Raw genomic sequence first — 57,132 nt, forward strand, 5'->3', positions numbered from 1 at the left:
TGTCCGGTGGGGTGATCCCGATGGCTTCGAGGTTCCGCGCCTCCGGACTGGCCGGGTCGAAGGGCTTTGCTGCCGTGAAGACGATCCGTGCGTTCTCGGGGGTGATCACCTCCACGTCGCGGGTGTTCCAGGGGGTGTCCCGTGGTCCCTCGACCGAGTCCGGGCGCAGCGCACGACATGCCTCGACCAGGGGGTCGATCTGGCCGAGCACGCACGCGAAGCTGACACCCAGCGCCGGTGCCTGCTCCGGAGCGCTGTCCGCCTGGACGAGGAGTACGTCCTGGAACGCCCACCGGCGCAGATGCACCAGCGTGCCGGGGACGCTGAACAGCTCGAAGAACCCGAGCCCCCCAGTCCAGAACTCCGTCGACGCCGCCATGTCGCTCGTGGGGACCGTCACGAACGCGGGCATCCCGTAGATCCCCCGGAACAGCTCCGGCGGAGCCGCGTCCGGGCCGGGAGCGGGCACGGGGCTCATCTCGAACGCGTTGTAGTAGTCGCTCATGCACACCACCCTCCGGCCTCACGCGACGTGAGGGTCAAGCCCGGTCACTCGGGCCCGCACTTGGGCGGGCCGGGGCTCCTGACGTCATGGGCGGCACGTCAGGCGCATCTGGCCCGCACCGTGATGCGCCCCCTCCCGCGCCGCGGAGCCCCAGTCCTGGCCCCGGTCGAGGAGGCGGACCGTGAAGGTGGGGGTGCCGAGGGGGTACGTCCCGACGGGCAGGAGCGCGCCGACGTTCGCGGGCTGGTAGACGGTGAACGTGGCGAACGGAGTGCCGTTCGCCAGGACCTGGTAGACCGAGGGCTCGCCGGCCGCGTCCTGGGGCCGCGGCGGGCTCGGGACATGGACCGCCAGGGCGCACGTCTCGTACCCCGGGCCGACGTGCCAGCTCCAGGTCGCCCGGTGGTCACGGTCCTTCGTCGAGCTGCCCGACATCGGCATGGACGAGAAGCGGCCGTCGCAGCCCCCGCCACGGAAGCCGCCGACCCGCACGGTGTACCAGCCCTCGAAGCCGTCGCTGTACCGGCCCGTCTCCGTGTACACCCCGCCCGTGCAGCCCGGGCCGGCCCACACCTCGTACGGAACTCCCGAAGGGTGGGGGGAGGGAGGGGGTGTGGACGGGTGGGCGAACGTCGTGGGGGACGTGCCGGCGGGCGGCGTGCTCGCGCTCGACGGTGCCGGCTCGCCGCCCGGAAACGCCGTAGGGCCGTTCCGCGTCGGCAGCGTCCGTACCGGCGGATCCGATGCCGCAGCCGGCGGCGGCTGCTCCTCCGCCCCGCTCAGGGACACCACCAGCGCCAGGCCGCCCACCGCCACCACGGCCACGAGCGCCCACGCCCCGCCCCGCCGTGTCCCCGTCCGGTCGACGCCGCCGCAGCGCCGGCACGCCATTCCCGGCAGCGGGCCCCTGCCCGCTCCACCGCACTGATCGCATGCCATAGCCGCACACCCTACGGCCGAATCAGCGGAGTTCCTCCGGGCATGCGGTTCCTCGCGGGAAGAACTTGTACGGGGCCGACAGCCGGTACACGCCCGCCTTCGGCGCCAGCAGCTCCGTCCACTCGTCGCCCTCGCCGTCCGCCTCCGCCTTCAGCAGACAGCCGGACTCGTTGAGGAAGACCTTCTCCAGCTCCATCGGCGACTCCTCGCGGGCCGTCTTCGACGCCTCCGTCTCCTCCGGCGGCTCGATCTTGCCGCCGTTCTCGTCGACCAGCGCAAGCCACGGCGAGTACGGCACCCGGATCAGCACCCGCCCCGGGCTGTCGACCTCGATCACGACCTCGTTCGCACCCGCCCGCCGCACCTCGGCAGGCGGGTTCGCCAGCGGGGTCGGGTTCTCCACCTCGAACAGCCGCCAGTTCTCGTCCGACCAGACCTGCTTCAGGTACGGCAGCCCGTCCGCGACGAGCTCCGCCTCCAGCTCCGCGCCCGAGTCCGGCGCCCCGGTCGGCAGGACGACGTAGTGCACCGCCCAGCGGTCCAGCCAGTCCTGGTAGTTCGTGGCGTTCAGGGTGTCGTCGTAGAAGAGCGGGTTCCGCTCCATGTCCGCCTGCCGGTTCCAGCCCCGCGCCAGGTTGATGTACGGGCTGAGGGCGGAGGACTCGCGGTGGCTGGAGGCCGGCACGACCTCGACCCGCGCCTTCTCCGCTCCCCGCACCTGGAGCTGGTTGATCAGCGGCGCGACCTCGCGCGTCCAGGACGCGTCCGGGGCGGTACGGATGACGTCGTCGACGCCCTTGAAGCCGATCCAGGAGTTCAGCCCGGCGAACGCCAGCAGGACCGCGTACCACTTACGGGAGCGCGGGACCGTGTACGGCAGCGCGGCGAGCAGCACCACACCCGCGAAGAGCATCACGAGCCGCGAGACGTTGGAGCCGATCTGCGAGTCGATCAGCCAGGTCAGCAGCGTGCCCGCGGCGTACACGGCCGCGCCGGTACGCACCGTGCGCCAGTCACGCGGTACGAGGAGGAAGCACAGCACTCCGAAGAGGAACGGCAGAGCGGTCGACGCCCACGACATCGGCTGCGTGCCGGAGAAGGGGAACAGCCAGGAGGAGAGCGCGACGACGAGCACCGGGGCGAGACCGAGGGCGTACGCGCCCGGGCGTCGCCGGTTGAGGAAGAGCGCCGCCGCGGCGACACCGAGGAAGAGCCCGGCGACGGGGCTGCAGGCGGTCGCGAGACCGGCGAGCGGAGCGGCGACCGCCGCCTTCGCCCAGCGCCTGCGGCGCCAGCGGTGCGGCCAGCAGAAGACGGCCGCGACGGCGCCCAGCGCGAACATCATGCCGAGCCCGAACGTCACGCGCCCCGACAGCGCGTTGCACAGGAACGCGAAGACGCCGGCCAGCGAGCACGCCAGCGGATTGCGCACCGCCCGTACCCGCACGAGGATCAGCGCGGTGAGTCCGGCGGAGACCGTGCCCGCGATCATCATCGTGGACCGCACGCCCAGCACCGACATCACGTACGGCGAGACGACGCTGTACGAGACCGGGTGCATCCCGCCGTACCAGGCGAGGTTGTACGCGGAGTCCGGGTGACGGCCCACGAACTCCGCCCACGCGTCCTGCGCCGCGAGGTCGCCGCCGCTGTTCGCGAACAGGAAGAACCACAGCACGTGCGTGAGCGCGGCGAGGGCTGTCGCGATCATGACGGGGTAGCGGCGGCGCCGCCGGCGCGGGCGCGGCGCGGGAGTCGGCTCCGCGGGCTGCCGGGGCGTCGGGAGGTCTATTCGCGCGGACACGGAGGGGCGCGCGGGCGCGCTCTGGTCGGCGCGTGTCGGCTCGGCGGTGGTCACTCGCGGCCCTCTCCCGTGCTACTCCCGAACTGCCTTTCGCCCATGTCCTGGTCTCCGGAACGCTAACAGCAGGGCGCCCCGGAGAGGCCGGGGCGCCCTGACACGTCAGCCCAGACGGGTCAGCTTCTTGTCGAAGCCGGGCTCCACCAGGTCCTTCTGGAGGGAGACGGGTGCGCTGACCTTGCCGGTGCCGGTGCCGATGGACACCTGGCCGACGACGTCGCCCGCCTTGCCGGTGTGCGGGACGGCCTTGCCGCCGTCGGTCAGCTCCAGGTCGACCTTCAGACCCGGCCAGCCGACTGCCTTGAGCTCCTTGTCGGCGACGACGGGGGTACGGCCGCCGAGGCCGTCGTCGATGTAGCCGACGACCTGGCCCTTGCGGACCACGGCGGCGGAGGTGACGTCCTTCTGGGCCTGCTGGATCAGCTTGAGGCTGTAGTCGATCGACAGCTGGAGCTTCTCGTGCAGCAGTTTGGCGTCCTTCGCCCCCATGACGATGCCGAGGATCCGGCGCTGCTTGCCGTCGATCACGGTGTTCGCGGACCAGAGCAGGTTGCCGCCCGCGGGCGTCGAGGAGCCGGTCTTGATCCCGCTGACACCGGGCTCCAGCACGATGTTGTTGTTGTTCTCGATCTGGCCGGGGATGCCGTCGACGGTGAGGTTCGGCATGTTCACGATCTCCCGGAACACGTCGTACTGCATGACCGCCTTCGCCAGCTTCAGCTGGTCCTGCGGGGTGGAGACGGTGGTCGACTCCAGGCCCGACGGGTCGGTGTACGTCGACTGAGTCATCCCGAGGTCCTTGGCGGCGGCGTTCATCTTCTCGACGAACGCGGCCTCCGAACCGGCGTCCCAGCGGGCGAGCAGCCGGGCCACGTTGTTCGCGGACGGGATCATGAGGAGCTGGAGCAGCTCCTTCTCCGTGTACTTCTGCCCTTCCTTGACCGCCGCCGTCGACTCGAACTGCGCGCCGGCCTCGTCGGCCGCCTTCTTGTCGATCTCGATCTCGGGGCCCTTGTCGCTCCCCTTGATCGTGTGGTCGCGGAGGATCACGTACGCCGTCATCGTCTTGGCGACGCTGGCGAGCGGGGCGGGCTTCTGGGCCCCGTACGTGCCGAGCGAGCCGACGCCCTCGACCTCGGCGGCGCCCTGGCCCTCGGTGGGCCACGGCATCTGCAACTCGCCGCCCTCGAAGGTGAAGGTGGGGGCGGCGGAGAGCGTGAGGGTGGCGTTGGGCAGCGGTCTGACGAACTGTACGACTGCAAAGACGATCAGCAGCAGGATGACGAGCGGCGTCCAGATCCGCACGCGCCGCATGGTGTTGCGCAGGGGGGTCGGCGGCGGGGGCGGGGTGTTGGTCAGCTCGGCGAGCAGGTCGAGCGGGGGCAGCGGCGGCATGGGCTGCTGCCTGGTCCGCTCGGCCTCGGTGAGCGACGGCGGGGGTACGGGGGCGGAGGCCTTCGGGGCGACCGGGGCCTCGGAGGGCGCCGGGGTCGGCCTGGGCGCCGCGGGCGCCTGGGGCGCGGGCGCCGGCGTCTCGGCCCGCAGGGGCACGAAGGTGCTCGGACGGGCCGGGGCGGGCTCCGGCGGGACCGGGAGCTTCAGCGCGGTCGTCGGCTGGTCCACGACCGGCGGGCGGACGGCCTTGAACATGGTGGTGGGCTGATCGACGGGATGGGCGTCGGCGGCCTGCTCGTCGGCTTCGGCTTCGGTCTCGGCTTCGGTCTCGGCTTCGGCTTCGGCCTTCTCCGTGCCGGGCTTGCGCGCGAACCAGGACTCACCGGAGGGCGCGGGCTCGGAGCTGCCGTCGCCGCCCGAGGCAGGTGCCGCGTCGGACACCTGGGCCGCGTCGCGGTCGAGGTCGTCCACCTCGTCGGTGTCGTCGTCGGTCTCGTCGTCGCCGGCGGCCGGAGCGGCGTCCGTGACGGACGACTCGGGCTCCGTCGAGCCGCTGCCGGCATCCTGCGGCGCCTCGGCGGCCTCGCCCGCGTCGTCGTCGCCCTCGGCGGCCGTCTCGTGGGCGTCGTCGGCCTCGGGAGCGTCCGTGGCGGGCGTGGCCGCCGCCTCGGCACCCGACTTCTCGGGCTCCCCGCCCTCGTCCTCGTCCCCGGTGGCGACCCAGGCGGCCACCGCGGCCCTCAGACGGTCACCCTCGTCGCCCGCCTCCGCCGAGTCGGCGGAATCCGCCGAACCCTCGACATCGGCAGACTCCTCGACGTCCACAGAGCCCTCGGCGCCCACCGACTCCTCGGCGTCCACCGGCTCCACAGCGGGCTCGGACTCCGCAGACTCCGCAGACTCCGCCGACTCCGCCGACTCCGCCGGAGCGTCGTCCTCCGGCGTTCGCGGGGCCAGGGTCCGGAAGACGGCCGTCGGCTGGTCGACCTGGACCGGTGACGCGGGCTCACGGAGAACCGACAGCCGCGGATCCCGGCCGCCACCGCCGGCAGTCGTCTCCTTCGAGGACTCCTGCTGCTCCGCCTTGTCGGGGGACTCGCCCGCCACCGTGCCTCCTCCATGCGTCATGAGTACGTCCGAACCATGTACCAGTGTCCTGTGTGAACCCCTTGGCCCCCGTGCTAGACGAGAACGACATACCTACCGGTTCCCGTACGAAGCACCCAGGCGCTCTCGACAGATGAATGTGAGAGGGGTCACCCTGTGACTCATCCACGCGGGGAGGCATGGATGGGCAGGAGCCGCAGAACAATTCCGGAGGAGCTTCTGCTGCTCGCTCTGGACCCGGCCACGGGTACCACAGCGCAGCCGCAGTCGCTCGACCTCGGCCTGGCCGGAGCACAGCTAGTGGAGCTGGCTCTGGCAGGACGGATAGCCCCTGACGGGGATCGTATCGCCGTGGTGATGCCACGGCCGACCGGAGATCCGACTCTGGACTCCGCACTGGAACTGCTGCGCCGACGCGGCAGCCCGGTACGGGCCGTCCACTGGATTGGCGGACCCCGACTGGGGCTGCGCCAGATCTACCTCGCTCATCTGGAGCGCTGCGGCATGGTGCATGCCGTGGAGGGCCAGATGTGCGGAGTACTGCCGACGACTCGCTACCAGGCGACGGACACGGCGATCAGCCGGGACACCAGGGCCCGGCTGGACAGTGCGATCCGCACCGGTGTACCGCCGGACCCGCGGACCGCGGCGCTCGCCGCACTGGCCCACGCGGTCGGTCTCGGCAAGCACCTGTACCCGGGGAACGAAGGACGGTCGTCGCGGTCCCGGCTGCGCGATCTGATCCGGCACGACCCCATGGGCGGACTCGTGGCGCACGCCGTGATGGACGTCCAGAACGGTGTGGCCGCCCAGCCGCGCCGGAGTGCGCCGGGTGGCGTCCCACAGCAGCCGCGCCGCGGCAGCATGGCCCGCGCCGCCGTGCACTGAACCACGGGTGCGTCCGGCACGGGCGCACGCGGAACACGGACGCACCCGCACGCGGGTGCGCCGAGCACATACGCACCACAGAACCCGATCCGGGAGCCGCACGGACGACGTGTGCGGGGTGGGCCTCAGGGCCGCCCCGCACACGTTGTCGTCATTTCCCAGCGCACACCGCACCTTTGGTGGCAGTCTGCCAAGCAGTAGATACGTACAGCTACGCAGCCGACAGCCGGAGGTGCAGTTTCCGTGGCGTCCAACGTCAACCCCACCGTCAGGCGACGCCGATTGGGCCAGGAGCTGCGCCGGCTCCGGGAAGCGAAGAACATGACGGCCGAGCAGGTCGCCGAGCGTCTCCTCGTCTCCCAGTCGAAGATCAGCCGCCTCGAGAACGGCCGTCGTTCCATCAGCCAGCGCGATGTCCGCGACCTGTGCGGGGTCTACGAGGTCGAGGACGAGCGTGTCGTCGAGTCGCTGATGCAGATGGCCAAGGACTCGCGCCAGCAGGGCTGGTGGCACGCCTTCGGCGACATCCCGTACAGCGTCTACATCGGCCTGGAGACGGACGCGGCGTCGCTGCGCGTCTACGAGTCGCTCATCGTTCCCGGCCTCCTGCAGACGCGCGAATACGCGCAGGCGGTGATCGAGGGGATGTGGCCGGAGGCGAACCCCGTCGATATCGACAAGCGCATCCAGATCCGGCTGAAGCGCCAGGACCGCCTCGCCGACCCGGTCAACCCGCTGCGGTTCTGGGCCGTCATCGACGAAGCCCTGCTGCGCCGCGTCGTCGGCAATCCGCACATCATGGCCAACCAGCTGACACATCTCGCCGAGTTGAGCGAGAAGCCGCACGTAACGCTCCAGGTACTGCCGTACGGCGTTGGCGCCCACCCGGGGATGTACGGAAAGTTCGCCATCCTGGAGTTCCACGAGGCGACGGATGCCAGCGTCGTCTACCTGGAGGGCGTCACCAGTGACCTCTACCTGGAGAAGGCCATCGACGTCCAGAGCTATGCGGTGATGTACGAGCACCTCAGGGCGAAGGCCCTGAGTGCCGAGCAGTCCCGCGAGTTCATCCTCCGCGTGGCCGAGGAGCTTCAGGCGGTGTAGTCGATTCCGGGGGAAGCGGGCACCCTACACCGCCAGAACCCTCGTGCACAGATTTCGATGGAATATGCCATCCGGATGGGTGAACGCGTCTCATCTCCGGTGATGTTGCAGCGTAGCTTCGAAGGCAGAGCCGCTGCCGAGGCGGCTGGTTTGCACGTCACCCACCTCACTGGCACAACCATCGGAGTCACGATGCTGTTTCGGCACGACGCACTGGCGCAATGGACCAAGTCCTCGTACTCGGCAGTCAATGGCGACTGCGTAGAGGTCAGGGCACGGGGGCACCTCCTGGTCCGCGTCCGGGACTCGAAGGACATCGCCCGCTCCGGTCTCGCCTTCACCCCCGAGACCTGGTCGACCTTCGTCCTCGACGTCAGCGAACGCGACCGCCCCGGCGCCTGACCCCGGCGTCACACCGCACCCTCAGGCAAGCCCTCTCGACTGGATCGCCGTCCTAGCCGAGGGGGCTGGTTGCTGCCCGGGGCCCCTCTAGCCGACGAGGGCACGCGTCTTGACCGTCACCGGGTCGTCCGGGCCCAGCACCCGCTCGCACACGGGCAGGTTCTGCCGCGCGAGAGCCTGCGCCTCGGCCGAGTCGCCCGCAGCCGCCAGGGCCTCGGCCAGACCGGCGCGGGTAGCAAGGAGGTACGGATGCTCCCGTCCGAGCGCCCGCTCCTGCCCCAGGACGACCCGACGGCCGAGCGAAAGGGACTCCTCGACCTGTCCGAGCTTGCCGAGAATCCAGCTCAGCAGTACGGCCGCGGAGAGGGTGAGGGCGTGGTCGGGGCCGTGGACGCGCTCGCGCCCCTTCAGCGCTCTACGGGCCTCTGTCTCCGCCCTCGCCGGTCGGTCAAGGCGATACAGGCCGTACGCGTAGTTGTGGCGGGCCGTTACGGTGGTGAACGACTCGTCGCCCAGATGCTCCTCGCAGGCGGCGACGATCTCCGGACCCACCCGGTCGAACTCGTCGACGGCATCGGCACCGGAGAGGTGCTCGATGAGAAGCGCCCGAGCGTGCAGAGTGTCCCGATGGTGTGCACCGAGAACCCGCGAGCGGATCTCGGCTGTGTCACGCAGCGTGGCCATGCACTCCTCGATCCGCTGCAGCTGCCCCAGCGGTTCACTGATGTCCTGCCGACTCTGAAGCGTCTCCGGGTGCTCGGGTCCGAGCACCCTCTCCCGGATGTCGAGTACTTGTCGGTGCAGCGCTTCCGACTCCTCGAAACGCCCGAGCCGGAACAGCGACATGGCTGCCTGGTACGCCGCGCGGAGTGTCACCGGATCATCCGGCCCCAACCACTGACCGGCCGCTTTCGCCGAGGCCTGCGCCAGAGATACCGCGGCCGGGAAGTCGCCGCTTTCGAAGAGGATGGCGGCGAGGCGCGTCCCGAGCGCCACCGCGTGGCCGGCCACGTCGGCGCCCTCCACTCGACGGAGCAGGTTCGCCGCGTGGGGCACCAGGTGCCCCACGTGATGAGCCTCCTGTGTCGGCGCACCGCTCGCCGGAACGGCCCCCTGGAGGAGCTCCGCGGCGGCCGTGACGAGCAGCGGCCGCTGGCCCTCGGGGACGGCGGCGGCGACGCTGTCCAGAACCACACCGTGCGTCTTCACGCAACGCATCGGCTCACCGCCGACGTCGAGGCTCACGAGCGAGACGAGTGAATGGTCCAGAAGGCCACGGAGGGCCGTCTCGACGCGCGACCCGGTCAACGGCGGCTCGAGAGCATCCAGATGGGCCGCGTTCACGGCCTCGGGCCGGATCAGGGACAGAGGCACCGGATCGGAACTCCAGCACGACAGCAGTCGCAGGAGCGAGGCGGACTCGGGGAGGCCGGCGTCCGCGAGGGCGGCCAGCGAGATTCCCCAGGTCCGACCCACGAGTTGCCGGGCGTTTCTCTCGGCATCCCCGGGGACCGACCCTTGGTCGATCAACTTCGTCGGGTCGTCGTCGAGGTGCCGCCAGTAGTCACTCATGGACCAGCTCTCCAGAAGTTGTCGTGACAGGAAGGACCCGGCCAGCGTCAGTGCCAGCGGAAGACAGTCGAGTCTTCGCGCCACCTTCTCGGCCTCCTCGGCCGATCCCGCATCGGGAGCAAGGTCGCGCAGTACCAGCGCGGCGTCCTCGACCGGCAGCACCCCCAGATGGTGAAGGTGCGCTCCCTGCCACACCGGGGAGCCGGCCTGCCTCGTGGTGACGATGACCGTGCCCTGCGGACTCTGCCGCAACCAGGCTCCTTCCCCCAGCACCTCGGGGTCGTCCGCGCTGTCGAGAACGAGCAGCCACGGCTCCGACGAGGAGTGAAGGTAGTACCAGACGAGGTCGGCCGACGCGCGTTGCCCCGTGTGGGCCGCCGCCAACTCAGCAGTCGCCGCGCCACGATCCGCCGCGACGGCCAGCATTCCCGCCCTAAGCGTCGCGCGTTCGGAAGCGTTGACCCACAGACCTGCGCGTAGGCCACCGCGCGTCACCTCGTTGAAGACGGCCTGAGCCACCGCCGTCTTGCCGCAACCGCCGAGCCCGTGTAGCACGTGCACTTGCCCAGTCTCGTCCGCGGCCGCCGTCAGGAGGCCCCGCATCACCTCCCTGCGGTCCCGCAGCACCAGCGGGGTACGTCCCACGAGCGGCGTGCGCACCGAGTCAGGTGCCGACGGAGCCGGTCCGAAGGCGCTCTGGGGTACGTGGACGACGGTTCGCCCCATGGACGGGCCGAAGAGGGACGGAACGTCGCCCGACGGGTAGTGGTGGTGGTGCTCGGTCACATACTGATCGCCCTGTGCCTGGTAGACCCGGCCCTGGCCGGACGCCCTGCCCTGCACTACCGGATCGCCATGTCGCTCGGACCCGTTCACCGCTCTGCGATGTGCTGGTCACGACCCGCCTGGTAGACGCGGCCGCGGCCGGACGCCTCGGCCCTCATCTGTACCGTCACGGCGCCCGTGGCTCCCGAGTCGGGATCGAATTCGGCGAGGATCAGGCGCAACTGCTCGGCGACCTCGGGCTGTTCTCGAAGGAGGCGCCGGAGGCGCCCCGCCCATTCCTCACGCAGTTCCTGCTCGGTCAGGTCGTCCCCGTCCTCCCTGGCTGCCAGCAGGTCGTCCCGGGTCGCGTCGAGCTCCCCTTCCACGCCGTCGGCCCGGGACGGACTCGCCCGACGCCACAGCGCGACCACCCCGTCTCGCGTCCGCTCCCAGGCGTCCGTGGCCATGAGCGTGACCACGGCAGAACCGGCGGTCCGTGCGAGTTCCATTAACTGTGCTTCCATCAACGCCCCCAAGCCCGCTCGGCACAGCGACAGTCATTCCAGCCGAACGTCCACCATATGTGTGGCACTTGGCGCTGTCAGGCGAAGGTCGAGCTGTCGCCCTCCGGTGCGAGGCCCTCGGGGTCAGCGCAGTTCGTCCACGTACCGGTCCGTGCCCGGGACGGTCGGGATGAACGGTGCCACCAGCTCCACCCGGCCCGCCTCCCCGCCCACCGTCTCCAAGTCGGCGAAGTGCTCCGCCCAGCAGGCGCGCGGGTCGCGCTCCAGGAACCAGAGCAGGGTCAGCCGGGTGTCGACGCCCTCGACCTGCTTCACGTAGGTCATCCGGTCGCCCGGCAGCGGCGTCGGGCGAAAGACCGTGACCATCGCGGCCGGGGAGCCGGCGAGCCGCTGGGGCAGCTCGCGCGCGACGAGTCGTTCGAGCAGCTCGGCGCGCGCCTCCGGTCCGTCCGCGTCGACCACCTGGAGGACCAGGCCCCGGTACGGGTGGTCGAGGGCGTGGAAGTCGCGCGGACCCGCCGCCCCGTCCCGGTACACGGTCGCCTCGTGGTCCTGGAAGGCCGTGAAGACGTGCGTACGGTCACGGTAGACGCGGGCGTCGCGGTTGAGCCGCTTGTTGATGGAGACGGTCCACTTCATGTGCTCGTCGTAGCGGCCGTCGGTGACCCAGTACGTGGAGAGGTAGCAGCCGGCGGTGACGGGCTGGGCGACCGCGGACTTCTCCGGGCGGCGCAGTTCCTGGAGCTCGCGGGTGGCGACCCAGCGGCGGCCCGCGTACATCCAGGGCATGGCCATGGCGCCCGCGTAGTAGTGGTCGTCCTCGTACCAGCGGTTGTACGCCCACTCGTGGCCCGGGTGCGGTTCGACCATCGTGATCAGCGCATGGCCGGGGCGGACCCCGTACGGGCCGACCGCCGCCAGTTCCGCATACGCCTCGCTCCGCGTCTCCTCGCTCACTTCGGAAACCCCTTCCCAAGTCCGGTGGAGCCCCCTACTCTGACGGGCCGTCAGATGAATGGCCAGAGTCGGGAGGCACCCGGATGCTGCTCCAGGGAAAGACCGTGGTCGTGTCGGGAGTCGGCGCGGGGCTCGGGCACCGGATCGCCGAGACGGTCGTACGGGACGGCGGCAACGCGGTCCTCGGTGCGCGCACCGAGGCCAACCTCGCCAAGTCGGCGGCCGAGATCGATCCGGAGGGCCGCCGCACCGCCCATCGCGCCACCGACATCACCGACGAGGCGCAGTGCGAGGCGCTCGCCGCGCTCGCGGTCGAGCGGTTCGGCGCCATCGACGCCGTCGTCCATGTGGCGGCCTGGGACAGCTACTTCGGCGGGATCGAGGACGCCGACTTCGCCACCTGGCAGGGCGTCCTGGACGTCAATCTGCTGGGCACCCTGCGGATGACCCGCGCCTGCCTGCCGGCCCTGAAGGCGCGGGGAGGCTCCGTGGTCCTCATCGGGACACAGTCGGCGGTGGCGGCACCCTCACAGGTGCGGCAGGCGGCGTACGCGGCCTCGAAGGGGGCGCTGACCTCGGCGATGTACTCGATGGCGCGCGAACTCGGCCCGCACCGGATCCGGGTCAACACCGTGCTGCCGGGCTGGATGTGGGGCCCGCCGGTCCAGGCGTACGTACAGTTCACGGCGCACACCGAGGAGGTGCCGGAGGCCGAGGTGCTCGCCCGGCTCACGGAGCGGATGGCGCTGCCCGAGCTGGCGACCGACGGGGACGTGGCGGAGGCGGCGGCGTTCCTCGTCTCCGACCGGGCCCGGGCGATCACCGGGCAGTCGCTGCTCGTCAACGCGGGCGAGCTGATGCGGTAGCACCCGCGGGCGGAGACCGGGCCGCACGGTACGCGACGGCGTACCGTGCGGCCCTTTTTGACCCCATCTGCATTCAGGAATGTGAACCCAGGTCAGTAAGAAGAACGATTTTACGTTCTCTTGACCTTCCTCCGCGTTGTCCTGGCCGTGCAACTCCCCACACCATGAACGGCGTTCACAAGACGGACCGGACCCCTGGAGGGGGCTCAATGAACAGTCTCGACTGGGCCGTGCTCATCGGCTATTTCGGCGTCATGGTCGCGATCGGAGTCTGGTCCCACAAGCGCGTGGACAACGTCTCCGACTTCTTCACCGCCGGAGGCAAGATGCCCTGGTGGCTCTCCGGCATCTCGCACCACATGTCGGGCTACAGCGCGGTGATGTTCACCGGGTACGCCGGCATCGCGTTCACGTACGGCGTCACCTCGTACGTGACCTGGTCCTTCCCGATCGCGATCGGCATCGCGATCGGCGCCCATCTCTTCGCGCCGCGCCTCAACCGGCTGCGCTCGCGGCTCCATGTGGCCTCGCCGCTGGAGTACCTGAAGAACCGGTACAACCTCCCCACCCAGCAGGCGCTCGCCTGGTCCGGCGTCCTGCTGAAGATCGTCGACGTGGGCGCCAAGTGGGCCGCGATCGCCACCCTGCTCTCCGTCTTCACCGGGATCTCCCTCAACCAGGGCATCCTCATCACCGGTGTGATCACCGGCATCTACTGCACGGTCGGCGGGCTGTGGGCCGACGCACTCACCGAACTCGGCCAGTTCATCATCCAGTTCTTCGCCGGCATCGCGATGCTCGTCGCCGTCCTCGCCGAGCTGGGCGGGATCAGCGCGCTGTGGGACGTCTGGGACCGTCCCGAGCTCCAGGGCCACACCGCGCCGACGGCCGGCCCGTACACACTGACCTTCCTGCTCGCCTACCTCTTCATCAAGACCTTCGAGTACAGCGGCGGCATGTGGAACCAGGCCCAGCGCTACATGGCCACCCCCAACGCCCGCGAGGCCACCCGCTCCGGCCGGCTGTCGGCGGTGCTGTGGTTCGTCTGGCCGCTGGTCCTCTTCTTCCCCATGTGGGTCGCGCCGCTGCTCGTGGACCCGAAGAAGCCCGACGCCTCCGACAGTTACGCGCTGATGACCGAGCAGCTGCTGCCGCACGGGCTGCTCGGCCTGGTCATCGTCGGCTTCTTCTCCCACACGATGGCCATGTGCTCCTCCGACGCCAACGCCATCGCGGCCGTCTTCACCCGGGACATCGCCCCCGTGATGAGCAAGGCGGCACGGCGCTGGACGCAGCAGGCCGGACTGATCGCGGCGCGCTGGTCGACGATCGCGTTCCTCGCCCTGTCGATGGCGGTCGCCACCCAGGTCAACTCGCCCACCTTCAAGGACATCATCACGGTCGTCATCAAGTGGGTGGCCGGTCTGATGGGCCCGATCGCGATCCCGTTCATGCTCGGTCTGCTGAAGACCTTCCGGAAGTCCGGCCCCACTGCGGCGCTGGTCTCCTGGGCCGCGGGTCTGTTCGTCTTCTGGCTGACCAACTACGGCCTGGACGGCATCGAGCTCCAGATCCAGATCGTCTCGCCGCTCGCGACCTCGCTGGTCCTCTACATCCTCATCGGCTTCCTCAAGCCCGAGGACACCCCGGAACGCGACGCGATTCTGGCCAAGATCAACCAGGACCCCGACGAGGACGGCGGCGCCGCCGTCCCGCCGCAGGCCTCGGGCGAGCCGGCCGCCCGGCCCCTGGCGTGACGGGTGGGGCGCCCGGTCAGCCCCTGGGGTAGCGGACGGCGCGCCCGGTCAGCCTCTGGCGTGACGGGTGGGGCGCCCGGTCAGCCCCTGGGGTAGCGGGCGAGCCAGCCGGGGTGCGACTCCGCGGGGCTGTGCAGGGCGGCGCCCTGGGTCATCTCCATCGCGAAGTCGTCCGCGAGTTCAAGGATCGTCGAACGGCCCTCCAGCTCGGCCAGCCAGGCCGGCGGGAGGGCCGTCTCGCCGTGCAGGGCGCCGAGCAGCGCGCCCGTGACGGCTCCCGTCACAGCGGACGGGCCGTCGTGGTTGACCGCGAGGCGCAGCCCGTGGCGGATGTCCTCGCCGACGAGGGCGCAGTACACGGCCGCGGCGAGCTGGCCCTCGGCCCGGTCCTCGTCCGCGCCGAGATCCGTGACCCGTACGGCGTTCGGCATGCCCTGGCGTACGGCTCCCAGCGCCCGCTGGAGCGCGTCGGTGACGGGCTCGTGGCCGGGGCGCGGGGTGAGCTGCGCCAGCGCCCGCTGGACCGAGCCGTCCACGCTCTCGCCGCGCGCGAGACCGTGCACGACGACGGCGAGCGCGCCTGCCGCGAGGTGGGCGGCCGGGTCGCCGTGGGTCTGCGCCGCGCACTCGACGGCGAGCTGGCAGACCAGCTGCGGCTCCCAGCCGACGAGGAGGCCGAAGGGCGCCGAGCGGACGAGCGCCCCGGAGTCGGTCGCGTCCGCGTTCTTGGGCCGGTCGAGGGTGCCGAGGATCTCGTCGCCGAGACCGGTGAGGCAGGCGCGGGCCGGGTCGCGTCGGGCGTAGAGCCACTCCTCGCGGGCGAGCCAGCCGTTGTCCTTGCGGCGCTCGTCGGGGCCCCAGTCGCGCTGGGTGGCCGCCCAGCGCAGATGGGCGCGGTGGACGTCGGTGGGCGGGTGCCAGGCGCCGGTGTCGCGGCGGACCTGGGCCCGTATCAGCCCGTCGACGGTGAAGAGGGTCATCTGGGTGGCGGCGGTGACCGCGCCGCGTCTGCCGTACGCCGGGACCGGCTCCATGAGGCCCTCGGGCCCGTGGGCGGTCCTGATCCCCTCCAGGGGGAGCGCCGCGACGCCCGCGCCGAAGGCGTCGCCCACGGCCCCGCCGAGGAGACAGCCGCGGACCCGGGCGCGGAAGTCCTGCTGTTCGGCGCGGCCCCACACGGCCGCAGCGGTTGTGGTCACGACGTGCCCTCCCCCGGAAACCTCGGCGCTCAGATCTCGCAGCACTGTAATCGACCGAGTTCACTCGTTCGCGGGACGGAACCTTTTGCGATCGGACGCCTTTCTGTCCATCTTCGACCGCCGTTCACCGGCAGTTCCGACATGGCTTGAACCACCGCCACGTGACACGATTCAAGACTTCCGCCACCGCCGCCGTCGCCGCCGTCCTCCTCCTGGGCGTCACCTGAAGCAGGGGCTCGGCATCGACGCCCACGAGCTGAAGGACCTCACGCGCGACCTGCTGGTCGGCTGACGCCGTCCGCCGCCGTGGCCAGGGCGACCGTCCTCCCCCCTGACCGGCCCGAGAAGGGCGCCGAGCCGGACGGTGTCGGCGCCGGGGCACTCCGCGATCTCCACCAGCAGGTTCCGGAGGTCGGCGACGTCCGACCAGAAGTGCGGCAGCCCGAGCATCCGTTCCCACGTGCGCTCCGCCTCCTCCCACCGGGCCAGGGCGGCCTGCGCGACCACCAGGCAGCCGAGTTCCTCGACCGTCGGCTCGTCCGGGACGGTGAAGGTGTGCTGCCGTACGTACGCCTGCCAGAGCTCCCCCGCGGCCTCGGTCCCCCGCAGACGGCTCTCCGCTGTCGCGAGCAGCAGCAGCCCCTCCTGCTGCCCCGCCTCCCGCATCCGCTCCGCGGCTCCTCCCGCCTCCTGGAGCCGTCCCAGGCGCAGCAGCGCCCACGTGACCGTTTCCAGGTGTTCCCGCCGGTCGCCCGACGGCATGGCCAGCAGGAGGTCCAGCGCTTCCTGGTGGCGCCCCAGATGGAACAGCGCCACGGCCCTGCGACCGGTCGGCCACGACGAGCCGGCGACGGCGCACCGCTCCAGATCGGCGAGCGCCTGCGCGGACCGGCCCACCAGCTGGAGCAGATACGCCCTTTGCTGGAGTGCCTCGGCCTCGGAGCCGTGGCCCGCGGCGACCAGGTGGTCCATGTCGGCCAGGCCGCTCCGGAGGTCTCCGAGGAGGCACCGCAGCCGTGCCCTGCGCTCCCGCGCCCAGCGGTGCTCCGGGTCGAGCTCGAGAGCCCGGTCGACGTCGGACAGGGCTTCCTCGAGGCGCCCGGCCGCCGTCCGCGCCGACGCCCGCCGGATCCAGGACGCCACGGAGTCCGGGGCGAGCGCCGCGACCGCGTCGCAGTGGGCCCGCCCCTCGTCCGTGGCCCGGGCCTCCCGGTAGGCGAGCTGTCGCAGCATCAGCATCGCCTCCACCCGGGGCTCGAGCTCCACCGCCCGCTCCAGATCGGCCAGTGCCCGCAGGGGCTGCCGCATCTTCCGGTACGCCTGGCCCCGGATGCTGAGGGCGTACCAGCTGTCCGGCTCCCGTGCGAGAGCCCGGTCGAGATCCTCCACCGCCTGCTCGAAGCGCCGTCCCCGCAGATGCGCGTCGCCGCGCTCCCTGAGCGCCATGGCCGTGTCGTCGGCGGCCTCGACCGCGCGGTCGAGCGCGTCGAGCCGGGCGGACGAATCCCCCAGCCGTTCGAGGATCCGCGACCTCTGCACCATGGCCCAGCCGTAGTCCGGGCGCATGTCGATGGCCCGGTCCAGATCCGCGAGCGCCTCTTCGAAGCGCCCCAGATCCGTCAGCGCGACGGCTCGGCTGCCCAGCGCCCAGGCGTAGGAAGGGTCGAGGGCGAGGGCCCGGTCGAATTCGGCGACCGCCTGCTCGGCCCGGCCTCGCTTCCAGTGCACGAAGCCACGCTGGCCCGGCACCCACGCCATCTGCGGCCGGCACTCCTCCGCCCGGTCCAGATCGGCGAGGGCCCCGGCCTCGTCCCCCGTCTCCAGGAGCACATCGGCACGCCGCAACAGTGCCCACCAGTAGTCGGGTTCGAGCTCGACGGCGCGGTCCAGATCGGCCAGTGCCTCCCTCGTGCGCCCCAGCCGGAACAGCGCCTGACCGCGCGTCGCCAGCACCGAGGCGCTCTCGGGCCCGAGAGCCAGCGTCCGGTCGCAGTCCGCCACCGCCTCCTCGTACCGCTCGAGGCGCCGGTGGAGTTCTCCCCGGTCCCTGAGGATCCACGGCGCGTCCGGCGCATGGGCGTCCGCCCGGTTCAGCCGTTCCAGGGCTCCGGTCAGATCGAGCTGCAGCAGGAGCACCATCCCGAGGCCGTAGTGGGCCCGGGCACACTCCGGCTCAAGGGCGAGCGCGCGCTCGTAGTCGGCGGTCGCACGGGCGTAGTCCTCGGCCCACCGTAGGAACTTGGCCCGGACGACCAGCACGGCCACCTGGCCCTCACGACCGAACCCCGCGCGTGCCAACAGGAGTCCGAGCAGCACGGCCACCGGTTCGCTCTCACTCTCCAGGGCCGCCAGCGCGTCCCTGCCCCACCCGCGCAGCACCTCCGCGTCCGCGTCCTCGCCGGCGTCGGCCAGCACCCGCGCCCAGCGGCGGGCGGTAGCCACGCCTTCGTCGCAGGCGTCCGCGCCGTCGCGGAGCACCGCGGGCAGCGCGGCATCCGGGGCCGCGCACAGCCGGTGGTACGACTCCTCCAGGCGGGCGGCCCGCCAGGGCTCGTGCGCCCAGCGTTCGTCCTCCGGCACGCCCTCGGCGGCCGCCTCCGCCCGGGTCGCGAAGGCGGCGGCCAGCCGTTCGTGGTCCTCGCTCCAGGCACGGGGCGAGCGGGTGCGGCGCAGGAGCAGCATCGGGCCGCGGACGACGTCGTGGTACTGGAGATGTCCGTCCCGGTCGGCGACGAACGGCAGGGTCCGCAGCCAGTCGAGGAGCGCCGGGCCCTCCTGGGAGACGGCGGTGAAGATGTCCTCGGTCAGCCGGCGGGGCAGTGCGCCGGCCTTGGCGGCGTCCTTGCGGGTCCGGTCGGGCTCTCCGCTCAGGAAGCGGTCCACGGCGGTGGCGCCGGCGGTGGCGGCCTCGCCGGGACGTGCGGCGAGGGTGGAGACAAGGACCGGCAGCCCACCGGAGAGCCGCAGGACGTCCTGGACGATCCCCTCGTCGACGACCCCTTTCGCCGTGAGGAGTTGCCGCGCCTCCGCCTCGGTGAACGGGTCCAACGGCATGTCCTGCACGAAGTCGGCGTAGTCCGACCAGGAGGCCGGTTCGAGCCGGTCACGGCCGGCGACGACGAAGACGGTGGTGGCCGGCAGGGCTCCGTACCGTTCGGTGGTGATCAGGTCGCGCAGCCAGCCGTCGAGATAGGGCGCGGTGCGCTCGTACGTGTCGAGGAAGAGCGCGAGCCAGGGGACCTCGGCCGCCACCCGCTCCAGGTCCCCCACCAGCACCGGGGTGAGGACACGCACCGGGTCCAGGACGAGTTGGACGTCGTCCTGGTTGCGGAACCGGGCGCTGAGGACTGCCCGCAGCCGGTCGGTGCCGTGGGCCAGCCGGGACGGATCGACGGCTCCGGCGAAGGCCCCCACGACGGGGACCATCCCGGCCCCGATCAGCCCCGCCTGGGCCAGGGCCGTGCTGCTCGCCGAGGGGGCACCGCCGGGTGCCTCTCCGGCCTCGGCCGAGGCGATCGACGCCGCCTCGGCCTCGTGCCGTCGCTGCCGGTAGGCGGTGAGCTGCCGGTCCAGTGTCTTCAGCGGGTGCCCCTGCCGGGCGAAGGAGGCGGCGATCTCCGCCATCACCTCGGGGATGCTGTTGAGCCCCTCGTCGACGTACGCCGTCACGGCTCCGCGCCCCGTCGCGACGTCCCTCAGCTCGCCGACGAGCGTGGTCTTGCCGACGCCCGCGTTGCCCCGCACATGGAAGACGAAGCGATGCCGGTCGTCCTCCACCGGGAGGTCGAAGTTCTCCCGGAAGAGGGCGAGTTCGTCACGCCGGCCGACGAACCCCGCCCTCTTGCGCCGCTGGAGCAACGCCTGCATCGACGGTCGCGCACCGTTGGTCATGCACCGAGTGTTCCAGCACGCGTCACCCCCGCGCGAGCCGTTCCGTACGGCCGCCGCCGCTCCCTCAAGGACCGCCCCTAGTCCCCCAGCACCGGCAGCAGCTCCGGCAGGTGGCCGTCCGACGCCGTCGCCGCGCGCTGCCGCTCCTCGGCGACCTCGCCGTACAGCGTCGTGCGCGGGCGGGACGGCCGCCCGGCCGCCTCCGCGATGGCGACCAGATCCCGGATCGAGCGGTACGAGCCGTAACTGGAGCCCGCCATACGGGAGATGGTCTCCTCCATCAGCGTTCCGCCCAGGTCGTTGGCGCCCGAGCGGAGCATCTCGGCGGCGCCGTCCGCGCCGAGCTTCACCCAGCTGGTCTGGATGTTCGGGATGTGCGGGTGGAGCAGCAGCCGCGCCATCGCGGTGACCGCCCGGTTGTCGCGGACCGTCGGGCCCGGCCGTGAGATGCCCGCGAGATAGACGGGCGCGTTGGTGTGGATGAAGGGCAGCGTCACGAACTCCGTGAAGCCGCCGGTCTCCTGCTGGATCCGGGCCAGCGTGCGGAAGTGGCCCAGCCAGTGCCGGGGCTGGTCCACATGCCCGTACATCATCGTCGACGACGAACGGATGCCCAGCTCGTGGGCCGTCTTCACCACCTCGATCCAGGTGGCCGTCGGCAGCTTGCCCTTGGTGAGGATCCAGCGGACCTCGTCGTCGAGGATCTCGGCGGCCGTGCCGGGGATCGAGTCCAGCCCGGCCTCCTTCGCCGCCGTCAGCCACTCCCGGATCGAGAGCCCGGTCCGCGTCGCGCCGTTGACGACCTCCATCGGCGAGAAGGCGTGGACGTGCATCCCGGGCACGCGCTCCTTCACCGCCCGCGCGATGTCGAAGTACGCCGTGCCGGGCAGGTCCGGGTGGATGCCGCCCTGCATGCAGACCTCCACCGCGCCGACCTCCCACGCCTGCTGCGCCCGGTCGGCGACCTGGTCGAGCGAGAGGGTGTAGGCGTCGGCGTCCGTGCGCCGCTGCGCGAAGGCGCAGAACCGGCAGCCGGTGTAGCAGACGTTGGTGAAGTTGATGTTCCGGGTGACGATGTAGGTGACGTCGTCGCCGACCACCGACCTGCGCACGTCGTCGGCGATCCGGGTCAGCGCGTCGAGCGCGGGACCGTCGGCGTGCAGCAGGGCGAGGGCCTCGTCGTCGGTGAGCTTCGTCGGATCGTCGGCGGCGGTGGCGAGCGCGGCCCGGACGTCCATGTCGATGCGCTGCGGGACCATGCCGGGGACCGCCGCCTCGCGCAGCGCCTCCCAGTCGCCGTAGACCTCGTCGAAGTCCTCGCGGCGGTCGTGGGTGCGGCCGGTGGTGTCGATCGTCCGGTGCAGATCCGTGCGGCCCGCCGACGTGAACGCCTCGTCCGGCTCCTGCCAGGGCAGCCCGCGCACCTCGGCGTCCGGGTTCGCGAGTCCGGTCTCCGGGTGGGCGAGCGCCCGCACGTGCGGCAGCAGACGCGGGTCGAGCCAGGGCTCGCCGCGGCCGACGAACTCCGGGTAGACGCAGAGGCGTTCGCGCAGCTCGAAGCCGGCGGCGCGGGACTTCTCCGCGAGGGTGTCGATCTGCGGCCAGGGCCGCTCCGGGTTCACATGGTCGATGGTCAGCGGGGAGACCCCGCCCCAGTCGTCGATGCCGGCGGCGATGAGCCGTCCGTACTCCTCGTCGACGAGGTTGGGCGGGGCCTGGAGGCAGGCCGAGGGGCCCATGATGTGCCGGGCGACGGCGATCGTGGCGATCAGGTCGTCCAGTTCGGCGTCCGGCATGCCGCGCATCGCCGTGTCCGGCTTGGCGCGGAAGTTCTGGATGATCAGCTCCTGGATGGAGTGGTACGCGCGGGAGACCCGGCGCAGCGCGAAGAGCGACTCGGCCCGCTCCTCGTACGTCTCGCCGATCCCGATGAGCAGCCCGCTGGTGAACGGCACGGACGACCGGCCGGCGTCCTCCAGGACCCGCAGCCGGACGGCCGGCTCCTTGTCGGGGGAGCCGAAGTGCGGGCCGCCGGGCTCGGACCAGAGCCGGGTCGCCGTCGTCTCCAGCATCATGCCCATGGACGGCGCGACGGGCTTGAGCCGCTGGAAGTCCGTCCAGGACAGCACGCCCGGGTTGAGGTGCGGGAGGAGACCGGTCTCCTCCAGGATGCGGATGGCCATGGCCCGTACGTACGCGAGGGTGTCGTCGTAGCCGTGCGCGTCGAGCCACTCGCGCGCCTCGGGCCAGCGGTCCTCGGGCTTGTCGCCGAGCGTGATCAGGGCTTCCTTGCACCCCAGCTCGGCGCCGCGGCGGGCGATGTCGAGGACCTCGTCGGGGGACATGAACATCCCGTGCCCCGCGCGGCGCAGCTTCCCCGGCACGGTCACGAACGTGCAGTAGTGGCACTTGTCACGGCAGAGCCGGGTGAGCGGTATGAAGACGCTCTTCGAGTACGTGATGACCCCGGGCCGCCCGGCGGCCTCCAGACCCGCGTCCCGCACGCGCCCGGCGGAGGCGACCAGATCGTCCAGGTCCGCCCCCCGCGCCTGGAGCAGCACGGCGGCCTCGCCGGCATCGAGCGCCACTCCGTCCCTGGCCCTCTTGAGGGCACGGCGCATGGCGTTCTCGGTGGGCCGTCCTGCCTGCCCGGGCTGCTGATCCGTCATGGACCGAGCATACGAGTGCCCGCCGACGGACACAGGGCCGCACGGCAGGCCGGTGCGCTGCGCGCCGGGACGTCGAGTCATCGGATCACAGGTACTGGGCGAACTCGTCCAGCACCCCCAGGACCTCCGTCTCGTCCCCCGGCGGCAGCTGGAGCACCACCTCCTCGCAGCCCAGCTCCTCGTAGTGCGCGAGCTTGCCCGGGTTCGGGAGGACGGCGTACGGGACGACCTGGAGGGTCTTCGGGTCGCGGCCCGCCTGCTCCCAGGCGTCGCGGAGCACCGGCATCGACCGGGTCAGGCCACGGCCGCCGATCGGCATCCAGCCGTCCGCGTACTCGGCGATCTGCGCGAAGAGCTTGGGGCCCGCGGCGCCGCCGAGGAGGGTGCGCGGGGCGCCGCCGGCCGGCTTGGGGTATGCGTAGGAAGCCCGTACCGACACCCCCAACTCGCCTTCGTACGCCGTCGGTTCGTCGGCCCACAGAGCGCGCATCAGCGCCATCCGCTCCCGGCCGAGTTCACGCCGTGTCGACCACTCCACGCCGTGGTCCGCGGCTTCCTCCTTGTTCCAGCCGAAGCCGATGCCGAGCGTGAAACGCCCGCCGGAGAGATGGTCCAGGGTGGCGATCTGCTTGGCCAGAGCGATCGGGTCGTGCTCGGTGATCAGCGTGATGCCGGTGCCGAGTTCCAGCCGTTCGGTGACGGCGGAGGCCTGGCCGAGGGCGACGAAGGGGTCGAGGGTACGGCCGTACTCCCGGGGCAGTTCGGTGCCCGCCGCGGGGTAGGGGGTGGTCCGGTCGATCGGGATGTGGGTGTGTTCGGGCAGGTAGAGCCCTGCGAAGCCCCGCTGTTCGAGCTCGCGCGCGAGGCGGACGGGGGTGATGGTCTCGTCGGTCAGGAAGATCGTGGTCGAGATCCGCATAGCGGCACGGTAGGGGCTGCGGCGTGGATTTCCGAGAGGTGCGGCGCGTCGGGCCTCTTGCGTTGTCCAGGAGTTCACGCCCTACTACGAGGGTGCCGGACATGAGCGAAACGACCCGACGAACGCTCCTGACGACGAGCGTCGCCTCCGCCCTTACCTTGGGAAGCGTGAGCTTCGCGCACGCCGCCGACACCCCCGACGGCTCTCCCGGGGGCTCCCCCGGCGGCGACCGGACGGAGACGGTCGGCGGCACGCTGCCGCCCGGCTCCCCCGACTACGTGTACCTCCCGGTCGAGATCCCCCGCGGGGTGCGCGAGATCCGTGTCTCGTACGCGTACGAGCGGCCGTCCGTCCCCGCCGGGACCCAGGGCAACGCCCTGGACATCGGCATCTTCGACCAGCGCGGCACCGAGCTCGGCGGCAAGGGCTTCCGGGGGTGGTCGGGCGGGGCGCGCACGGAGTTCTTCCTCCGCGCCGACGAGGCGACGCCCGGCTATGTCGCCGGCCCGCTGAAGGCCGGGACCTGGTTCGTCGTGCTCGCCCCGTACACGGTGGCGCCGCAGGGGCTCACGTACTCGGTGACGATCACCCTGCGCTTCGGCGCCTCGCTGCCCACGCCCAGGCCCGTGTACCCGCCCGAGCGGGCCGAGGGCCGGGGCAGGGCCTGGTACCGCGGCGACAGCCATCTGCACACCGTGTACTCGGACGGGCGCCGCACGCCCGCCGAGGTCGCCGCGCTCGCGCGCGCCGCCGGGCTCGACTTCCTCACCGCCACCGAGCACAACACCCATGCCGGGCACGGGGCCTGGGCCGAGGCCGCCGGGGACGACCTGCTGATCCTGCTCGGCGAGGAGGTCACCACCCGCAACGGCCACGTCCTGGCCGTGGGCACGGACCCGGGCACGTTCGTGGACTGGCGCTACCGGGCGCGGGAGAACCGTTTCGGGCATTTCGCGCGCGAGATCCGCAGGGCGGGCGGTCTGGTCGTGCCGGCGCACCCGCACGCCACCTGCATCGGCTGCAACTGGAAGTTCGGCTTCGGCGACGCGGACGCGGTCGAGGTGTGGAACGGCCCCTACACCCCGGACGACGAGGTGTCGCTGGCCGGCTGGGACGCGGCGCTCGCGAAGGGCCGCTGGACCCCGGCGATGGGCAACTCCGACGCCCACCGGGACCCGGACCGTGTCGGCACCCCGCAGACCGTGGTCCTGGCCGACGAGCTGAGCCGGGAGGCGATCCTGGAGGGCCTGCGCGCGGGCCGCTCGTACGTCGCCGAGTCCTCGTCCGTCTCCCTGGACTTCTCGCTCACGGACGGCCGGGGGCGCACCGCGGGCATCGGCGGGCGTCTGCGGGTGCCGGCGGACGAGCCCGTCACCGCCCGGCTGACGGTGAGCGGCGCCCCGGCGGGCGGCACGGTCCGCTTCGTCACGGACCAGGGCGTCCTGCACTCGGCGCAGGCGACCGGGCAGTCGGTGGAGTGGGTGACGACGGCCGCGTACGCCTCCTACGTACGGGCCGAGGTGCGGCACCCGGCGACGCTGCCGCCGCTGCCGGGCGCGCTCGCGGCCTTCACGAACCCGGTGTTCCTGGAGGCGCTCGGGATCAGCCCCGGTACTCGCTGAGGTCGATCGCGTAGACGCGCAGCGGGACGCCGAACTCCGGGTGCTCGGCCTCGCGCTCCGGGGTCATCCCGAGCTTGTGGATGACCTTCTCGGAGGCCGAGTTGGAGATGTGGGCGATGGCGACCACCCGGTCGAGGCCGCGGTCCTGGAGCGCGAACTCCAGGGCCGCGTGGGCGGCCTCGGAGGCGTACCCCTGCCCCCAGAAGGGCCGTCCGAGCCGCCAGCCGATCTCCACCTCGTGCGCCAGCTCGGGCAGGAACGCGGGGACGGAGAGCCCGGCGAAGCCGATCAGCTCGCCGGAGCCGAGGAGCTCGACGGCGAAGAGCCCGAATCCCTCGTCGTCCCACTCCTCCTCCCACCGCTCGATGTCCTCGGCGGTCTGCTCCAGATCACGGACCGATCCGTCCCCGATCCAGCGCATCACCTCGGGGTCGGCGTTGATCTCGGCCATGGGGACGAGGTCGTCGTCGGTCCAGCGGCGGAGGAGGAGGCGGGGCGTGAGGATCTCGGTCATACCCCCATCGTCCCGCACCGCGCCCGCCACCCGCGTCACCGTCCGGCCAGGGGCTCCACGGCCCGCTGCTCGGCCGCCGGTGCGCCGTAGCCCAGCGGGAGCAGTACCAGGCCCTGGACCACAGCTCCTCGGCCGTCTGGCGGCCGCGCATCAGCCCGTCTCCAGTTCGCCGCATGGCACCCGGGCGGCCGTCCCGGGCCGGTGCGCGCGTCGCCCGGAAGCAGGGAAATCCCCCTGTGCTTCCGTGGCCAAGATGCTTGGATGACCGGCATGCTGAGCCGACTCGAGACCTACTACGACGCCGTTCCCCGATCCGCCGCGCGGGCCGAGGAGTTCGGGCCGCTCACCCTGTTCGTACGGGAGGGGGAGGGGTGGCCCTACTACGCCCGGCCGACGCTCGGGCACACCGGGGGCGTGACGGCCGGCGACGTGGACCGGGTACGGGCGCGGCAGCGGGAGTTGCGGGTGCCGGAGGCGTTCGAGTGGGTCGCGGAGACGACGCCGGAGCTGCGCGCGGCCGTCGAGAAGAGCGGGCTCGTGGTGCGTGAGCATCCGCTGATGGTCCTCGAAGGGGAGGGCACGGCGCCCGCCGCTCCCGAGGGCGTCACCGTGCGGATGGTCGGCGCCGAGGACCCGGTCCTGCCGAGCGCGGCCGCCGTCCCGTACGCGGCCTTCGGCGTCGCGCCGTCTCCGGCCGCCGGCGCCCAGGTCGCCGCCCGCATCGCGGCGGGCCTGACCCGCCTCGCCGCCGCGGTCGGCACGGACGGCGGCGCGCTCTCCGCCGGGCAGCACCAGCCCGTCGGCCCCGTCTCGGAGGTCGTCGGCGTCGGCACCCTGCCGACCGCCCGCCGCCGGGGCCTGGGCCTCGCGGTCACGGCGGCCCTGGTCGCGGACGCCCGCGCCCGCGGTGTGGAGACGGTCTTCCTGACGGCCACGGACGAGTCCGTGGCCCGCCTCTACGGCCGCCTCGGCTTCCGTACGGTCGCCACCGCCCTGATCGCGGAAACGGCCTCCTGAGAAATCTCCGGAGAAAGCTCTCCGGACGTGTCACATCCGCGTCGCGCGCTCCGTCAGTGCAGTGAAGCCGACAGAGACGGCCCCACAGGAACACGGACCGCTGAAGGAGCGATCACCATGCTGCACGAGATCACCCCCCGGATGACCAACCCCGCCTACGTCCTCCCCGACGCCGGAGCCGCCATTCAGCAACTGGTGAAGGCCACCCGTCAGGGCGGAGTCCCGGAGTCGACCCTGGAGCTCGTGCACCTGCGTGCCAGCCAGATCAACGGCTGCGGTTTCTGCGTCGACTACGGCGTCAAGAGCGCCCGGAAGGCCGGGATGAGCGACGAGAAGCTCTTCGCCGTCGCCGCCTGGCGCGAGGCGCCGTACTTCACCGACGAGGAGCGGGCCGCGCTGGCGCTCGCCGAGCACGCGACGCGACTGGCCGACACCTCGGACGCCGTGCCGGACGCGGTGTGGGACGCGGCCGCCGACCACTTCGACGAGAAGCAGCTCTCCGCGATCGTGATGATGGTCGCCCTCACCAACCTGTTCAACCGGATCAACGTGACGATCAGGCAGCCGGCGGGCGTGGCTCTCTGACCGGCGCCTCGCGCACCATCAGGACGTCGATCGGGTCCTCGCACGACTCGACCGTGAACCCCTCGCGTTCGTAGAGGCGCCGGGCCGCACTGCCCCGCACCACGACGAGACGCACAGGAAGGGACTGCTCGTCCGCGCGGGCCAGCAGCTCCCGCAGTACCGCCGTCCCGAGGCCCCTTCCCTGGGCCTCGGGGGCCAGGTAGAAGTGCTCGATGTAGAGCCCCGGCCCGTCGTCGTACGGGCGGAACGTCACGCAGCCCACGAAGGTCCCGTCGGCCTCGACGACCGAGGTGTGCTCCGGGGAGAAGCCGTCGCGCAGCCGCTGCCGTACCCGGTGCTCGTCGTAGCGGCCGAGCCGCACCAGGTCGTCGCGCATCACGACCGCCCGCAGGTCGGCGATCGTCTCGACGTCCTCCGCCCGCCCGGTCCGCAGCGACCATGTCTTTTCCGTATGCACGTACGCATCCTAGGGAGAGCTCCGTGTCCCCGCGGGCGCGACCTGGTCGGGGGGCCGCGACCTGGCCGGGGGGCCGCGACCTGGTCGGGGGGCCGCTCGTTGGTGGGGGCATGAAGATGATCCGCAACCTGGCCCTGACCGGTCTCGCCCTCGCCGGGAGCATCGGCGCCGCCGGGTCCGCCGCCGCCGACACCATGGACCTCGGCAACGCCAACCTTCCGTCCGTCGTCCCGCTGAGCGGCCTCCTGGACCCCCAGGAGAAGCCGGCCTCGGCGGCAGGGATGCCCGCCGCCAACGCGACCGTGGAGGGGCTGCTCCCCGGGCGCTGACCGGGGCCTACGACGAACGAGGTGGCGGGACCGGAAGACGGTCCCGCCACCTCGTTCCTCGTGGACTCAGGGGTTCACGTCCGCGGTGTCAGTCCGCGACCACCAGCGACGGCGTCTCCTTCGTGAGCACCTCGCCGCGGAAGAACGCGGGGCTCCGGCGCTGCATGACCAGCATGATCACCAGGCCGACGAGCAGCAGCCCGACACCGATCACGAAGACCGAGCCGACGCCGAGGACCGAGGAGCCGCTGCCGTAGGCCGGGTCCCACATGTCGTACAGCGTCTTGCCGAAGACCGCGGTGAGCAGGACGCCGCCGAGGACCGGGCACAGGCCCTTGTAGACGAAGTCCCGGCCGGAGCGGAAGAGCTCCTTGCGGAAGTACCAGGCGCAGGCGAAGGCGGTCAGCGAGTAGTAGAAGCAGATCATGAGGCCGAGCGCGTAGATCGTGTCGACCAGGACGTTCTCGCTGACCAGGGTCATCACCGTGTAGAAGACACCGGTGGCGACGCCCGCGATGATCGTGGCCTTGCCCGGCACCTTGAAGCGCGGGTGGACCTTGGCGAAGGACGCGGGGAGCGCCTCGTACGTCGACATCGCCAGCACTGTGCGGGCCACCGGGATGAACGTCGTCTGGAGGCTGGCCGCCGCCGAGGCGAGGACGGCGATGAAGAGCAGGATGCCGAGGGCCGGGCCCATGACCGGGCCGGCGAGGGCCGCGAAGACGTTGTCGGAGGTCTCCGGGTTGGCGAGGCCGAGGCCGCTGTCGCCGGAGCCGACCGCCATCTGCGCGGCGACGCCGGTGGCGAGGTAGGAGCCGACCAGGACGACCATCGCGATGAGCGCGGCGCGGCCGGGGGTCTTGGCGCTGCCCGTGGTCTCCTCGTTGGTCGCCATGCAGGCGTCCCAGCCCCAGTACATGAAGATCGAGAGGGACAGCCCGGCCGTGAAGGCGGCGAAGGACTGGACGGCGAACGGGTTCATCCACTCCCAGGAGAAGGAGAGCCCGGTGTCGAAGGAGCCGCTGCCGGCCTTCTGGAAGGCCATCGCGACGAAGAGCGCGAGGACGACGAGCTGGAGGCCGACGAGGGCGTACTGCACGCCCTTGGTGGCGGTCATCCCGCGGTAGCTGATCGCGGTCGCGAGGGCGATCAGCGCGAGGCAGGTGAGGATGTGGACGGCCTTGTTGTCGTCCAGGGCGGAGATGGACTCACTGCCGGTGATCTCCCCGGCGAGGAGCCAGAAGTACGAGGTCGCGACGCCGGCCAGGTTGGACAGGACGATGATCGTCGCGATGACGAGGCCCCAGCCGCACATCCAGCCGATCCGGGGGCCGAAGGCCTTGACCGTCCAGGTGAAGGAGGTGCCGCAGTCCGGCATCACCCGGTTGAGCTCCCGGTACGCGAAGGCGACGAGGAGCATCGGGAGGAAGCCCGCGAGGAAGATCGCGGGCATCTGGAGCCCGACCTCGCCGGCCGTGGAGCCGAGCGTGGAGGTCAGGCAGTAGACGGGGGCGACCGTCGAGATGCCGATGACGGCACTGCCCATCAGCCCTACGGAGTTTCCGCCGAGGCCCTTGGTACGTACGCCCTGGCTCTCACCCGAGGCGGTGACGCCCCTTACCGTGTCTCCGGCCTGGGGCCGTGCATCCACCTGAGTCATGAACAGGACGTTAAGTGCTGCGGTTTCCACATCCGGAGGAGCTGACTCCAGGACGTGAGGCGATCTTCACCTTGCATTGAGAGGGCGACAAGACCCTCTCGGCATTGATTGAAAGATCGACCATGCGTTGACACCGACCGATTGGTAGGCGTCTCAGAGACCGTCCGATATGCGGGAACCGCAGCCCTGCCCCAAATGTCCGTTTCCAAATTTTCCCGAAGAATTTTCCGGGCCGCGCGGGGACGGGGTGCGGCCGGCGCCGGGGCAGGGTTCGGCCGGGGGCCGGGGCGGGTGTCAGCCGGGCCAGACCACCGCCTGCGTCTCGCTGTACGCGTGCAGCGCGTAGGACCCCACGTCCCGCCCCACACCGCTCTTCTTGAACCCGCCGAACGGCGCCTCCATGTTCCGTCCGATGGTGTTCACCCCGACGCCGCCCGCCCTCAGCCGGGCCGCGATACGGAATGCGCGGGCCACGTCCCCCGACCACACGTAGTCGAGCAGCCCGTAGTCGCTGTCGTTCGCCAGCGCGATCCCCTCCTCCTCGTCGTCGAAGGGGACGACCACGACGACCGGGCCGAAGATCTCCTCCCGGACCACCCGCATGTCGTTCGTGCAGTCCGCGAGCAGCGTCGGCGCCACGTAGAAGCCGCGCTCCATGGCCGGGCGCTCACCGCCCGCGACCACCCGCGCGCCCTCCTTCCGCCCCAGCTCGACGTACGCCTCCACCCGGTCACGGTGCGCCGCCGAGATCACCGGGCCGACCACCGTGCCCTGCACCGTCGGATCGCCGACCTTCATGAAGGCCAGATAGCCGGTGAGCTTCTCGATCAGCTGCTCGTAGATCCCGCGCTGGGCGAGCACCCGCGTCGGGGCCGTACAGATCTGGCCGCTGTAGAAGGAGAAGGTCGTGCCGATCCCCATCACTGCGGAGTCGAGGTCGGCGTCGTCGAGGACCAGCGCCGCGCCCTTCCCGCCCAGCTCCATGAGCTGCCGCTTCAGCGCCCGGCCGCATACCTCGCCGATGCGCTGCCCGACGGCCGTGGAACCGGTGAAGGAGACCATGTCGACCGCCGGCGAGTCGACGGCCGCCTCACCGACGGCGGTGCTCGTCCCCGTGACGACGTTGACGACGCCCGCGGGGACGCCGGCCTCCTCCAGCGCCCGGGCCATCGCGAACACGGAGAGCGGGTCCTGCGGGGCGGGCTTCACCACGACCGTGTTGCCCATGGCGAGCGCCGGGGCGACCTTGCCGGCCGGATTGGCCCAGGGGTTGTTGTACGAGGTGATGCAGGTGACCACCCCGACCGGGCGGCGCACCGCGACCGCGCCGAAGACCCCGGCCTTGCCCATGGGTCCGGCCTCGTTGATCTGCGGGGGCAGCGCCTGCTCGACCGGTTCCAGGGCGCCGCGCGCGTACCGCCGGAACCGGGAGGAGCCGACGGCGACCTGCATGCCCCGCGCCGTGCCGGTGGTCGCGCCGGTCTCGGCCTGCGCGAGGACGGTGTGCGCGTCCGCGTCGCGGGCCATGAGGTCGGCGGCCCGGTCGAGGATCGCGGCCCGTTCCTCCGGTTTCGTACGGGACCAGGCCGCGAAGGCCTCCCGGGCGGCGTCCGCCGCCTCGTACACCTGGTCGCGGGAGGCTTCGGGCGCGAGTCCGACGACCTCCTCGGTGGCCGGGTTCACCACCTCGTAGTGCCCGCCGTCGGGCTCGACCCACTCGCCGCCGATGAACAGTCGCTGCGTCACCTGGTGGACACCGTCCTCGTGTCGCGGCCCGAGCGCAGCACCCTGCCGGGGATCGCGCCGGTCACCTCGTCGTCGCGGATGGTCTCCACGCCGTTGACGCGGACGGAGACGACGCCGATCGCCCGCGAGTCGAGCCGGGGGCTGTCCCCGGGCAGGTCGTGCACCAGGGTCGCCGGGCCCGCGTCGATCCGCTCGGGGTCGAAGAGGACCAGGTCGGCGTGGAACCCCTCCGTGATCCGCCCGCGCTCGCGCAGCCCGAAGAGCCGGGCCGGGTCGTCGCTGAGCATCTTCACCGCCTGCTCCAGCGGGACCAGCTTGCGGCCGCGCAGGCAGTCGCCGAGGAAGCGGGTGGTGTACGGGGCGCCGCACATGCGGTCCAGGTGCGCACCGGCGTCGGAGCCGCCGAGCATCACGTCCTCGTGCTCCCAGGTCTCGCGGCGCAGCGCCCAGGAGGCCGGGTCGTTGTCGGTGGGCATGGGCCACAGCACGGTCTTCAGCTCGTCGTTGGCACAGATCTCGACGAGGCACTGGAAGGGGTCCTGGCCGCGTTCGGCGGCGATGTCGTTCACGACCCGTCCGGTGAGGCCCTCGTTCTCGCGGCTGTAGGTGTCGCCGATGACGTACCGGCCGAAGTGCGCGAGGCGGCGGAAGACGCCGGCCTCCTTGGAGTCGGCGCGGCGCAGCATCTCGGCCCGGACGTCCGGGTCGCGCAGCTTCGCGATCCGCTCGGGCACGGGAAGCGCCAGGATCTCGCCCCAGCCCGGGATGAGGTTGAGGGCGCAGAACGTGCCGAGCGACATGTTCATGGGGGTGAGGATCGGCATGGTGAGCGCGACGATCCGGCCGCCGGACTTGCGGGCGCGCTCGGAAGCGACGAGCTGGCGTGGGACGCGTTCGGGGACGGTGGCGTCGATGGTGAGGACGTTCCAGTTCAGGGGGCGTCCGGCGGCGGCCGTCATGTCGACGAAGAGGTCGATCTCCTCGTCGGAGAACTGGTCGAGGCAGCCGGCGAGGATCGCTTCGAGCTGCGTGCCCTCGTGTTCGCCGACCGCCTGGGAGAGCGCGATCAGCTCGGCGGGGGCGGCGTGCCGGGAGGCGACGGGGGCGCCGTCGCCGTCGGAGTGGGTGGACGACTGGGTGGTGGACAGGCCCCAGGCGCCGGCCTCCATCGCCTCGTGGAGCAGCGCCGTCATCCGGTCGAGCTGCTCGGGCGTGGGCTGCCCGCCGACGGCCTCGGCGCCCATCACGTACCGGCGCAGTGCGCAGTGCCCGACCATGAAGCCCGCGTTGACGGCGATCCGTCCTTCGAGGGCGTCGAGGTACTCGCCGAAGGAGGACCAGCTCCAGTCGACGCCCTCCTCCAGGGCCTTGAGGGCCATGCCCTCGACCTTGGACATCATGCGGCGCGTGTAGTCGGCGTCCTCGGGCCGGTCCGGGTGGAGGGGCGCGAGCGTGAAGCCGCAGTTGCCGCCGGCGACGGTGGTGACGCCGTGGTTCATGGAGGGGGTGGCGAAGGGGTCCCAGAAGAGCTGGGCGTCGTAGTGGGTGTGGGGGTCGACGAAGCCGGGGGCGAGGACGAGACCGGTGGCGTCCTCGGTGGTGCGGGCCTCTTCCTGGACGCCACCGGGTTCCGCGATGACGGCGATGCGGCCGTCGCGTATACCGACGTCGGCGACGTAGCCGGGGGCGCCGGTCCCGTCCACGACGGTGGCGCCCTTGATCAGGTGGTCGAGCATGGGGTCCCTTCCTTCGTACGGGAGCTCAGTGCGGGGTCCGGGGGCACAGGTCCGAAGACCGCGGGGGCCCTCGGGCGTGGTGCCCACCCGTTCCTCCCCCTGGGGCTTCGCCCTGGGGGGGGACCCCCGAGCGGAGCGGGTGCCCACAACGGGGTGCGGGCCCCGGTCGGGGACGGGGCAGCCGGCCGCGGCTACGACGTCCCCGACCGGGGCCCGTCGGGACGGTGGTCCGGGAAGACACCGCCCCGGTACGGGGGCCTACTCTCCGGCCTGCTGCCGGAAGCGGGTCGTGCGGTGGACCGGGTCCGTGTCGATCTTGGGGATCACGTGCTCACCGATCAGCTTGATCGTGTTCATCGTGTCCTCGTAGCTGATCCCGATCGGCAGCCCGAACGACAGCTGGTCCGCGCCCGCCTGCTCCCAGCGCTTGCACTGGCGCAGCACCTCGTCCGGGTCGCCGCAGATCATCAGCTCCTCCGCGATGAGGAGTTCGATGATCTCCGCGCTGTACTCGGGCAGCAGCTCCGGCCACGCGGGGATGCCCTCGGGGCGGGGGAAGGTGTCGTGGTAGCGGAAGAGCAGCGACTGCAGGTAGTTGAGCCCGCCGCCCACCGCGATCTCGACGGCCTTGTCGTGCGTCTCGGCGCAGATCGCGGTCGAGGTGACCATCACGTTGTCGTTGACGAAGTCGCCGACCGCCTTGGCCTCCTTGATCGCGGTCTTGTACGACTCGACGACCCACTCCATGTCGGAGACCTTCTGCACGCTGAAGCCGAGGACGCCGAGCCCCTTCTTGCCCGCCATCGCGTACGAGGACGGCGAGCCGGCCGCGTACCACATGGCCGGGTGGGACTTCCCGTACGGCTTGGGCAGGACCTTGCGCGGCGGCAGGGACCAGTGCTTGCCCTGGAAGCCGACGTACTCGTCCTGGAGCCACATCTTGGGGAACTCGGCGATCGTCTCCTCCCAGATCTCCTTCGTGTGGTTCATGTCGGTGATGCCCGGCATGAACCCGAGGATCTCGTGGGAGCCCGCCCCGCGCCCCGAGCCGAACTCGAAGCGGCCCTGGGAGAGATGGTCGAGCATGGCGACCTTCTCGGCGACCTTCACCGGGTGGTTCACCGGCGCCAGGGGGTTGAAGATGCCGGAGCCGAGGTGGATCCGGTCGGTGGCGTGGGCGAGGTAGCCGAGGTAGACGTCGTTCGCCGAGAGGTGCGAGTACTCCTCCAGGAAGTGGTGCTCGGAGGCCCAGGCGTACTTGAACCCGGACGTGTCCGCCTGGATGACGTACTCGGTCTCCTCCATCAGTGCCTTGTGCTCGGCCTCGGGATCGGTCTCGGCACGCTTGCCGACGTATCCCTGTACGAAGATCCCGAATTCCAAGGGGGTTCACCGTCCTCGTTGTTTCTGACGTATCGTCAGATTCTCGATGTGCCCGAATTTCGCACCGCGCGGCAGGTGCGTCAATACCTGATGGAGCGTCAGAAACGGTCAGAAGAGCTTCACGCCCGCCAGCCAGCCGCCGTCGATGACGAACGGCTGCCCGGTGATGTACGACGAGTCGTCGGCGGTCAGGAAGAGCGCGAGCGCCGCCACCTCCTCGGGCTTCCCGATCCGCCCCATCGGAACGAGCTGCCGGTACAGCCCCGCCGTCGCCTCCGGATCCACGCCCTCCGGGTTGCTCATCGGGGTGTCGATCGCCCCCGGGCAGACCGCGTTGACCCGGATCCCCTTGGCCGCCAGCTCCAGTGCCGCGACCCGGGTCAGCCCGAGCACGGCGTGCTTGGTGGCCGCGTACGCACCGACGCCCGCCATGCCCGTCAGACCCGTGTACGAGGCGGTGTTGACGATCGTGCCGCCGCCGGCCGCCTCGATCTCGGGCGCGACGGTACGGATCCCCAGGAAGCAGCCGACCTGGTTGACCGAGACGATCGCCTGGAACTCCTCCAGGGGCGTGGAGACCAGCTCGTTGAAGCGCAGGATGCCCGCGTTGTTCACCAGGCCGTCGATCCGCCCGAAGCGCTCCTTGGCGACGGCGACCGCCGCCGTCCAGTCCTCCTCCCGCGTGACGTCGAGGTGGACGTAGACCGCCCGCTCCTCCCCCAGCTCCTTGGCCAGCGCCTCGCCGGGGGCGTCGAGCACGTCGGCGAGGACGACCCGGGCCCCCTCGGCGGCGAAGAGCCGCGCCTCCTGCTCGCCCTGTCCGCGCGCCGCGCCCGTGACGACGACGACCCGCCCGTCCAGCTTGCCCATGTCCGCCAACTCCTCAGCTCAGGTGGGGGGCGACCTCGGCGGCGAACGCCGCCATCTGATCGGTGAGTTCGGTACGGCTCCGGGAGCGGAACCGGACCTGGATCTGGTGCACGCCCATCGCGCCGTACGCGTTCAGCGACTCGGCCAGGGCCTCCGGCTTGCCCGACAGCGTCCGCCGGCCGACGTCCCAGCCGGCCTCGCCGACGTACAGCGCCTCGACGATCGCCCCGACGGTGATCGGGTCCTCGATCCCGGCCTCCTCGCGCAGGGCCTTGAGCCGGGCGATCTGGGCGGGGAGCTCGGCCCGCGGGTCGCCCTGGGGCAGCCAGCCGTCCCCCTTGAGGGCGGCCCGGCGCACGGCGGCCGGCGAGGATCCGCCGACCCAGACGGGCACATGCTCCTGGGCGGGCCGGGGCAGCTGGCCGAGGTCCTTGAAGGCGAAGCGCTCGCCCGCGTGCTCCGGGTACTCCTCCGGGCCGAGGGCCGCCCGCAGCGCGTCGATCGTCTCGTCGAGCACGCCCCCGCGCCCGGCGAAGTCGGCCCCGACCGCCTCGAACTCCTCCTGGACGTGCCCGGCCCCGACCCCCAGGACCAGGCGGCCCCCGGAGAGGTGGTCGAGCGTCGCGTACGCCTTGGCGGTCACCAGGGGGTGGCGCAGGCCGACGACGGCGACGTGCGAGAGCAGCCGGACGCGCTCCGTGGCGGCGGCCAGGAAGGAGAGCGTGGCGACCGGGTCGTACCAGATCGTGCTCATGGGCCCCGCGAGCCGGCGCGGGATGGCGACGTGGTCGCAGCTCGCGATGTAGTCGAATCCGGTGCGGTCGGCGACGCGGGCGATCTCCACCAGGTCGGCGGGGCCCGCCGCGGCCTCCCAGGGCTCGGCGTAGAGGGTGCTCTGCGACTGGACCGGGAGCTGCATCCCGTAGACCACCATGGTGGACCCCCTATGGATCTGACGATTCGTCATATCGATGAGTGGCCCTCATGCTCGCTTCTGACGATTCATCCGACAAGAGGTGTGCGGGGACGCGGTGCCGGAACCGTCCCGGGCCTGTCTCAGGCACGTAACCGGCTGAGTGCCCCCTACAGCCGTCTCCGTACTCCCCGGCGAAGGCAACGCACACCACACACAGGGGGAACCATGAACACCCAGCGCTTCGGGATGATCGCCGCCGTCACCACGGCCGCCGCCCTGCTGCTCACCGCGTGCGGCGGCACCGAGGACAAGGCCTCCGGCAAGCCCGCCGGGAGCGCGGCGACCGGGACCGGGAACGCCGGGTCCGGCACCGACTCCGCCGCCTCCGAGTTCGACTTCCTCAGCGGTACGGCGAAGCAGAACAACGCGCAGCCGAAGACCGGCGACTGGGCGAACGCTCCGGGCAAGCCCCAGAAGTGGGTCCAGCTGAGCGCGGCCCGGGCGGGCGCCCTCGACCCGGTCGTCGTCAACGGCGCGGGCTTCACGCTCTACCGCTTCGACGACGACACCGCGAAGCCCTCCCGGTCCACGTGCAACGACGCCTGCGCCACCACCTGGCCGCCGGTCGTCGTCGCGCCGGGCGGGCGGATCTTCATCGACGGCGTGAAGAAGTCGGACGTGGGCGTGGTCAGGCGTGACGACGGCAACCTCCAGGTCACCATCGGCGGCTGGCCGGTCTACCGCTTCGCCAAGGACCTGCGTCCCGGCGACACCAACGGGCAGGGCGTCGGCGGCACCTGGTTCGGGGTGACCCCGGACGGCAGGAAGGCGGGCGGCGGCTCCGCGCCCACCGGGGGGAACAGCAGCGTCACCCTCTCCGAGGAGAAGAACTTCGGCGACCCCTCCGAGGGCCTGGCCGGCACCGGCTGCCAGAACGTGGGCCGGAACGACCGGGCCTCCTCGCTCCAGGCGAGCGGCACGGTGAAGATCTGGACGGAGAAGGACTGCAAGGGCACGTCGAAGTCGGTGAGCGGCAGCATCGCCGACCTCGCGTCGATCGGCTTCGACGACACGATCTCCTCGGTCCGCCTCGGCTGAGCCGTACGGCCCGGCGGCCGCACTCCACGACGGGGTGCGGCCGCTCGCCGTCGCGTCACGGCACCCAGAGCCCGTCCGCCGTCAGGCCGAGCAGCCCGATCGCGTTGCCGCGCACGATCCGCTCCACGACATCCGGTGCCAGGTGCCCCATCTGCGCCTCGCCGACCTCGCGCGACTTGGGCCAGGTGGAGTCGGAGTGCGGGTAGTCCGTCTCGTAGAGGACGTTCCCGACGCCGATCGCGTCCAGGTTCTTCAGGCCGAAGGCGTCGTCGAAGAAGCAGCCGTAGACGTGCTCGCCGAAGAGCTCCGACGGCGGGCGCAGCACCTTGTCGGCGACACCGCCCCAGCCGCGGTTCTCCTCCCAGACGACGTCGGCCCGCTCCAGGATGTACGGGATCCAGCCGATCTGCCCTTCGGCGTACATGATCCTCAGATTGGGGAACCGCTCGAACTTCCCGCTCATCAGCCAGTCCACCATCGAGAAGCAGCAGTTGGCGAAGGTGATGGTGGAGCCGACGGCGGGCGGCGCGTCGGCCGAGGTGGACGGCATGCGGCTGGAGGAGCCGATGTGCATCGCGACGACGGTGCCGGTCTCGTCGCAGGCGCGAAGGAACGGGTCCCAGTGGTCGGTGTGGACCGACGGGAGCCCGAGGTGGGGCGGGATCTCGGAGAAGGCGACGGCGCGGACCCCGCGGGCGGCGTTGCGCCGCACCTCCTCGGCGGCGAGTTCGGCGTCCCAGAGGGGTATGAGGGTGAGCGGAATCAGCCGCCCACGGGCCTCGGGCCCGCACCACTCCTCCACCATCCAGTCGTTGTACGCGCGGACGCCGAGCAGACCGAGCTCGCGGTCGCTCGCCTCGGTGAAGGTCTGCCCGCAGAAGCGCGGGAAGGTGGGGAAGCAGAGCGCGGACTGGACGTGGTTGACGTCCATGTCGGCCAGCCGGTCGGGGACGCTGTACGAGCCGGGGCGCATCTGCTCGTAGGTGATGACCTCGAGCTTGATCTCGTCCCTGTCGTAGCCGACGGCGGTGTCGAGCCGGGTGAGCGGCCGGTGCAGATCCTCGTACACCCACCAGTCGCCGATCGGGCCGTCGTCGCCCTTGGCGCCCATGACGGGTGCGAACTTTCCGCCGAGGAAGGTCATTTCCTTCAGGGGCGCGCGGACGATCCGGGGGCCGGTGTCGCGGTACCTGGACGGGAGCCGGTCCCGCCAGACGTGAGGCGGCTCCACGGTGTGGTCGTCCACCGAGATGATCTTCGGGAAGGTCTCCATGCGTTTCACGGTAGCGCTGATCTGACGACCCGTCAGCTCCTTGGTCGGCCGAATCATGTGGCAGGACTTGTGCAGACAGTGACCCGATGCTGACGCATCCCCTCCGGGCAAGGCAGACTGTCAGGGGCGAAACCAGCGGTACGGCAGGGGGAGCTATGGACCGTGAGAACGGCCCGCACGTTCCGGAGCAGCGAGCTCCGCTGACAGGTCGCGTCCGCACGGACGACCTGCGCTTCAGCGTGCTCGGCCCGGTACGCGCCTGGCGGGACGGCACCGCCCTCCCCTCGGGCTCGCCCCAGCAACGGGCCCTGCTCGCCGCGCTGCTGCTGCGCGACGGGCGCACGGCGACGGCCTCCGAACTGATCGACGCCATCTGGGGCGACGAGCCGCCCTCACAGGCACTCGCGGCGGTACGGACGTACGCCTCGCGGCTGCGCAAGATCCTCGACACCGGGGTCCTGGTCAGCGAGTCGGGCGGCTACGCCATCCGTACCGCCGACGCCGGCGCCATCGACCTGAACGTCGCCCAGGAGCTGGCCGCCGAGGCCGACAAGCTGCGCGGCTCGGGCGACCGCGCGGCGGCCAGGTCCCGGCTGAACAAGGCCCTCGGGCTGTGGGACGGCGAGGCGCTGGCCTCCGTACCGGGGCCGTACGCCGAGACCCAGCGGGTACGCCTGGAGGAGTGGCGGCTCCAGCTCCTGGAGACCCGGCTCGACATGGACCTGGAGGCCGGCGCGCACGCGGAGGCGGTCTCCGAGCTGACCGCGCTCACCGCCGCCCACCCGCTGCGGGAGCGTCTGCGCGAACTGCTCATGCTCGCCCTCTACCGCAGCGGCCGGCAGGCCGAGGCGCTCGCCGTCTACGCGGACACCCGCCGGCTCCTCGCCGACGAGCTGGGCGTCGACCCGAACCCGGAACTCTCCCGCCTCCAGCAGCGGATCCTCCAGGCGGACACCGAACTGGCCCGCCCCGTCGAGGAATCGGCTCCGGCGCCCGCCGTCGCCCGGCCCGCGCAGCTCCCGGCGACGGTCCCGGACTTCACCGGCCGCAACTCCTTCGTACGGGAGCTGGGCAAGCGACTGGCCACGGCGGAGGGCTCCGTGATGGCCGTGTCCGCGCTGGCGGGCATCGGCGGCGTCGGCAAGACGACGCTCGCCGTGCACGTGGCGCACGAGGCACGGCCGCACTTCCCCGACGGGCAGCTCTACGTCGACCTCCAGGGCGCGGGCTCCCGTGCCGCGGCACCCGAGACGGTCCTCGGCGCGTTCCTGAGGGCCCTCGGCACGCCCGACTCCGCTATCCCGGACTCGCTGGACGAGCGGGCGGCGCTGTACCGCTCGACGCTGGACGGCCGGCGGGTCCTCGTACTGCTCGACAACGCGCGGGACGCGGCCCAGATCCGCCCCCTCCTGCCGGGCACGGCGGGCTGCGCGGCGCTGGTGACCAGCCGCATCCGGATGGTGGACCTGGCCGGGGCGCACCTGGTGGACCTGGACGTCATGTCGCCCGAGGAGGCGCTCCAGCTCTTCACCCGGATCGTCGGCGAGGAGCGCGTCTCGGCGGAGCGGGAAGCCGCCCTCGACGTGGTCGCCGCGTGCGGCTTCCTGCCGCTGGCGATCCGTATCGCCGCCTCCCGGCTGGCAGCGCGCCGCACCTGGACGGTGGCCGTCCTGGCGGCGAAGCTCGCCGACGAGCGGCGCCGCCTGGACGAGCTCCAGGCCGGCGACCTCGCGGTCAAGGCCACCTTCGAACTCGGCTACGGCCAGCTGGAACCGGCCCAGGCCCGCGCGTTCCGCCTCCTCGGCCTGGCCGACGGCCCGGACATCTCCCTCGCGGCGGCCGCGGCCGTCCTCGACCTGGAACTCCACGACACGGAGGACCTCCTGGAGGCGCTCGTCGACACCTCGCTCCTCGAATCGGCGGCCCCGGGCCGCTACCGCTACCACGACCTGGTGCGGCTCTACGCGCGTGCGTGCGCGGAAAGGGACGAACAGCCCCCGGTGGAACGGGAACTGGCGCTGTCCCGGCTGCTGGACTTCTACCTGTCCACGGCGGCCCGCGTGTACGCGATCGAGCGTCCGGGGGAGCGCGTCCTCGACCACTTCGAGCGCACCCAGTATCCCGGTCTCGCCTTCGACACGCAGGAAGCCGCCCTCGACTGGCTGTTCACCGAGGCCGACGGGCTCCTCGCCTGCGCCCGCCAGTCCGCCGGCATCGGCCTCCTCCGGCGCGCCGCGGACCTCCTCATGGCAGCCGTCGACCTCGCCGAGTCGGGGGCGAACACGCACCAGTTCGCGCAGGCGGCCACGGCCGTGAGCGAGGCGGCCGCCAAGGCGGGGGAGATGCGGGCGGAGGGCCGGTCCCGGACGATGCTCACCCATGTGCACAGCACCTCGGGCCGGTTCGGCGAGGCCGCCGACGAGGCCCGCCGCGCGCTGGAGGCCGGCCTCGCGGCAGGTGACCCCGTCTCGTCGGCGCAGGCCCCCAACCAGCTGGGGATCATCGCGCTCTACGAGAGCCGGCACACGGACGCGGAGACCCACCTCTCGCAGGCGCTCGCCGCGTTCCGCGCGGACCAGAACAGGCCCGGGGAGGCCAGCGCGCTGTGCAACCTGTCCCGGGTGCACCTCGCCATGGGCCGGATCACCAGCGCGGTCGAGCTGGCACGCCAGGGGATCGCGATCTACGAGTCGTCCGACGACGGTCTGCCGCTGCGTCTCGCCAACGGCAAGTACGCGCTCGGCCTGGCGCTCACCGAGGCGGGCGAGACCGGTCAGGCGCGCGCCGTCCTCACCGAGGCGCTGAGCGTCTTCCAGGAGAGCCGGCAGAAGCTGTGGCACGGCATGACGCTGTTCCGGCTCGCCGAGGTCAATCTCGCCGAGCGCAAGTCCGCCTCGGCGGCCTCCCACGCGGAACAGGCGCTCGCCGTACTGCACGGGATCGGTGGCGAGTGGCGGCGGGCCAACGTCCTGACGGTGCTGGGGCGCGGGCTGTCGGCGCTGGGTCAGATCGACCGGGCGCGGGTGTGCTGGCGCGAGGCGCTCACGGTCTTCGAGGAGCTCGACTCCCCCGAAGCCACGGGCGTCCGCGCGCTGCTGCACCCGGCCGCGGTTGCGTGACCGCACCAGGCCGTTCATCAATCGTTTATCGCCGCACGGCACTCTCATGTGTGTCGATCCGCCGCGTCGGGGGGCAGACGGATCGCGATGAGGCCCCACCGTTAGGGTGATCGGCCCTGGACGTCCCACCCGGCGATCCACGGGGGAATCGCCGGGCGGGCGTCGCTCTCGCCACGTCCATCAGCTACAGGAGATGACCTTCATGGCCGACAACCTCAAGCCCACTGACGCCCACGCCACGGGCGAGGAGATCACCACGCTGGGCGACGCGCACGCGACGAGCGAGCCGATCAAGCCGCTGGACGCCCACGCGACGAGCGAGCCCGTCAAGCCCGTCAAGCCGCTTGACGCCCACGCGACCGGTGAGCCCATCAAGTAGCGACCCGGGCCGGCCCACGGGGGAACGAGGGGCCGGCTCGCGACGGGGGACGGCCCCGGCGGCGCCATCGGGGGAGCTGCCGAAGCCGTGACTGTCCGAAATGCCGACGCGCAGGGCTCGGGGGACGTCCGACGGCCGGGGGGACCGGTCGGACAGGGCCTGACGCGCGCGGCGCGCCGGACAGCGAAGAGAGGGGCCGGGCATCCGCCCGGCCCCTCTTGCGTGCGCTACGAGATCTTGGCCAATCCCTGGCCGGAACGGCACGCAACCATCGAACCGGCGTTCGCGTTCGCGCAGGCTGGAACGGCACGTCCGTCCGCTTTCCCATCCAAGGAGTTGCTCATGTCCCGCACCCAACGCCTCCTGGCCGGAGCCTTCGCCGCCGCGGCGCTCGCCGTCGGCACGGCGACACCGGCCCTGGCCGACTGCCACGCCACGAGCACCGGCCCCCAGGACTTCCACGCCACGAGCACCACCCCCGAGGACTTCCACGCCACGGACACCGGCCCGCAGGACTTCCACGCGACCTGATCACCGGCCCGGAGCGGCCCCACTGGCCCTACCGGGCACGCTGGCCCCACCGGGCACGCTGGCCCCACCGCCCGGACCATCACCCGCCTTCATCGCGAGCAGCGCCGCGTCACACACCGGCAGCGACGTCACCAGCCTCGCGCCCCGCTCGCTCCGCCCCACCGTCAGCGTCCCCCCGTGGCGTGTCGCGATCTCTCTCGCGATCGGGAGGCCCAGGCCCGCGCCGCCCGCCGCGCGGGTGCGGGACTCGTCGAGGCGGGTGAAGCGGTCGAAGACGCGGTGGCGGTCGGCGGGCGGGATGCCGGGGCCGTCGTCCACGACCTCCAGGACCGCGGTGCCGTCGCCGGTGGCGACCGTGACGGTCACCGTCGAGTCGGCGTGGCGGCACGCGTTGCCGAGAACGTTGCGCAGCAGGCGCTCCAACTGACGTGCGTCGCCGCTGACATACGCCCGGGCGCCCGACTCGCACGTCAGCTTCAGGTTCGCCGCCTCCGGAAGGTGCTGGTGCTCCCGTACGAGATCCTCCGCGAGCGCCGCCAGGTCGACCTCCTCCCGCGCACGGTCGCGAGGGCGGGTTCCGTCCATGCTCGCCAGCAGCAGCAGGTCGTCCGCCAGCGCCTGGAGCCGTACGACATCGGCCGCGGCGTCCTCCACCGCCGTCGCCCAGTCGACACCCTCGGGGTGCCGGAGCGCCGATTCGAGCTGGGCGCGCAGGGCCGCGAGCGGGCTGCGCAGTTCATGCGCCGCGTCGGCGACGAACTGCCGCTGGCGCACCGAGGCGTGCTCCAGCCGGTCGAGCGTGTCGTTCGTCGTCCGGGCCAGCCGGCCGATGACGTCGTCCGTCGGCGGGACCGGGACCCTCCGGTCCAGGGAGTGGCCGGCGATGTCCTCCAGCTCCCGCCGGATCGCCTCCACCGGCCGCAGCGCACGGGCCGCAGCCATGTGCACGAGGATCCCGGTACACAGGGCGACGAGGGGCACCCCGGTGGTCAGGCCGATCCAGAGCACCTCGTCGATGTTCTGCTGCGGGCCCTCCACCCTCGCCTGCCGGAGCAGATACACCCCGCCCAGGCACAGCACCGCCGTCGCGCCCGCCGCCGTCAGGACGAGGCGTCCGCCGAAGGAGACCCGGCCACCGCCCCTCCGCGACGCGGTCCACACCGCCGCCGCCGTCAGCACCCCGGCCGACGGACCGATGAACATCAGGCCCCAGCGGAAGGCCTCTTCGGCGACGAGCCACGGCTTGACCGGGTTCTCCTGCACGAGCCAGGACACGTACACGCCGTACAGCACTCCCGACGTCGCGCCCGCGGCGAGCGTGGTCCGGATCCGCACCGCCCTGGCGCGGCCCCGCGTCGCGAGGCCGCACACCACCGCGACGCCCACCGCTCCGACCAGGAACCCCGGCCAGGCCAGCAGCTCGATCTGGGGACCCACCCGGTCCGTGGTGAATCGCTCCGGGCCCTCCGGCTCCCTCGGGCCGAAGCGGCCGTCCGCGTACTCCAGCCACCCCACCGCCGCCACCACGACCAGCCAGGCCGCCGCCCCCGTGGCCCACACCGCACGCATCCGGTACTCACCCACCCGCGTATCCCGACACCCGGTACCCGCCGCCCCGCACCGTCTCGATCGTCTCCGTCCCGAAGGGGACGTCGACCTTCCGGCGCACGGCGCTGATGTAGACCTGCACGATGTTCGGATCGCCGGTGAAGTCCGCCGACCACACCTCGTCGAGGATGTCGAGCTTGGTCACCACCTCGTCCATACGCTGCATCAGCGTCTGCAGGACGGCGAACTCCTTCGGAGTCAGCGCGATCACGCTCGCCCCCCTGCCGCACGCCCGCCGGGCGGGATCCAGCCAGAGGTCCCCGCACTCCAGCACCGCGGACCTGACGCGCGACCCGCCCCGGCGCAGCAGCGCGCGGAGGCGGGCCTCCAGGACGACGTACGAGAACGGCTTGGCCAGGTAGTCGTCCGCCCCGGTGTCGAGGCCCTCTGCCTCGTCGTACTCGCCGTTCTTCGCGGTCAGCATCATCACCGGCACCTCGATGCTCTCGGCGCGCAGCCGGGAGCAGACCTGGTAGCCGTTGAGCCCGGGCAGCATCACATCCAGCAGGACGGCGGCGTAGCGGTGCTCCCGCGCCAGGTGCAGGCCCGTCACACCGTCATGGGCGACGTCGACGGTGTAGCCGACGGCCGACAGACCACGGCGCAGCGACGCGGCGAGCCGCTCCTCGTCCTCGATCACCAGCAACCTCATGCGGCGAGTATCGCCTCCGCGCCGAACAGGCAGCTGAGGAAATCCTCAGCGTCCTTCACCCGGTCCTCAGGGGTCGAAGGCCAGGGTCCCCTGATGCACTCGCCGCTCGCTCAGGCCACGGCTCCGGCCACGGCCCACGCTCCCCGCCCCGCGGCCCCCCGCCGGTCCCGCACCGCGCCCGGGCTCGTCGCCACGGTCGTCCTCGTCCTCCACGCCGCCTACTCCCTGCGCGAGCACCGGCGCTTCGGCACCACCGGCTACGACCTCGGGATCTTCGGCCAGGCCGTCCGCGCGTACGCCGACCTGTCGCTTCCCGCGTCCGAGATCCGTACGGCGACGGCCCCACCGGGCTTCACGGGCGACGCGTACCCGCTGCTCGCCGACCACTTCCATCCCGTCCTGGCCGTGCTGGGACCGCCCTACCGCCTCTTCCCGCACGTCGAGACGCTGCTCCTCGCCCAGTCGGGGCTCATCGCGCTCGCGACGTACGTCGTGTCACGCGCCGCCCAGCGCCACCTACCGTGGCCGGGCGCGGGTGTGACCATCGGCCTCGCGTACGGCCTGTCCTGGGGTCTCCAGCAGCTCGCCGGCTTCGACTTCCACGAGGTCGCCTTCGCCGTACCCCTGCTGGCCCTCGCCTGTCGCGCCCACCTCGACGGCCGCTGGGTCGCCGCCGCCCGCTGGGCGGGCTGTCTCGTGCTCGTCAAGGAGGATCTGGGCGCCACCGCCGCCGTGTTCGGACTGCTGCTGATCCGGCGGCACCATCGGCGCGCCGGTCTGGCTCTGGGTGTCTTCGCCGTCGCGTCCACGGCGCTCGTCGTCTGCGTCGCACTGCCCGCGTGGGCCCCGGACGGCCGCTACGGGTACCTCGACCAGCCGTACCCGTACGGGATGTTCGACGGATGGCCGGCGAAGTCGCTCACCCTTCTGATGCTCCTGGCCGTCACGGCCGGCCTGGTCGTGCGCAGTCCGCTCGGCCTGCTCCTGCTGCCCACTCTGGCGTGGCGGCTCACCTCCCCCAACCCGGCCTACTGGGGCCCGGAGTTGCACTACTCGGCGCTGCTCATGCCGATCGCCTTCGCCGCCCTGATCGACGTCCTGCGCCGTGGTGTACGACTCCCCCACGCCGCCCCGCTGCTCGTGGCGCTGCTGCTCCTGCCGGGCCAGCCGCTGCGCGACCTGGCCCGGCCCGGGTTCTGGCAGGACGGCCCGCGCCAGGTCGCGGCCCGCGCCGCGCTCCGGATGGTCCCCGACGGCGCCCGCGTCGCGGCGAGCAACAGCCTCGCGCCCCACCTCACCGACCGCGCGCGGGTGTATCTGGTGGCCGAGGGGGTGCTCGACCGGGACGCTCCGGTGGACTGGATCGTGGCGGACACCCAGGACGCCTTCCCGCCCGGCGCGGTCGAGGCCGTCCTGAGGCGGGCGGAAGGGGCCGGGTGGCGGCGGATCCGGGCGGAGCACGGCATCGTCGTCCTCCGGCTCAACGCGCGTACGAGCCCAGGCCCACCAGGCAGTACACGTACTCGTTGATCGTCGCGCCGTTGATCGTGTAGCGGTGCGAGAAGGCGTACTGCGTCTTCGGGTTGGCGTTGCAGCGGTTCAGGTCCGAGGTCAGCGGGAACGTCTGGATCACCCGGTAGTGCGCGTCCGACGCCGAGCAGTCGACCTCGTCGATGTCGCTCACGCTCTGCGCCGTCGTCGAGTCCGGGAGCGTGCCGTTGAGGCAGGTGCCCTTCGTGTACGGGTCCGGCGGGGCCTCCGTCGTCGTGGTGGGGGCCGGGTCGGTCGTGGGGAACGGGGACGGGGTCGCCGTCGTGGTGACCGCGGGCGAACCGGCCGTCGGCGCCCCGTCGTCGCTGTCGTCCGTCAGGACCAGGGCCGCGATCACCGCGCCGATCACTCCGAGCGTCACCAGGCAGCCCCACGGACTCGCCTTGCGCGCCGGCTGGGCCGGGCCGGCGACCTGGATGCGCAGGAGCACCGTGCTGTTCCCGACCTGCGCCGGAATCAGGTCGCCGTCGCGGCACGGCGGGATCTGGAGGTGGGCGGGGCCGGTCGGCAGGGTCAGGGTCAGGCTCACCCCCGTCGCCGCCTGCTGCGGGGTCAGGGTTATGGGGAGTTGAGGAGACGACACCGGCTGCTCCAAGGGAAGACGAGGACAACGGGACGCGGGACGCCGTGCGTTGCGGATTGTTCCCGGCCCGCCCGGCCTGAAGGCGGCGTTCCGCCGGTCAGCGACGGAGTTGTGACCTCAGCACCCCCTTCACCACCTTCCCGCTCGCGTTCCTGGGCAGCTCCTCCACGAACTCCACCTCCCTCGGGACCTTGAAGTTCGCCATCTCCCGCCGCGCCCACGCGATCAGGTCGTCCGCCGTGACCCTCGCCCCGGGCCGCCGGACCGCGAAGGCCTTCCCGACCTCCCCCAGCCGCGGGTCGGGCACGCCGATGACCGCCACGTCGGCGATGTCCGGGTGGAGCCCGATGAGTTGCTCGATCTCCGCCGGGTAGGCGTTGAAGCCGCCGACGATGAACATGTCCTTGATGCGGTCCGTGATCCTCAGATTGCCCGCGTCGTCCAGGACCCCCACGTCGCCCGTGTGGAGCCAGCCGTCCGCGTCGACGGCCCGCGCCGTCTCCTCCGCGTCCTCGAAGTAGCCGCTCATCACGTTGTGGCCGCGCACCAGGACCTCGCCCGCCGCCGAGAGCCTGACCTCCGTGTCCGGGATCGGCCGGCCCGAGGTCGTCGCGATGACGTCCGCCGGGTCGCCCCTGCGGCACATGGTGACGATGCCGCTCGCCTCGGAGAGTCCGTACGCCGTGAGCACCGTGCCCACCCCGAGCTCGCCGCGCAGCCGCTCCACCAGCCGCAGCGGGACGACGGCCGCGCCCGTGACCACGAGCCGCAGGGCGGAGAGGTCGTACGAGGAGCGCGCCGGGTGGTCCAGGAGCGACTGGTGCAGGGTCGGCGGTCCCGGCAGGACCGAGATGCGTTCGGCGGCGATGTTGGCGAGGGCCGTGTCCACGTTGAAGACGGACTGCGGGACCATCACCGCTCCGCGCATCAGACAGGCGATGATCCCGGCCTTGTAGCCGAAGGTGTGGAAGAACGGGTTCACGATCAGATAGCGGTCGCCCTCGCGCAGGCCGGCGAGCTCCGACCAGATGCCGTAGCAGCGCAGTGTCTGCGCGTGCGTGATCACCGCACCCTTGGGGGCGCCGGTCGTCCCCGAGGTGTAGATGATGTCCGAGGGCGCGGCGGAGTCGATCGTGGCGGCCCGGGCGCGGACCTCCGCCGAGGAGACCGCCTCCCCCTCCGCCAGGAAGTCCTTCCAGGTCGTGTAGTCCTCGGGTGCCGCGTCCGCGAGCACCACCACCCGTTCCAGGTCCGGGAGTTCGACCCCGGCGCGGCGCAGGGAGGCGACGTACGAGGTGCCCAGGAAGGTCCCGGTGACGAAGAGCAGCTTCGCCCGGGAGCGGGAGAGCACGTACGCGGCCTCGGTGCCCTTGAAGCGGGTGTTCAGCGGGACGAGCACCGCGCCCGCCGTCACCGCCCCGAGCGCCGAGACGATCCAGTCCAGCGTGTTGGGCGCCCAGATCGCGACCCGGTCGCCGCGCTCCACGCCCGCGGCGAGGCAGGCCGCGGCCGCACGCTCGACGCGCTCGCCCAGCTCCTCGTACGAGACGCGGGTTCGGCCGTCGACCACCGCCTCCGCCGTCCCGTACCGTTCGGCCGCCGAGCGTACGAGCCCCGCTATCGAGCCCCATTCCAGGTCGCCGCGCATCGCAGTCCCTTCCGCCGCACCTGTAGCTGACTATCCGTCAGATTAGCTGTACCCTGACGCGCTGTCAGCAGCTCGCGATCGGGGAGGTTGCAGTGCTCAAGGACGCCACGGCCATCGTCGGGATCGGACAGACGCCATTCGCGAAACAGCTCCCCGAGTCCGAGAAGACGCTCGCCTGCCGGGCGGTCCTCGCGGCACTCGACGACGCCGGCATCGCGCCCTCCGAGGTCGACGGCTTCGCCTCCTACACGATGGAGGAGACCGACGAGGTCGAGGTCGCCAAAGCCATCGGCGCAGGTGACGTCACCTTCTTCTCCAAGGTCGGCTACGGCGGCGGCGGCTCGTGCGCCACCGTCGGCCACCTCGCCGCCGCCGTCGCCACCGGGCAGGCGAGCGTCGGAGTGGCCTGGCGGTCCCGCAAGCGCGGCAGCGGCCCCCGGCCGTGGAAGAACACCGCCGTACAGCTGCCCACCCCCGGCCAGTGGACCCGGCCCTTCGGGCTGCTCCGGCCCACCGACGAGATCGGGATGCTCGCCCGCCGCTACATGCACGAGTACGGCGCCACCCGCGACCACCTCTTCAACGTCGCCCTCGCCTGCCGCAACCGCGCCAACCAGAACCCGGCCGCGATCATGTACGACCGTCCGCTGACCCGCGAGATGTACATGACCGCCCGCTGGATCAGCGAACCCCTCTGCCTCTTCGACAACTGCCTGGAGACGGACGGGGCGCTGGCGTGCGTCATCGTCGGCGCCGAACGGGCCCGCGACTGCCGCCGGAAGCCGGTCTACGTCCACTCCGCCGCCCAGGGCCTGCCCTCCCAGCACCACGGGATGGTCAACTACTGGAACGACGACCCGCTCACCGGGCCCGCCTGGACCGCCGCCCGACACCTATGGAAACAGGCGGACTTCGGGCCCCAGGACGTCGACGTCGCCCAGATCTACGACGCGTTCACCCCGCTCATCCCGCTCTCCCTGGAGGGCTACGGCTTCTGCGAGCGCGGCGAGGGCGCCGCCTTCACCGAGGGCGGCGCGCTGGAGATCGGCGGACGACTGCCGATCAACACCGGCGGCGGCGGACTCAGCGAGGCGTACGTCCACGGCTTCAACCTCATCAACGAGGGCGTGAAGCAGCTCCGCGGCACCTCCACCGCCCAGGTCCCGGACGCCGCCACCTGCCTGGTCACCGCCGGCGAGGGCGTCCCCACATCGGCCATCCTGCTTCGAGCCTGAGGAGTTGAGACCCGCATGCTGACGCCTGTCGTGGACGAGGACGGTGCCCCCTTCTGGGAGTACACCGCCCGGGGCGAACTGAGGATCCAGGGCTGCGCCGACTGCGGCGAGCTGCGCTTCCCGCCCCGGCCCTGCTGCCCGCACTGCCAGTCCTTCGCCGCGGAGTGGCGGCTGATGTCCGGGCGGGGCCGGATCTGGTCGTACGTCCTGCCCCACCCGCCGCTCCTGCCCGACTACGCCGCCCAGGCCCCGTACAACGCCGTCGTCGTCGAACTGGCCGAGGCGCCTCGCATCCGGCTCGTCGGCAACGTCGTGGCCGCCCCCGACGCGGCGCTCGACTCGGTCGATCCTGGGCGGCTGCGGATCGGGGCGGGTGTACGGGTCGCGTTCACCGAGATCGACGGCATGGCCGTCCCCCGTTGGCTCCTGGAGCGCGGATGAGCCTCGCCGTCGTACGCGACAAGGAGACGGGCGTCGCGACCGTCACCCTCGACCGGGCCGACAAGCACAACGCGATCACGCTGGACATGGCGCGCCGGCTGACCGAGACCTGGCAGGAGTTCCGGTACGACGACGAGGTGCGGGCGGTCGTCGTCACCGGCGCGGGGACCCGGGCCTTCTGCACCGGCATCGACCGGTCGGCCGAGGTCCCCCAGCCCTCCTCCCCGTACACGATCGACGATCCGCTCGTCGCGATCGGCCCCAAGGCGAACGACCTGTGGAAACCGGTCGTCGCCGCCGTGGAGGGGATGGCCTGCGGCGGGGCGTTCTATCTGCTCGGGGAGGCGGAGTTCCTCGTCGCCGGCGAGGGCGCGACCTTCTTCGACCCGCACACCACCTACGGGATGGTCAGCGCCTTCGAGACCATCCACATGGCGCAGAAGATGCCGTTCGGGGAGGTGGCGCGCATGGCGCTGATGGGGACGGCCGAGCGGATCTCGGCCCGCCGGGCGTACGAGACGGGGCTCGTCTCCGAGCTGACGGAGCCCGGCGGGGCGCTGGACGCCGCCCGCCGGGCCGCCGCCGTCATCGCCGCGTACCCGACCGCGGCGGTCCAGGGCACGGTCCGCGCCCTGTGGTCGGCCAAGGAGGCCGCCCGCGCGCAGGCCCTCGCCCACGCGCCGCACCTCGTCACCCTGGGAAACCTGCCGCCTGAGCGACAGTCGGAGCTGTTCACGAGGAGGACGCGCGGGTTCCGGACGCGCTGAGGCCGGTAAGGCCGCTGGGCCGCTAAGACCGCTGGGCCGCTAAGGCCGGTATCGAGGTCAGCCGATGGTGCGGTCGGCGTCGACCACGACGCACTGGGTGTACTCGGAGCCGTCGCCGGTGCCGGTGTAGGCGGTGGTCGCCTCGGCCGGCGTCGACGCGCCGGCCTCGACGCGCACGTCGTCGACCTTCGCCATCGCGACGGCGGCGCTCGGGTCACCCTTGAACTGCAGGGACACGTCGTAGAGGTACGGCGAGGAGTCGCTGTTGGTGATCGTCACCTTGGCGACCAGGTTCTTGCGGTCCGCGCTGAGCTTGCACTCGTCGATGCGGATGTCGCGCTGGGCCTTGTCCTTCGACGAGCCGCCGACGCCGCCGCTGGTCAGACCGCCGCTGCTGGAGCTGCTGCTGTCGGAACCACCGCTGCTGGAGCTGTTGCTGTCGGAACCGCTCGAGCTGCTGGAGCTGCCGCCGCCGCAGCTGGCACCGTTGGAGCCGCGGGCGCCGGTGAGCGCGACCAGAGCGATACCGAAGACAGCGATGGCGCGGACATGACGAAGCTTCACGCTTCAACCCCCGTTGAGTGTGTGGGAATACAAGAGTGCACATGGCGAAGTGCTGCACTCGCCTTGACGAGCGCACGTCACCCTACTGGACGGAGACGCCTGCGATCGCACAGGTCCTGACGCGGTCGACCGTCCTCGGCGACTCCATCGCCATGTCGAAGGTCTTCGTCTCGCCCGGCTCGACGGTCACCAGCTTCTCCGCCTCGTCGACGTCCACCCCGCCCGAGCCCTCGAAGTCGATCTCGACCTTGTACGTCTCCGTGAAGGCCGCGCGGGACGTGATCCGCAGCGTGGCGGTCGTGTCGGCCTTGCGGGCCGGCTTGCCCTTGCGCTTCTTCTGCGCGGGCTTGACGCAGTCGACGACCACGATGTCCACGTTCGAGGTCGAGCTCGTGGTGGGCGTGGGCGTGGCGGTGTAGGTGCTGCCGCCCGAACCCCCGCTCCCGGCTTCGTAGTCGTAGTCGACGTCGTAGTCGTCGTTCTTCTTCTTGGAGCTGGAGCAGCCGCCCCCGGAACCGCTGCTCTTGCTCTTGCCGCTCCCGCTGCCGCCGCTGCCCTTGCCCGTCTGGAAACCCGTCAGCGCGAGCACCACCACCGTGAGCGTCGCCGCGAGCCTGAGGCCCCTCCGGCGCGCCGTCCCCGTTGCCATTACCGGCCTTCCTGTCGTGTCCGCGCCACCCTAGCGCCGCGTGGCGCGGCCCCCGCACCCGGCGTAGCGTCGACACCGAGAGCCGGACCGTAAGGAGGCCGATCGATGGTCCGCAACGTCATCGGCTCGGTTCTGGCCCTCGCCGGAGCGACGGCCGCCGTCTGGAGCCCCTTCCGTGCCTGGTACGACGGCCGTCACGGCAGCGAATACCGCATCGAGGACCTGTTCGGCGGCATCACCGACACCAAGGCCGACGTGATCGGTTCGATCCTGCTGCCGTTCGCCTTCGCGGCCCTGGTCACCCTCGCCGGTGTGGTGTTCCGGTCCCGTCTGCTCGTCGCCTTCGCCGGACTGACCGTGCTCGGCTTCACCATCCTGTGGATGGTCCGCGTCGGCCAGGTCGAGGGCGGCCTGACGGTCGGCGGCGACGGTACGGGGCTCGGCGACGGCGTCGCGAACGCCCTCGGCGGCGGGGTGCTGCTCCTGCTGGCCTCGGTGGTCATGTCGGGCCGTGCCCGCCCGCACACCCTCTCCGTCGACGGACCGCGACACGGCCGGCCTCCGGAGCCCACGTATCCCGCGCAGCCCACCCAGCCCACGGAGCCGATGCCGCCGGACGACGGCGGCCATCACGGCCCGTACGACCCCTACGGGTCACCCACGCGGACCATGGACCTCCCGGCCTGGGACCCGGACCGCGACCGGACGGACCGCGACCAGCCCCCGAACCCCCGCGCCTGACGCGGGCCGGCCGGCGGAACGCCCTCGGCGCCGCGGCAGGCCCTCAGGCCCTCGGCGCCGCCGCCCCCCGACCCGTCGCCGTACCCTTCACCGCGTCCAGCGCGTACACGCAGCGGTCCTTGCTGCACGCGTACACGACCCCGCCCCGCGCCACCGGCGAGCCGGTGATCTCGCCGCCGGTCGCGAGCTTCCAGCGCAGCTGGCCGCCCGTCGCGTCCAGCGTGTACAGGACGTGGTCCGCCGAACCGAAGTGCACCCGGCCGTCGGCGACGACCGGCGTACCGGTCAGCTCGCCGCCCGCCGCGAACCGCCACTTCGGTGTGCCGGTGACCGCGTCGAGCGTGTAGAGCGCGCTGCCGCTGCCCACGTGCACATTGCCGTCGACGACCAGGACCGGCTCGATCGACTGGCGCGACTCGGTCGCGATCCGCCAGCGGTCCTGGCCGGTGGTCGCGTCCAGCGCGTACACCGTGCCGAGGTAGTCGGCGAGATAGACCCCGCCGCCCGTGACGGCCGGACCGGGCGCGAACGCCGCCGGAGAGAGGAAGACCGCGGGCGACTCGAAGTGCCAGCGGACGTGCCCGCTCGCGATGTCGATCGACAGCACGCGCGTCCCGGCCGAGACATAGACACAGCCGTCCTCCGCCGGAGCGACCCGCACCGGCACGTTGCCGCACGAGGCGGCGTCGCCGACCGGGTACGACCAGCGCTCGGCACCCGTACGGGCGTCCAGCGCCTGGAGCCGGGCGTCGCGCCACACGTACACCGTGTCGCCGTGCACGGCGGGCCCCGCCTCCGGAGTCTCGAAGTCCGTCTGCGCGCCGGTGATCTCCCACAGCTTGGCGCCGTTGGAGGCCTCCCAGCCCTGGACGCCGCCGCCCCTGGTGCCGGTGACGACCGTGCCCCGGTCGACCTTGAGCGAGTACACCCAGGCGTCCGTCTGGAGCCGCCAGCGCTCACTGCCGTCGGTCGCGTCGAGGGCGTAGAGCGTCGGCCCGTCGGAGGCGTGGATACGGCCCTGAGCCACCGCCATCGACCAGGCGACGTCCCGCGTCTTGAACTGGCGGCGGCCACTGGCCACGTCCAGGGCGTGCACCTCGAAGGAGGTCACGTACAGCAGGTCCCCGGCGACGACCGGTGTGCCCCAGACGTCGTTCGACATCCGGAAGCGCCAGGGCCGCCAGTGCGCGGGCTCCGGCGCCGCCTCCGGCGCGGGAGCCGGTACGGAGAGCGGGCGGGCGCCCGGCGGGGGGCCGGGCTCGGAGCCGTTCGCGCCGCCGGGCGGTCGGATCCAGCCGGTGGCGGTGTCCGAGACCTGGCCGATCGCGGCACGGGTGTCGGCGACACGGGGGCCGGGGCCGATCGGGACGACGGCGCCCGCGAGCCGTACGGGACCGGCGGAGTCGGCCGGGGCGGCGTGCCGCCCACCGGCGGGACGCGGATCGCCGCCGTGACCGGGGCGCGGGTCGGCGCCCCACTCCGGCGCCTGCCGGGGCGGGCGCGGCGGTGCGGGCGGGGCGGCCGGGGGCGGCGGGGTGCTCGGGCGGCCGCCGCGGCGCGTCTCGATCATGGCGGTGGCGGACTGCGGCAGCCACGCCGACGCCGTGCCGCTGTCGTCACTGCCCGGCCCGAAGAGATGGGGCGCAAGCTGGGCCTGGAGGTCGGCCGGGGAGGGACGGCGCGAGACGTCCATCTGCATACAGGACTCGATCAGCGGACGCAGCTCGTCCGGCAGTCCCTCCAGGTCCGGGCCCTCCCTGAGCAGCATGAACACCGTCTCGACGGGGTTGGCGCCATGGAAGGGGGCGTGGCCGGTGGCGGCGAAGACCAGCATCGAGCCCAGCGAGAAGACATCGCTGGCGCCGGTGACACTGCGCGAGTCACGGGCCTGCTCGGGCGACATGTACGCGGGCGTGCCGACGGCGACGTTGGTCATGGTCAGCCGGGTGTTGGAGACCCCGGAGGCGATACCGAAGTCGATCACCCGGGGGCCGTCCTCGACGACGAGGACGTTCGACGGCTTCAGGTCGCGGTGGACCAGGCCCGCGCCGTGGATGGACTGCAGGGCCTCGGCGACCCCGGCGGCCAGCCAGCGCACGGCCTGGGCCGGCAGCGGCCCGCACTCGTTCACTATCTCTTCGAGGGAGGGTGCGGGAACGTACGCGGTGGCCAGCCACGGCACGGCGGCCCGCGGGTCGGCGTCGACGACGGCGGCCGTGTAGAAGCCGGAGACGGCCCGCGCGGCCTCCACCTCACGGGTGAAACGGACACGGAACAGCTGGTCCTCGGCGAGCTCGGTCCGCACGGTCTTGATCGCCACGCGCCGCCCGGACGCCGAGCGCGCGAGATAGACGAGACCCATGCCACCTGCACCGAGCCGGCCCAGCACCTCGAAGGGCCCGATCCGTCTCGGGTCGTGCTGCGTCAGCTGCTCCACTTGCCTGCCACCTCCCCGTACGGGCCATGAGAATACGGCCCCGTGGCCCTGATTCTTCCTGTCCGAGGCGACGGTTGCGAACCCGGGGGCGGATCGGGGTGTCCTAGTGCATATCGTCGGACGCGGAGGTAGCCCTTTCGGCCGATTCGGCGGGTTCGTCGCCCACCGATTCGGTCGACGACTCGGGGGGTGACTCGGTCGACGACTCGGCCGCCGGTCCGTCCGACGGTCCGTCCGACGGCTCCGCCAGGACCGCGAAGCGGGCGCCCTGGTTGTCGTGGAGGACGGCGATGCGGCCGTGCGGGGTGTCGAAGGGCGGGTTCGTGATCCGGCCGCCGAGGTCGACGGCGGTCGCACAGGCCGCGTCGCAGTCGGCGACGGCGAAGTAGAGGAGGACGTGCCCCGGCATCTCGGCCGGGAAGGCGTCGGTGAGGACGGCCCGGCCGCCGAAGGCGGTGTCGTCGCCGGGGCGGGAGCCGGGCGGGGACCAGACGCGGTAGTCGAAGCCGCCTTCCCTGCCCTCCTCGTCCGCGTCCACCTGGCGGCCGAGGTAGCCGAAGACGGAGGCGTAGAAGGTGTCGACCGCGTCCGGCTCCCTCGTATAGACCTCCATCCAGCAGAACGAGCCGGGGAGCATCGTCTTCTCGAAGCCTTCGTCGTCTCCGGCCTGACGCAGCCCGAAGACGGCGCCGCCGGGGTCGGCGGCGAGCGCGAGGACACCGAAGGGGCCCACCGGGTACGGCTCCATGATCATCTGACCGCCGGCCGCCTTGATCCGGGCCGCGAGCGTGCCCGCGTTCTCGGTGGCGAGGTAGACGGTCCAGGTGGTGGGCATCCTGCCGTCCCGCTTCGGTACGAGTCCGGCTACGCGCTTGCCGTCGCTGAGGGCCTCGTCGCGGTCGGGGTCGAAGGTCCAGCCGAAGAGCTCGCCGTAGAACCGCTTGCCCGCCTCGAGATCGGGGAGCTGCGCCTCCACCCAGCACGGGGTGCCCTCTGTGAATACGGCCATGCCTCCACGCTAGGCCGGGGGGACCCGCCCCGCACGCCCCATAATCGAACATACCGCCATATAGGGAGGCGGCGAGTGGGGCCCTCCCCGAGTTGTCCACCGAAGTTGTCCACAGGCTGTTAATAAGCCTTTTCGAATGGAGCTGATCCTTCCGCCGCTCCGGACGCCGCCGGGAGGGGCGTACAGCGGGTGCACCCCATTTGCAGTCGGCCGAATCGCGCGCCGATCACCCCTCGGTAAGCTGACGGCATGACAGGACAAGTACGCACCGTCGACGGCCGCGTGGCCGGACGACGCGGCCAGGCGACGCGGCAGAAGCTGCTCGACTGCCTCAGCGAGATGCTCAGCTCCTCGCCGTACCGGGACGTCAAGGTCATCGACGTGGCCCGGAAGGCGGGCACTTCCCCCGCGACGTTCTACCAGTACTTCCCCGACGTCGAGGGCGCCGTCCTCGAGATCGCGGAGGAAATGGCCAAGGAGGGCGCCGCGTTGACCGAGCTGGTCTCCGGCCGCTCCTGGGTCGGCAAGGCCGGCTGGCAGACCTCGGAGGAACTGGTCGAGGGCTTCCTGGACTTCTGGCGCAAGCACGACGCGATCCTGCGGGTCGTGGACCTCGGCGCCGCGGAGGGCGACAAACGGTTCTACAAGATCCGCATGAAGATCCTGAACTCCGTCACCAACTCCCTTACGGA

48 protein-coding genes (2 of these 48 running past the window's edge) are annotated in these 57,132 nt (G+C 71.9%); 20 read left to right on the forward strand and 28 right to left on the reverse strand.

Going from position 1 to position 57,132, the window contains the following annotated elements; translation table 11 throughout:
* Nucleotides 1-505, reverse strand: the 5' portion of a protein-coding gene (locus tag ACFY8U_RS33075; RefSeq protein WP_389575869.1) for a VOC family protein. Its footprint begins 32 nt before the window's first position; 505 of the gene's 537 nt are visible here — the first part of the coding sequence; the start codon lies at nt 503-505; its stop codon lies off the left edge, out of view.
* An 84-nt stretch (nt 506-589) separates the two neighbouring features.
* On the reverse strand, nt 590-1,048 hold the full coding sequence (locus ACFY8U_RS33080) for a hypothetical protein (protein WP_389575870.1): 459 nt from the start codon (nt 1,046-1,048) through the stop codon (nt 590-592).
* Between the two features lie 70 nt (nt 1,049-1,118).
* Between ACFY8U_RS33080 and ACFY8U_RS33085 the strand changes: the two genes are divergently transcribed.
* Entirely contained in the window at nt 1,119-1,433 is a 315-nt protein-coding gene (locus ACFY8U_RS33085) for a hypothetical protein (RefSeq protein WP_389575871.1), read from the forward strand.
* A 33-nt stretch (nt 1,434-1,466) separates the two neighbouring features.
* On the opposite strand, the gene ACFY8U_RS33090 is transcribed toward ACFY8U_RS33085, so the two are convergent.
* Both ACFY8U_RS33090 and ACFY8U_RS33095 read right to left on the reverse strand, forming a co-directional pair.
* A complete protein-coding gene (locus tag ACFY8U_RS33090; protein ID WP_389575872.1) occupies nt 1,467-3,302 on the reverse strand; it encodes an MFS transporter in 1,836 nt (611 codons plus the stop codon).
* A 105-nt stretch (nt 3,303-3,407) separates the two neighbouring features.
* Nucleotides 3,408-5,828 (reverse strand): serine hydrolase, encoded by a 2,421-nt coding sequence (locus ACFY8U_RS33095; RefSeq protein ID WP_389575873.1) that lies wholly within the window; start codon nt 5,826-5,828, stop codon nt 3,408-3,410.
* Nucleotides 5,829-5,990: 162 nt separating this feature from the next.
* On the opposite strand from ACFY8U_RS33095, the gene ACFY8U_RS33100 reads away from it, so the two are divergent.
* The 3 genes from ACFY8U_RS33100 to ACFY8U_RS33110 all read left to right on the forward strand — a co-directional run bounded on the left by ACFY8U_RS33100 (nt 5,991) and on the right by ACFY8U_RS33110 (nt 8,201).
* Nucleotides 5,991-6,695: a GPP34 family phosphoprotein gene (locus ACFY8U_RS33100; protein ID WP_389575874.1), complete on the forward strand. Its 705-nt coding sequence runs from the start codon at nt 5,991-5,993 to the stop codon at nt 6,693-6,695.
* 243 nt (nt 6,696-6,938) lie between these two features.
* Nucleotides 6,939-7,799: a helix-turn-helix transcriptional regulator gene (locus ACFY8U_RS33105; protein WP_361757964.1), complete on the forward strand. Its 861-nt coding sequence runs from the start codon at nt 6,939-6,941 to the stop codon at nt 7,797-7,799.
* 192 nt (nt 7,800-7,991) lie between these two features.
* The gene (locus ACFY8U_RS33110; protein WP_389575875.1) at nt 7,992-8,201 is read left to right on the forward strand and encodes a DUF397 domain-containing protein; all 210 of its coding nucleotides are present in this window, start codon (nt 7,992-7,994) and stop codon (nt 8,199-8,201) included.
* 87 nt (nt 8,202-8,288) lie between these two features.
* Here ACFY8U_RS33110 and ACFY8U_RS33115 read toward each other — a convergent pair whose 3' ends face one another.
* From ACFY8U_RS33115 to ACFY8U_RS33125, 3 genes are all read right to left on the reverse strand, one after another.
* Nucleotides 8,289-10,559 (reverse strand): tetratricopeptide repeat protein, encoded by a 2,271-nt coding sequence (locus tag ACFY8U_RS33115; RefSeq protein WP_389575876.1) that lies wholly within the window; start codon nt 10,557-10,559, stop codon nt 8,289-8,291.
* Between the two features lie 86 nt (nt 10,560-10,645).
* Nucleotides 10,646-11,062, reverse strand: coding sequence for a hypothetical protein (locus ACFY8U_RS33120; protein ID WP_389575877.1), 417 nt, complete (start codon nt 11,060-11,062; stop codon nt 10,646-10,648).
* 123 nt (nt 11,063-11,185) lie between these two features.
* On the reverse strand, nt 11,186-12,019 hold the full coding sequence (locus ACFY8U_RS33125) for a hypothetical protein (protein ID WP_389575878.1): 834 nt from the start codon (nt 12,017-12,019) through the stop codon (nt 11,186-11,188).
* A gap of 83 nt (nt 12,020-12,102) precedes the next feature.
* Between ACFY8U_RS33125 and ACFY8U_RS33130 the strand changes: the two genes are divergently transcribed.
* Together ACFY8U_RS33130 and ACFY8U_RS33135 are read left to right on the forward strand one after the other, a co-directional pair.
* Nucleotides 12,103-12,885, forward strand: a complete 783-nt coding sequence (locus tag ACFY8U_RS33130; RefSeq protein ID WP_389575879.1) for an SDR family oxidoreductase — start codon at nt 12,103-12,105, stop codon at nt 12,883-12,885.
* Nucleotides 12,886-13,094: 209 nt separating this feature from the next.
* Complete coding sequence (locus tag ACFY8U_RS33135; RefSeq protein ID WP_389575880.1) at nt 13,095-14,642, forward strand: sodium:solute symporter family protein; 1,548 nt, start codon at nt 13,095-13,097, stop codon at nt 14,640-14,642.
* 80 nt (nt 14,643-14,722) lie between these two features.
* Here the strand turns inward: ACFY8U_RS33135 and ACFY8U_RS33140 are convergent, their stop codons facing one another.
* From ACFY8U_RS33140 to ACFY8U_RS33155, 4 genes are all read right to left on the reverse strand, one after another.
* Nucleotides 14,723-15,841 carry an ADP-ribosylglycohydrolase family protein gene (locus ACFY8U_RS33140; protein WP_389575881.1) on the reverse strand — a complete coding sequence of 373 codons (1,119 nt, stop codon included), beginning with the start codon at nt 15,839-15,841 and terminating at the stop codon, nt 14,723-14,725.
* 219 nt (nt 15,842-16,060) lie between these two features.
* Entirely contained in the window at nt 16,061-19,732 is a 3,672-nt protein-coding gene (locus tag ACFY8U_RS33145; RefSeq protein WP_389575882.1) for a tetratricopeptide repeat protein, read from the reverse strand.
* Between the two features lie 77 nt (nt 19,733-19,809).
* On the reverse strand, nt 19,810-22,401 hold the full coding sequence (locus tag ACFY8U_RS33150) for a bifunctional FO biosynthesis protein CofGH (protein ID WP_389575883.1): 2,592 nt from the start codon (nt 22,399-22,401) through the stop codon (nt 19,810-19,812).
* Nucleotides 22,402-22,486: 85 nt separating this feature from the next.
* Nucleotides 22,487-23,320, reverse strand: coding sequence for an LLM class F420-dependent oxidoreductase (locus tag ACFY8U_RS33155; protein WP_389575884.1), 834 nt, complete (start codon nt 23,318-23,320; stop codon nt 22,487-22,489).
* A gap of 101 nt (nt 23,321-23,421) precedes the next feature.
* Between ACFY8U_RS33155 and ACFY8U_RS33160 the strand changes: the two genes are divergently transcribed.
* On the forward strand, nt 23,422-24,942 hold the full coding sequence (locus tag ACFY8U_RS33160; protein WP_389575885.1) for a CehA/McbA family metallohydrolase: 1,521 nt from the start codon (nt 23,422-23,424) through the stop codon (nt 24,940-24,942).
* On the opposite strand, the gene ACFY8U_RS33165 is transcribed toward ACFY8U_RS33160, so the two are convergent.
* On the reverse strand, nt 24,923-25,456 hold the full coding sequence (locus ACFY8U_RS33165; RefSeq protein WP_389575886.1) for a GNAT family N-acetyltransferase: 534 nt from the start codon (nt 25,454-25,456) through the stop codon (nt 24,923-24,925). The genes ACFY8U_RS33160 and ACFY8U_RS33165 overlap by 20 nt on opposite strands.
* Before the next feature lie 261 nt (nt 25,457-25,717).
* Between ACFY8U_RS33165 and ACFY8U_RS33170 the strand changes: the two genes are divergently transcribed.
* On the forward strand, nt 25,718-26,473 hold the full coding sequence (locus tag ACFY8U_RS33170) for a GNAT family N-acetyltransferase (RefSeq protein ID WP_389575887.1): 756 nt from the start codon (nt 25,718-25,720) through the stop codon (nt 26,471-26,473).
* Between the two features lie 117 nt (nt 26,474-26,590).
* A complete protein-coding gene (locus ACFY8U_RS33175; protein ID WP_361600736.1) occupies nt 26,591-27,058 on the forward strand; it encodes a carboxymuconolactone decarboxylase family protein in 468 nt (155 codons plus the stop codon).
* Here ACFY8U_RS33175 and ACFY8U_RS33180 read toward each other — a convergent pair.
* Nucleotides 27,030-27,515 carry a GNAT family N-acetyltransferase gene (locus tag ACFY8U_RS33180; protein ID WP_389575888.1) on the reverse strand — a complete coding sequence of 162 codons (486 nt, stop codon included), beginning with the start codon at nt 27,513-27,515 and terminating at the stop codon, nt 27,030-27,032. The two genes, ACFY8U_RS33175 and ACFY8U_RS33180, sit on opposite strands and share 29 nt — an antisense overlap.
* A gap of 110 nt (nt 27,516-27,625) precedes the next feature.
* On the opposite strand from ACFY8U_RS33180, the gene ACFY8U_RS33185 reads away from it, so the two are divergent.
* A complete protein-coding gene (locus ACFY8U_RS33185) occupies nt 27,626-27,844 on the forward strand; it encodes a hypothetical protein (protein ID WP_361671695.1) in 219 nt (72 codons plus the stop codon).
* A gap of 88 nt (nt 27,845-27,932) precedes the next feature.
* On the opposite strand, the gene ACFY8U_RS33190 is transcribed toward ACFY8U_RS33185, so the two are convergent.
* From ACFY8U_RS33190 to ACFY8U_RS33215, 6 genes are all read right to left on the reverse strand, one after another.
* Nucleotides 27,933-29,504: an APC family permease gene (locus ACFY8U_RS33190; RefSeq protein ID WP_389575889.1), complete on the reverse strand. Its 1,572-nt coding sequence runs from the start codon at nt 29,502-29,504 to the stop codon at nt 27,933-27,935.
* Between the two features lie 294 nt (nt 29,505-29,798).
* The gene (locus tag ACFY8U_RS33195) at nt 29,799-31,250 is read right to left on the reverse strand and encodes an aldehyde dehydrogenase family protein (RefSeq protein WP_361600724.1); all 1,452 of its coding nucleotides are present in this window, start codon (nt 31,248-31,250) and stop codon (nt 29,799-29,801) included.
* Nucleotides 31,247-32,986 carry an amidohydrolase family protein gene (locus tag ACFY8U_RS33200; protein ID WP_389575890.1) on the reverse strand — a complete coding sequence of 580 codons (1,740 nt, stop codon included), beginning with the start codon at nt 32,984-32,986 and terminating at the stop codon, nt 31,247-31,249. The genes ACFY8U_RS33195 and ACFY8U_RS33200 overlap by 4 nt, the downstream gene beginning before the upstream one ends.
* A gap of 258 nt (nt 32,987-33,244) precedes the next feature.
* Nucleotides 33,245-34,369 (reverse strand): LLM class flavin-dependent oxidoreductase, encoded by a 1,125-nt coding sequence (locus ACFY8U_RS33205; protein WP_389575891.1) that lies wholly within the window; start codon nt 34,367-34,369, stop codon nt 33,245-33,247.
* A gap of 108 nt (nt 34,370-34,477) precedes the next feature.
* Nucleotides 34,478-35,239: an SDR family NAD(P)-dependent oxidoreductase gene (locus ACFY8U_RS33210; protein ID WP_389575892.1), complete on the reverse strand. Its 762-nt coding sequence runs from the start codon at nt 35,237-35,239 to the stop codon at nt 34,478-34,480.
* Between the two features lie 13 nt (nt 35,240-35,252).
* Complete coding sequence (locus ACFY8U_RS33215) at nt 35,253-36,173, reverse strand: LLM class F420-dependent oxidoreductase (protein ID WP_389575893.1); 921 nt, start codon at nt 36,171-36,173, stop codon at nt 35,253-35,255.
* A gap of 207 nt (nt 36,174-36,380) precedes the next feature.
* Between ACFY8U_RS33215 and ACFY8U_RS33220 the strand changes: the two genes are divergently transcribed.
* Entirely contained in the window at nt 36,381-37,253 is an 873-nt protein-coding gene (locus tag ACFY8U_RS33220) for a hypothetical protein (RefSeq protein WP_389575894.1), read from the forward strand.
* A gap of 55 nt (nt 37,254-37,308) precedes the next feature.
* Here ACFY8U_RS33220 and ACFY8U_RS33225 read toward each other — a convergent pair whose 3' ends face one another.
* The gene (locus tag ACFY8U_RS33225; protein ID WP_389575895.1) at nt 37,309-38,526 is read right to left on the reverse strand and encodes an amidohydrolase family protein; all 1,218 of its coding nucleotides are present in this window, start codon (nt 38,524-38,526) and stop codon (nt 37,309-37,311) included.
* A gap of 155 nt (nt 38,527-38,681) precedes the next feature.
* On the opposite strand from ACFY8U_RS33225, the gene ACFY8U_RS33230 reads away from it, so the two are divergent.
* The 3 genes from ACFY8U_RS33230 to ACFY8U_RS33240 all read left to right on the forward strand — a co-directional run bounded on the left by ACFY8U_RS33230 (nt 38,682) and on the right by ACFY8U_RS33240 (nt 42,555).
* Entirely contained in the window at nt 38,682-41,645 is a 2,964-nt protein-coding gene (locus ACFY8U_RS33230; RefSeq protein WP_389575896.1) for a BTAD domain-containing putative transcriptional regulator, read from the forward strand.
* Nucleotides 41,646-41,847: 202 nt separating this feature from the next.
* Nucleotides 41,848-42,024 carry a hypothetical protein gene (locus tag ACFY8U_RS33235; protein WP_389575897.1) on the forward strand — a complete coding sequence of 59 codons (177 nt, stop codon included), beginning with the start codon at nt 41,848-41,850 and terminating at the stop codon, nt 42,022-42,024.
* Nucleotides 42,025-42,366: 342 nt separating this feature from the next.
* Nucleotides 42,367-42,555, forward strand: coding sequence for a hypothetical protein (locus ACFY8U_RS33240; protein WP_389575898.1), 189 nt, complete (start codon nt 42,367-42,369; stop codon nt 42,553-42,555).
* Here the strand turns inward: ACFY8U_RS33240 and ACFY8U_RS33245 are convergent, their stop codons facing one another.
* Nucleotides 42,556-44,124 carry a sensor histidine kinase gene (locus ACFY8U_RS33245; RefSeq protein ID WP_389575899.1) on the reverse strand — a complete coding sequence of 523 codons (1,569 nt, stop codon included), beginning with the start codon at nt 44,122-44,124 and terminating at the stop codon, nt 42,556-42,558.
* Between the two features lie 7 nt (nt 44,125-44,131).
* Nucleotides 44,132-44,815: a response regulator transcription factor gene (locus tag ACFY8U_RS33250; RefSeq protein WP_361600691.1), complete on the reverse strand. Its 684-nt coding sequence runs from the start codon at nt 44,813-44,815 to the stop codon at nt 44,132-44,134.
* Nucleotides 44,816-44,908: 93 nt separating this feature from the next.
* Between ACFY8U_RS33250 and ACFY8U_RS33255 the strand changes: the two genes are divergently transcribed.
* Complete coding sequence (locus ACFY8U_RS33255) at nt 44,909-46,345, forward strand: DUF2079 domain-containing protein (RefSeq protein ID WP_389575900.1); 1,437 nt, start codon at nt 44,909-44,911, stop codon at nt 46,343-46,345.
* Here ACFY8U_RS33255 and ACFY8U_RS33260 read toward each other — a convergent pair.
* Together ACFY8U_RS33260 and ACFY8U_RS33265 are read right to left on the reverse strand one after the other, a co-directional pair.
* On the reverse strand, nt 46,296-46,949 hold the full coding sequence (locus tag ACFY8U_RS33260) for a hypothetical protein (RefSeq protein ID WP_389575901.1): 654 nt from the start codon (nt 46,947-46,949) through the stop codon (nt 46,296-46,298). The two genes, ACFY8U_RS33255 and ACFY8U_RS33260, sit on opposite strands and share 50 nt — an antisense overlap.
* Nucleotides 46,950-47,046: 97 nt before the next feature.
* Complete coding sequence (locus tag ACFY8U_RS33265; protein WP_389575902.1) at nt 47,047-48,597, reverse strand: FadD3 family acyl-CoA ligase; 1,551 nt, start codon at nt 48,595-48,597, stop codon at nt 47,047-47,049.
* 92 nt (nt 48,598-48,689) lie between these two features.
* Here ACFY8U_RS33265 and ACFY8U_RS33270 point away from each other — a divergent pair, with 92 nt between their 5' ends.
* The 3 genes from ACFY8U_RS33270 to ACFY8U_RS33280 are packed head-to-tail and all read left to right on the forward strand — an operon-like array spanning nt 48,690 to nt 51,040.
* Nucleotides 48,690-49,832, forward strand: coding sequence for a lipid-transfer protein (locus ACFY8U_RS33270; RefSeq protein WP_389575903.1), 1,143 nt, complete (start codon nt 48,690-48,692; stop codon nt 49,830-49,832).
* A 15-nt stretch (nt 49,833-49,847) separates the two neighbouring features.
* Nucleotides 49,848-50,273 carry a Zn-ribbon domain-containing OB-fold protein gene (locus tag ACFY8U_RS33275; protein ID WP_389575904.1) on the forward strand — a complete coding sequence of 142 codons (426 nt, stop codon included), beginning with the start codon at nt 49,848-49,850 and terminating at the stop codon, nt 50,271-50,273.
* Nucleotides 50,270-51,040, forward strand: coding sequence for an enoyl-CoA hydratase/isomerase family protein (locus ACFY8U_RS33280; RefSeq protein WP_389575905.1), 771 nt, complete (start codon nt 50,270-50,272; stop codon nt 51,038-51,040). Before ACFY8U_RS33275 ends, ACFY8U_RS33280 begins: the two co-directional genes overlap by 4 nt.
* A gap of 57 nt (nt 51,041-51,097) precedes the next feature.
* On the opposite strand, the gene ACFY8U_RS33285 is transcribed toward ACFY8U_RS33280, so the two are convergent.
* Nucleotides 51,098-51,604: a hypothetical protein gene (locus tag ACFY8U_RS33285; protein WP_361438292.1), complete on the reverse strand. Its 507-nt coding sequence runs from the start codon at nt 51,602-51,604 to the stop codon at nt 51,098-51,100.
* Nucleotides 51,605-51,686: 82 nt separating this feature from the next.
* The gene (locus tag ACFY8U_RS33290; protein ID WP_389575906.1) at nt 51,687-52,253 is read right to left on the reverse strand and encodes a hypothetical protein; all 567 of its coding nucleotides are present in this window, start codon (nt 52,251-52,253) and stop codon (nt 51,687-51,689) included.
* A 105-nt stretch (nt 52,254-52,358) separates the two neighbouring features.
* Between ACFY8U_RS33290 and ACFY8U_RS33295 the strand changes: the two genes are divergently transcribed.
* Nucleotides 52,359-52,994: a hypothetical protein gene (locus ACFY8U_RS33295; RefSeq protein WP_389575907.1), complete on the forward strand. Its 636-nt coding sequence runs from the start codon at nt 52,359-52,361 to the stop codon at nt 52,992-52,994.
* Nucleotides 52,995-53,037: 43 nt separating this feature from the next.
* On the opposite strand, the gene ACFY8U_RS33300 is transcribed toward ACFY8U_RS33295, so the two are convergent.
* Both ACFY8U_RS33300 and ACFY8U_RS33305 read right to left on the reverse strand, forming a co-directional pair.
* On the reverse strand, nt 53,038-55,431 hold the full coding sequence (locus tag ACFY8U_RS33300; protein WP_389575908.1) for a PQQ-binding-like beta-propeller repeat protein: 2,394 nt from the start codon (nt 55,429-55,431) through the stop codon (nt 53,038-53,040).
* 103 nt (nt 55,432-55,534) lie between these two features.
* The gene (locus ACFY8U_RS33305; protein WP_389575909.1) at nt 55,535-56,440 is read right to left on the reverse strand and encodes a VOC family protein; all 906 of its coding nucleotides are present in this window, start codon (nt 56,438-56,440) and stop codon (nt 55,535-55,537) included.
* Nucleotides 56,441-56,689: 249 nt separating this feature from the next.
* Between ACFY8U_RS33305 and ACFY8U_RS33310 the strand changes: the two genes are divergently transcribed.
* Nucleotides 56,690-57,132, forward strand: the 5' portion of a protein-coding gene (locus tag ACFY8U_RS33310; protein ID WP_361438282.1) for a TetR family transcriptional regulator. 205 nt of this gene lie beyond the right edge of the window; 443 of the gene's 648 nt are visible here — the first part of the coding sequence; the start codon lies at nt 56,690-56,692; its stop codon lies off the right edge, out of view.

Source organism: Streptomyces sp. NPDC012508 (assembly GCF_042902595.1).
GTDB lineage: Bacteria > Actinomycetota > Actinomycetes > Streptomycetales > Streptomycetaceae > Streptomyces.

Bases quoted from the DNA above. Each gene is read 5' to 3' on its own strand.
- ACFY8U_RS33220 (WP_389575894.1), top strand. From the start codon at position 36,381: ATGAACACCCAGCGCTTCGGGATGATCGCCGCCGTCACCACGGCCGCC.
- ACFY8U_RS33130 (WP_389575879.1), top strand. From the start codon at position 12,103: ATGCTGCTCCAGGGAAAGACCGTGGTCGTGTCGGGAGTCGGCGCGGGG.
- ACFY8U_RS33135 (WP_389575880.1), top strand. From the start codon at position 13,095: ATGAACAGTCTCGACTGGGCCGTGCTCATCGGCTATTTCGGCGTCATG.
- ACFY8U_RS33100 (WP_389575874.1), top strand. From the start codon at position 5,991: ATGGGCAGGAGCCGCAGAACAATTCCGGAGGAGCTTCTGCTGCTCGCT.
- ACFY8U_RS33110 (WP_389575875.1), top strand. From the start codon at position 7,992: ATGCTGTTTCGGCACGACGCACTGGCGCAATGGACCAAGTCCTCGTAC.
- ACFY8U_RS33175 (WP_361600736.1), top strand. From the start codon at position 26,591: ATGCTGCACGAGATCACCCCCCGGATGACCAACCCCGCCTACGTCCTC.
- ACFY8U_RS33305 (WP_389575909.1), bottom strand. From the start codon at position 56,440: ATGGCCGTATTCACAGAGGGCACCCCGTGCTGGGTGGAGGCGCAGCTC.
- ACFY8U_RS33095 (WP_389575873.1), bottom strand. From the start codon at position 5,828: ATGACGCATGGAGGAGGCACGGTGGCGGGCGAGTCCCCCGACAAGGCG.
- ACFY8U_RS33275 (WP_389575904.1), top strand. From the start codon at position 49,848: ATGCTGACGCCTGTCGTGGACGAGGACGGTGCCCCCTTCTGGGAGTAC.
- ACFY8U_RS33120 (WP_389575877.1), bottom strand. From the start codon at position 11,062: ATGGAAGCACAGTTAATGGAACTCGCACGGACCGCCGGTTCTGCCGTG.
- ACFY8U_RS33150 (WP_389575883.1), bottom strand. From the start codon at position 22,401: ATGACGGATCAGCAGCCCGGGCAGGCAGGACGGCCCACCGAGAACGCC.
- ACFY8U_RS33165 (WP_389575886.1), bottom strand. From the start codon at position 25,456: ATGACCGAGATCCTCACGCCCCGCCTCCTCCTCCGCCGCTGGACCGAC.
- ACFY8U_RS33145 (WP_389575882.1), bottom strand. From the start codon at position 19,732: ATGACCAACGGTGCGCGACCGTCGATGCAGGCGTTGCTCCAGCGGCGC.
- ACFY8U_RS33225 (WP_389575895.1), bottom strand. From the start codon at position 38,526: ATGGAGACCTTCCCGAAGATCATCTCGGTGGACGACCACACCGTGGAG.
- ACFY8U_RS33265 (WP_389575902.1), bottom strand. From the start codon at position 48,597: ATGCGCGGCGACCTGGAATGGGGCTCGATAGCGGGGCTCGTACGCTCG.
- ACFY8U_RS33290 (WP_389575906.1), bottom strand. From the start codon at position 52,253: ATGGCAACGGGGACGGCGCGCCGGAGGGGCCTCAGGCTCGCGGCGACG.
- ACFY8U_RS33255 (WP_389575900.1), top strand. From the start codon at position 44,909: ATGCACTCGCCGCTCGCTCAGGCCACGGCTCCGGCCACGGCCCACGCT.
- ACFY8U_RS33250 (WP_361600691.1), bottom strand. From the start codon at position 44,815: ATGAGGTTGCTGGTGATCGAGGACGAGGAGCGGCTCGCCGCGTCGCTG.
- ACFY8U_RS33190 (WP_389575889.1), bottom strand. From the start codon at position 29,504: ATGACTCAGGTGGATGCACGGCCCCAGGCCGGAGACACGGTAAGGGGC.
- ACFY8U_RS33170 (WP_389575887.1), top strand. From the start codon at position 25,718: ATGACCGGCATGCTGAGCCGACTCGAGACCTACTACGACGCCGTTCCC.
- ACFY8U_RS33240 (WP_389575898.1), top strand. From the start codon at position 42,367: ATGTCCCGCACCCAACGCCTCCTGGCCGGAGCCTTCGCCGCCGCGGCG.
- ACFY8U_RS33235 (WP_389575897.1), top strand. From the start codon at position 41,848: ATGGCCGACAACCTCAAGCCCACTGACGCCCACGCCACGGGCGAGGAG.
- ACFY8U_RS33200 (WP_389575890.1), bottom strand. From the start codon at position 32,986: ATGCTCGACCACCTGATCAAGGGCGCCACCGTCGTGGACGGGACCGGC.
- ACFY8U_RS33155 (WP_389575884.1), bottom strand. From the start codon at position 23,320: ATGCGGATCTCGACCACGATCTTCCTGACCGACGAGACCATCACCCCC.
- ACFY8U_RS33210 (WP_389575892.1), bottom strand. From the start codon at position 35,239: ATGGGCAAGCTGGACGGGCGGGTCGTCGTCGTCACGGGCGCGGCGCGC.
- ACFY8U_RS33215 (WP_389575893.1), bottom strand. From the start codon at position 36,173: ATGGTGGTCTACGGGATGCAGCTCCCGGTCCAGTCGCAGAGCACCCTC.
- ACFY8U_RS33245 (WP_389575899.1), bottom strand. From the start codon at position 44,124: ATGCGTGCGGTGTGGGCCACGGGGGCGGCGGCCTGGCTGGTCGTGGTG.
- ACFY8U_RS33160 (WP_389575885.1), top strand. From the start codon at position 23,422: ATGAGCGAAACGACCCGACGAACGCTCCTGACGACGAGCGTCGCCTCC.
- ACFY8U_RS33185 (WP_361671695.1), top strand. From the start codon at position 27,626: ATGAAGATGATCCGCAACCTGGCCCTGACCGGTCTCGCCCTCGCCGGG.
- ACFY8U_RS33230 (WP_389575896.1), top strand. From the start codon at position 38,682: ATGGACCGTGAGAACGGCCCGCACGTTCCGGAGCAGCGAGCTCCGCTG.
- ACFY8U_RS33280 (WP_389575905.1), top strand. From the start codon at position 50,270: ATGAGCCTCGCCGTCGTACGCGACAAGGAGACGGGCGTCGCGACCGTC.
- ACFY8U_RS33295 (WP_389575907.1), top strand. From the start codon at position 52,359: ATGGTCCGCAACGTCATCGGCTCGGTTCTGGCCCTCGCCGGAGCGACG.